Annotated in this window: 44 protein-coding genes and 1 tRNA gene (1 of these 45 running past the window's edge); 40 read left to right on the top strand and 5 right to left on the bottom strand. The window is 38.9% G+C overall.

The features are described from left to right. Nucleotides 1-420: the 3' portion of a pyruvate formate-lyase-activating protein gene (gene pflA / locus QM460_RS07100; RefSeq protein ID WP_001287990.1), read on the top strand. Its footprint begins 375 nt before the window's first position; 420 of the gene's 795 nt are visible here — the last part of the coding sequence; the start codon falls outside the window, past its left edge; its stop codon occupies nucleotides 418-420. A gap of 83 nt (nucleotides 421-503) precedes the next feature. On the opposite strand, the gene yidC is transcribed toward pflA, so the two are convergent. Next, nucleotides 504-1,430: a membrane protein insertase YidC gene (gene yidC, locus QM460_RS07095; protein WP_414289650.1), complete on the bottom strand. Its 927-nt coding sequence runs from the start codon at nucleotides 1,428-1,430 to the stop codon at nucleotides 504-506. Nucleotides 1,431-1,507: 77 nt separating this feature from the next. Then, nucleotides 1,508-1,786 (bottom strand): acylphosphatase, encoded by a 279-nt coding sequence (locus QM460_RS07090; protein ID WP_001174501.1) that lies wholly within the window; start codon nucleotides 1,784-1,786, stop codon nucleotides 1,508-1,510. A 33-nt stretch (nucleotides 1,787-1,819) separates the two neighbouring features. Between QM460_RS07090 and QM460_RS07085 the strand changes: the two genes are divergently transcribed. The 13 genes from QM460_RS07085 to QM460_RS07025 all read left to right on the top strand — a co-directional run bounded on the left by QM460_RS07085 (nucleotide 1,820) and on the right by QM460_RS07025 (nucleotide 12,116). Further along, nucleotides 1,820-2,560: a TrmH family RNA methyltransferase gene (locus tag QM460_RS07085; RefSeq protein ID WP_414289649.1), complete on the top strand. Its 741-nt coding sequence runs from the start codon at nucleotides 1,820-1,822 to the stop codon at nucleotides 2,558-2,560. A gap of 53 nt (nucleotides 2,561-2,613) precedes the next feature. Further along, complete coding sequence (locus QM460_RS07080) at nucleotides 2,614-3,297, top strand: Bax inhibitor-1 family protein (protein WP_414289648.1); 684 nt, start codon at nucleotides 2,614-2,616, stop codon at nucleotides 3,295-3,297. A 96-nt stretch (nucleotides 3,298-3,393) separates the two neighbouring features. Further along, entirely contained in the window at nucleotides 3,394-4,386 is a 993-nt protein-coding gene (gene asnA / locus QM460_RS07075; protein ID WP_000747986.1) for an aspartate--ammonia ligase, read from the top strand. Nucleotides 4,387-4,446: 60 nt separating this feature from the next. Continuing rightward, complete coding sequence (rsmD, locus tag QM460_RS07070; RefSeq protein ID WP_045762698.1) at nucleotides 4,447-4,986, top strand: 16S rRNA (guanine(966)-N(2))-methyltransferase RsmD; 540 nt, start codon at nucleotides 4,447-4,449, stop codon at nucleotides 4,984-4,986. Continuing rightward, nucleotides 4,976-5,464: a pantetheine-phosphate adenylyltransferase gene (gene coaD, locus QM460_RS07065; protein ID WP_414289647.1), complete on the top strand. Its 489-nt coding sequence runs from the start codon at nucleotides 4,976-4,978 to the stop codon at nucleotides 5,462-5,464. The genes rsmD and coaD overlap by 11 nt, the downstream gene beginning before the upstream one ends. Continuing rightward, on the top strand, nucleotides 5,448-6,485 hold the full coding sequence (locus QM460_RS07060) for a SepM family pheromone-processing serine protease (RefSeq protein ID WP_414289646.1): 1,038 nt from the start codon (nucleotides 5,448-5,450) through the stop codon (nucleotides 6,483-6,485). The genes coaD and QM460_RS07060 overlap by 17 nt, the downstream gene beginning before the upstream one ends. Nucleotides 6,486-6,541: 56 nt before the next feature. After that, complete coding sequence (locus QM460_RS07055) at nucleotides 6,542-6,772, top strand: DUF1146 family protein (protein WP_414289645.1); 231 nt, start codon at nucleotides 6,542-6,544, stop codon at nucleotides 6,770-6,772. A 40-nt stretch (nucleotides 6,773-6,812) separates the two neighbouring features. Next, nucleotides 6,813-7,853 carry an acyltransferase family protein gene (locus QM460_RS07050; RefSeq protein ID WP_414289644.1) on the top strand — a complete coding sequence of 347 codons (1,041 nt, stop codon included), beginning with the start codon at nucleotides 6,813-6,815 and terminating at the stop codon, nucleotides 7,851-7,853. Between the two features lie 16 nt (nucleotides 7,854-7,869). Beyond that, nucleotides 7,870-9,156: a UDP-N-acetylglucosamine 1-carboxyvinyltransferase gene (gene murA / locus QM460_RS07045; protein WP_414289643.1), complete on the top strand. Its 1,287-nt coding sequence runs from the start codon at nucleotides 7,870-7,872 to the stop codon at nucleotides 9,154-9,156. Further along, nucleotides 9,149-9,337: a DNA-directed RNA polymerase subunit beta gene (locus tag QM460_RS07040; protein ID WP_049502949.1), complete on the top strand. Its 189-nt coding sequence runs from the start codon at nucleotides 9,149-9,151 to the stop codon at nucleotides 9,335-9,337. Before murA ends, QM460_RS07040 begins: the two co-directional genes overlap by 8 nt. Before the next feature lie 200 nt (nucleotides 9,338-9,537). After that, nucleotides 9,538-9,660, top strand: a complete 123-nt coding sequence (locus QM460_RS07035; protein WP_414289642.1) for a hypothetical protein — start codon at nucleotides 9,538-9,540, stop codon at nucleotides 9,658-9,660. A 41-nt stretch (nucleotides 9,661-9,701) separates the two neighbouring features. Next, complete coding sequence (locus QM460_RS07030) at nucleotides 9,702-10,532, top strand: DNA/RNA non-specific endonuclease (RefSeq protein WP_414289641.1); 831 nt, start codon at nucleotides 9,702-9,704, stop codon at nucleotides 10,530-10,532. A 252-nt stretch (nucleotides 10,533-10,784) separates the two neighbouring features. Continuing rightward, the gene (locus QM460_RS07025) at nucleotides 10,785-12,116 is read left to right on the top strand and encodes a hemolysin family protein (protein WP_414289640.1); all 1,332 of its coding nucleotides are present in this window, start codon (nucleotides 10,785-10,787) and stop codon (nucleotides 12,114-12,116) included. Nucleotides 12,117-12,202: 86 nt separating this feature from the next. On the opposite strand, the gene QM460_RS07020 is transcribed toward QM460_RS07025, so the two are convergent. Further along, a tRNA-Cys gene (locus QM460_RS07020) sits at nucleotides 12,203-12,273 on the bottom strand. A 181-nt stretch (nucleotides 12,274-12,454) separates the two neighbouring features. On the opposite strand from QM460_RS07020, the gene QM460_RS07015 reads away from it, so the two are divergent. From QM460_RS07015 to QM460_RS06975, 9 genes are all read left to right on the top strand, one after another. Next, a complete protein-coding gene (locus tag QM460_RS07015) occupies nucleotides 12,455-14,434 on the top strand; it encodes a peptide ABC transporter substrate-binding protein (RefSeq protein WP_414289639.1) in 1,980 nt (659 codons plus the stop codon). Nucleotides 14,435-14,499: 65 nt separating this feature from the next. Then, nucleotides 14,500-15,996: an ABC transporter permease gene (locus QM460_RS07010; RefSeq protein WP_414289638.1), complete on the top strand. Its 1,497-nt coding sequence runs from the start codon at nucleotides 14,500-14,502 to the stop codon at nucleotides 15,994-15,996. Then, complete coding sequence (gene oppC, locus QM460_RS07005) at nucleotides 15,996-16,922, top strand: oligopeptide ABC transporter permease OppC (RefSeq protein WP_414289637.1); 927 nt, start codon at nucleotides 15,996-15,998, stop codon at nucleotides 16,920-16,922. The genes QM460_RS07010 and oppC overlap by 1 nt, the downstream gene beginning before the upstream one ends. Nucleotides 16,923-16,930: 8 nt before the next feature. Beyond that, entirely contained in the window at nucleotides 16,931-17,998 is a 1,068-nt protein-coding gene (locus tag QM460_RS07000; RefSeq protein WP_414289636.1) for an ABC transporter ATP-binding protein, read from the top strand. A 10-nt stretch (nucleotides 17,999-18,008) separates the two neighbouring features. Further along, the gene (locus tag QM460_RS06995; RefSeq protein WP_001291283.1) at nucleotides 18,009-18,935 is read left to right on the top strand and encodes an ATP-binding cassette domain-containing protein; all 927 of its coding nucleotides are present in this window, start codon (nucleotides 18,009-18,011) and stop codon (nucleotides 18,933-18,935) included. 436 nt (nucleotides 18,936-19,371) lie between these two features. Further along, nucleotides 19,372-20,355 carry an acetylxylan esterase gene (locus QM460_RS06990; RefSeq protein WP_414289635.1) on the top strand — a complete coding sequence of 328 codons (984 nt, stop codon included), beginning with the start codon at nucleotides 19,372-19,374 and terminating at the stop codon, nucleotides 20,353-20,355. Between the two features lie 372 nt (nucleotides 20,356-20,727). Next, nucleotides 20,728-24,828 (top strand): SIALI-17 repeat-containing surface protein, encoded by a 4,101-nt coding sequence (locus QM460_RS06985; RefSeq protein WP_414289634.1) that lies wholly within the window; start codon nucleotides 20,728-20,730, stop codon nucleotides 24,826-24,828. Between the two features lie 595 nt (nucleotides 24,829-25,423). Next, nucleotides 25,424-28,645, top strand: coding sequence for an SIALI-17 repeat-containing surface protein (locus QM460_RS06980; protein ID WP_414289633.1), 3,222 nt, complete (start codon nucleotides 25,424-25,426; stop codon nucleotides 28,643-28,645). A 232-nt stretch (nucleotides 28,646-28,877) separates the two neighbouring features. Continuing rightward, nucleotides 28,878-30,134, top strand: coding sequence for an ISL3 family transposase (locus QM460_RS06975; protein ID WP_375555340.1), 1,257 nt, complete (start codon nucleotides 28,878-28,880; stop codon nucleotides 30,132-30,134). A 253-nt stretch (nucleotides 30,135-30,387) separates the two neighbouring features. Here the strand turns inward: QM460_RS06975 and QM460_RS06970 are convergent, their stop codons facing one another. Beyond that, the gene (locus QM460_RS06970) at nucleotides 30,388-33,135 is read right to left on the bottom strand and encodes an SEC10/PgrA surface exclusion domain-containing protein (protein WP_414289632.1); all 2,748 of its coding nucleotides are present in this window, start codon (nucleotides 33,133-33,135) and stop codon (nucleotides 30,388-30,390) included. Nucleotides 33,136-33,342: 207 nt separating this feature from the next. Between QM460_RS06970 and QM460_RS06965 the strand changes: the two genes are divergently transcribed. Next, the gene (locus QM460_RS06965; protein ID WP_414273890.1) at nucleotides 33,343-33,690 is read left to right on the top strand and encodes a helix-turn-helix domain-containing protein; all 348 of its coding nucleotides are present in this window, start codon (nucleotides 33,343-33,345) and stop codon (nucleotides 33,688-33,690) included. Between the two features lie 31 nt (nucleotides 33,691-33,721). On the opposite strand, the gene QM460_RS06960 is transcribed toward QM460_RS06965, so the two are convergent. After that, nucleotides 33,722-34,321, bottom strand: coding sequence for a hypothetical protein (locus QM460_RS06960; protein ID WP_414289631.1), 600 nt, complete (start codon nucleotides 34,319-34,321; stop codon nucleotides 33,722-33,724). Between the two features lie 185 nt (nucleotides 34,322-34,506). Between QM460_RS06960 and QM460_RS06955 the strand changes: the two genes are divergently transcribed. The 16 genes from QM460_RS06955 to QM460_RS06880 form a co-directional block, all read left to right on the top strand. Continuing rightward, complete coding sequence (locus QM460_RS06955) at nucleotides 34,507-34,866, top strand: hypothetical protein (RefSeq protein ID WP_414289630.1); 360 nt, start codon at nucleotides 34,507-34,509, stop codon at nucleotides 34,864-34,866. A 3-nt stretch (nucleotides 34,867-34,869) separates the two neighbouring features. Continuing rightward, nucleotides 34,870-36,039, top strand: a complete 1,170-nt coding sequence (locus tag QM460_RS06950; protein WP_414289629.1) for a cell division protein FtsK — start codon at nucleotides 34,870-34,872, stop codon at nucleotides 36,037-36,039. Continuing rightward, nucleotides 36,036-36,620: a hypothetical protein gene (locus QM460_RS06945; RefSeq protein WP_414289628.1), complete on the top strand. Its 585-nt coding sequence runs from the start codon at nucleotides 36,036-36,038 to the stop codon at nucleotides 36,618-36,620. The genes QM460_RS06950 and QM460_RS06945 overlap by 4 nt, the downstream gene beginning before the upstream one ends. A 188-nt stretch (nucleotides 36,621-36,808) precedes the next feature. After that, on the top strand, nucleotides 36,809-38,044 hold the full coding sequence (locus QM460_RS06940) for a replication protein RepA (protein WP_414273895.1): 1,236 nt from the start codon (nucleotides 36,809-36,811) through the stop codon (nucleotides 38,042-38,044). A 63-nt stretch (nucleotides 38,045-38,107) separates the two neighbouring features. Further along, on the top strand, nucleotides 38,108-38,449 hold the full coding sequence (locus tag QM460_RS06935; RefSeq protein WP_414289627.1) for a DUF771 domain-containing protein: 342 nt from the start codon (nucleotides 38,108-38,110) through the stop codon (nucleotides 38,447-38,449). A gap of 54 nt (nucleotides 38,450-38,503) precedes the next feature. Continuing rightward, nucleotides 38,504-39,634 (top strand): tyrosine-type recombinase/integrase, encoded by a 1,131-nt coding sequence (locus tag QM460_RS06930; protein WP_414289626.1) that lies wholly within the window; start codon nucleotides 38,504-38,506, stop codon nucleotides 39,632-39,634. A gap of 298 nt (nucleotides 39,635-39,932) precedes the next feature. Next, on the top strand, nucleotides 39,933-40,631 hold the full coding sequence (locus tag QM460_RS06925) for an N-acetylmannosamine-6-phosphate 2-epimerase (RefSeq protein ID WP_001135656.1): 699 nt from the start codon (nucleotides 39,933-39,935) through the stop codon (nucleotides 40,629-40,631). 117 nt (nucleotides 40,632-40,748) lie between these two features. Beyond that, nucleotides 40,749-42,074 (top strand): ABC transporter substrate-binding protein, encoded by a 1,326-nt coding sequence (locus QM460_RS06920; RefSeq protein ID WP_000669443.1) that lies wholly within the window; start codon nucleotides 40,749-40,751, stop codon nucleotides 42,072-42,074. Between the two features lie 233 nt (nucleotides 42,075-42,307). Then, a complete protein-coding gene (locus tag QM460_RS06915) occupies nucleotides 42,308-43,174 on the top strand; it encodes a carbohydrate ABC transporter permease (RefSeq protein ID WP_075227343.1) in 867 nt (288 codons plus the stop codon). Nucleotides 43,175-43,189: 15 nt separating this feature from the next. Then, nucleotides 43,190-44,032 (top strand): carbohydrate ABC transporter permease, encoded by an 843-nt coding sequence (locus QM460_RS06910; protein WP_001183246.1) that lies wholly within the window; start codon nucleotides 43,190-43,192, stop codon nucleotides 44,030-44,032. Nucleotides 44,033-44,232: 200 nt separating this feature from the next. Next, a complete protein-coding gene (locus QM460_RS06905; RefSeq protein ID WP_371561377.1) occupies nucleotides 44,233-44,685 on the top strand; it encodes a YhcH/YjgK/YiaL family protein in 453 nt (150 codons plus the stop codon). A gap of 20 nt (nucleotides 44,686-44,705) precedes the next feature. Next, entirely contained in the window at nucleotides 44,706-45,356 is a 651-nt protein-coding gene (locus QM460_RS06900; protein WP_414269892.1) for a DUF624 domain-containing protein, read from the top strand. A 164-nt stretch (nucleotides 45,357-45,520) separates the two neighbouring features. Next, a complete protein-coding gene (locus QM460_RS06895; protein WP_049510413.1) occupies nucleotides 45,521-46,438 on the top strand; it encodes a dihydrodipicolinate synthase family protein in 918 nt (305 codons plus the stop codon). A gap of 15 nt (nucleotides 46,439-46,453) precedes the next feature. Beyond that, nucleotides 46,454-47,338, top strand: a complete 885-nt coding sequence (locus QM460_RS06890) for an ROK family protein (RefSeq protein ID WP_075228292.1) — start codon at nucleotides 46,454-46,456, stop codon at nucleotides 47,336-47,338. Between the two features lie 323 nt (nucleotides 47,339-47,661). Continuing rightward, entirely contained in the window at nucleotides 47,662-54,213 is a 6,552-nt protein-coding gene (locus tag QM460_RS06885; RefSeq protein WP_414289625.1) for an SIALI-17 repeat-containing surface protein, read from the top strand. A 667-nt stretch (nucleotides 54,214-54,880) separates the two neighbouring features. Then, nucleotides 54,881-57,671 (top strand): accessory Sec-dependent serine-rich glycoprotein adhesin (locus tag QM460_RS06880; protein WP_414289624.1); only part of this gene is annotated, 2,791 nt, incomplete at its 3' end.

The raw sequence follows: 57,671 nt of genomic DNA, 5'->3' as shown, positions 1-57,671 counted from the left end.
TATCTAGAAAAGTTCAACAAGTTAATGGCCGTGACAGACTTGGTACTCCTTGATATCAAGGAAATCAACGAAGCACAACACAAGATTGTTACCAGTCAAACCAATAAAAATATTCTGGCTTGTGCTCAGTACTTGTCAGAAATCGGTAAACCTGTTTGGATTCGTCACGTTCTTGTACCTGGATTGACAGATCGCGATGAAGATTTGATTGAGCTTGGGAAGTTTGTAAAAACTCTCAAAAATGTTGATAAGTTTGAAATCTTGCCTTATCACACTATGGGTGAGTTCAAATGGCGTGAACTTGGGATTCCATATTCCCTTGAAGGAGTTAAACCTCCAACAGCAGATCGCGTCAAGAATGCTAAGGAATTGATGGATACAGAAAGCTATCAAGATTACATGAAACGTGTACATGGATAAAATGAAAGAAGAGGTCGGGATTTTTTCTTGGCCTCTTTTTGACTATAGAAAAGGCTCAGCATTTAAGCTAAGCCTTTTATTTTTTATCTAGAATGTTGTTTTCCAGCATTGCGTTTTTTGTTTTTCTTCTTATTAGAAGTTGTGATAGCTGTTGCTGGTTCAGGGGTTACATCTTTACGAGTGCTTGAAGTTTTGCTTGCTTTTGGTGGATTCTTAGCAAATTCTTCACGTACTTTTTTACGAAGTTTTGGACGAACGATGTAGTTGATGATGAATTGTTGGAGAATCATCATGAAACCACCGACAACCCAGTAAAGTGTAACGCTGGCTGGTGAGAAGACAGAGAACACGACAATCATGAGAGGGCTCATATAAAGCATCTTCTTGATTTGTTCTCTTTGAGTTTCATCCTCAACTCCATGAAGAGAAAGGAGTGATTGAAGATAGTAAAGGATACCAGCAAAGGCAACCAAAATCATACTAGGTGAGCCTAGAGGAATTCCTAGGTAGCTTGCTTGGGCAACTCCTTCAGTATGTTGGGCAGCAAAGTAGATAGCAGAGAAGAAAGGCATTTGAATGAGGATAGGGAAACATCCCACGCCGCCAAACATGCTGATGCCGTGCTCTTTTTGAGCAGCAAAGAGAGCTTGTTGAGCTTCTAGTTTTTCTTCTTGAGTTGTTGCTTCTTTCAGGCGAGTCTGATGTGGTTCAAGGACGTGCTTGAGAGCATTCATCTTCTCAGAGTGAAGCGTTGCCTTCCATGATTGGTAGATACCAAGTGGGAGGATAATCAAGCGAACGATAATGGTTACGATGATGATTCCAACACCGAAACCGAGACCTTGATCATTAGCGAAGTATTTGATAGCTTCTCCCATTGGAGCACCCAAGAAATCCCAAACAGGTCCAGTTGGGAGTCCTGTTGCTTTATCAACCTGAACGCAACCTGTCAAGACTAATAGCATAGCCACTCCCATGACTGAGAGAGCGATTCGTTTAATTGATTTCACTGTTTTTATTCCTTCTTTAAAAATTATACCTTTCTATTCTACTGTTTTTTTGGAAAATATACAATAGTTCTAGAGACCTAATTTGCGACTTTGAAGTCTGAATAAGATGGAAAGTTACTCAATTGAACATCAAGATAGGTTACTTTAGAGAATGGGGTAGGGCCTTTTCGAATCTCTTGGATAAACTTGGCCATGATGGCTGAAGATTCTGCTTGGGCAAGAATTTCAACGGTTCCGTCATCGTTATTCCAGACACGACCCGTAATGCCACCTAGTTCTAGAGCTAGGGTATAGACACCCCAGCGGAAGCCCACTCCTTGGACGCGACCTTGGGCGATCATTTTAACCTTTTGCATACCAAACCTCCTTGATTGTGTTATAATATTTCTATGACTATTATAACCTCTAAAGCCAATTCTGTGGTAAAAAATGCCAAGAAATTACATCAAAAAAAATATCGGAAAACCTCTTATCTGATTGAGGGATGGCATCTGTTTGAAGAAGCTATTCAAGCAGGTGCAAAGATTGAGAAAATTTTTGCTCTCGCAGAGTATGGTGAAAAATTAGTAGACTATCCTCAGACTGTCCTTGTGACAGAAGAAATCTTGCTCGATTTAGCAGATTCTCAAACGCCTCAGGGCATTGTTGCCATTGTTCAAAAGGAGGAGGAGCATTTACCAGATTTGAGCCAAGGAAAGTATCTCTTTTTAGAAGATGTGCAGGATCCTGGAAATGTTGGGACCATGATTCGGACGGCAGATGCAGCAGGTTTTTCTGGAGTCATCGTTTCCAGCAAGTCAGCAGATATCTATAGCCTCAAAACGCTTCGCTCCATGCAAGGCAGTCATTTCCATTTGCCGATTTATCGTATGTCTGTCGAAGGGTTTGTGGAACAAGCTAAAAAGAGCGGTTTACCAATTCTGGCAACCACCTTATCACAAAACTCTAAAGATTATCGTGAACTGACTCGGTTAGAAGATTTTGCCTTAGTCATGGGAAATGAAGGTCAAGGGATTAGTCCATTCATGACAGACCAGGCAGACCAATTGGTCCACATCAGCATGAAAGGGCAGGCAGAAAGCCTCAATGTCGCCATTGCTGCAGGTATACTCATGTTTTATTTGAGTTAAATGATTTAATTTTTGTTATAATCAGTAAAAAGATTTCATAAGGAGAAAAAGATATGAATCAAACAATTATTCAAGAACGTTCAGGTTTGAATCAATTTTATGCAAAAGTTTATGCTTTTGTAGGGATTGGGATCGCCTTATCTGCACTTGTTTCAGCCTTGATGTTAACAACCTTCCAAGACCTTCTTGTTCAGTTGATGTTTAACGCCCGCATATGGTTAATCGTAACAGGAGTAGTTGAAGTTGCTCTTGTAATTGCAGCAAGTAATATGGCTTATAAAAATAGCCCAGCAGCTCTTCCGATGTTTCTCATCTATTCAGTAGTGAACGGTTTTTCACTGAGTTTCATCGTATCGCTCTATCTACCAGGAACGGTTCTAACGGCTTTCATTTCTAGCGCTGCCCTTTTCTTTGTCATGGCAATTGTCGGAGTTGTGATTAAAAAGGACTTGAGTGGTATCGGGCGTGCTTTGATTGGAGCCCTGGTGGGTCTTATCTTGGCTATGATTGTCAATGTATTTTTAAACAGTGGCCTCTTCGACTACATTATCAGTATTGTCATGGTTCTTGTTTTTGCAGGTTTGATTGCTTGGGATAACCAAAAGATTCGCTATGTTTATGAAGAATCAAATGGTCAAGTCGCTACAGGTTGGGCAATTTCATTGGCACTGAGTCTCTACCTTGACTTTATTAACATTTTCCTTAGCTTCTTGCGTATCTTTGGAAGTGACGATTAATACTTTTAGAGCTCAAATGAGCTCTTTTTTTAATTTTTACTTTTATTTTTACTGGCAAAAGGGTATAATCATCTTATTATTTAAAAGGAGAGATGTATGAAGAAAAGTTTTATCCATCAACAGGAAGAAATTTCCTTTGTAAAAAATACCTTTACCCAGTATTTGAAAGATAAATTAGAAGTTGTGGAAGTGCAGGGACCAATCTTGAGTAAGGTTGGGGACGGGATGCAGGACAACCTTTCAGGGATTGAACATCCAGTTTCTGTTAAGGTTTTGCAAATCCCAGATGAAACCTATGAAGTGGTGCATTCCCTTGCTAAGTGGAAACGCCATACCTTGGCCCGTTTTGGTTTTGGTGAGGGAGAAGGACTCTTTGTTCACATGAAGGCTCTTCGTCCAGACGAAGATTCGCTAGATGCAACTCACTCAGTCTATGTAGACCAGTGGGATTGGGAAAAAGTTATTCCAAACGGACAGCGCAATCTTGCCTATCTTAAAGAAACGGTAGAAAAGATTTATAAGGCTATTCGTTTGACAGAGTTAGCAGTAGAAGCTCGCTACGATATTGAGTCAATTCTACCTAAACAAATTACTTTTATCCATACTGAAGAGTTGGTGGAACGCTACCCAGACTTGACACCAAAAGAACGTGAAAATGCTATCTGTAAGGAATTCGGTGCGGTCTTCTTAATTGGTATCGGTGGAGAATTGTCAGATGGAAAACCTCATGACGGACGTGCACCAGACTATGATGACTGGACAACTGAGTCTGAAAATGGCTATCATGGCTTGAATGGGGACATCCTTGTTTGGAATGATAATTTGGGTGCAGCCTTTGAATTGTCTTCAATGGGCATTCGTGTCGATGAAGACACTCTCCGTCGCCAAGTAGCTATCACAGGAGACGAAGACCGTTTAACTTTAGAATGGCATAAGGCTCTCCTAAATGGACTCTTCCCATTGACAATCGGTGGAGGAATTGGCCAATCTCGTATGGCTATGTTCCTGCTTCGTAAGAAGCACATCGGTGAAGTCCAAACCAGTGTTTGGCCACAAGAAGTCAGAGATACTTACGAAAATATTCTTTAATCAATCGAGCCGTAAGGTTCGATTTTCTTTTTTTGATAAGAATTTGGTATAATATACGGTATGAAAATCGTATCAGGAATCTACGGAGGGCGTCCATTAAAGACGCTAGACGGGAAAACAACTAGACCGACATCAGATAAGGTCAGGGGCGCTATTTTTAATATGATTGGTCCTTACTTTGAAGGTGGACGTGTGTTAGATCTTTATGCTGGTAGCGGTGGTCTATCCATCGAGGCCGTCTCAAGAGGAATGTCCAGTGCAGTACTGGTTGAGAAGGATCGCCGAGCACAGAATATTGTGGCAGAAAATATTCGGATGACCAAGGAAACCTCTAAATTTCAATTATTGAAAATGGAATCCAGTCGCGCATTGGAGCAAGTGGATGGAGTCTTTGATCTTATTTTCTTGGACCCTCCCTATGCAAAAGAACAAATCGTGTCAGATATTGAAAAAATGGCAGAGAGAAATCTTTTTTCAGAAGATGTCATGGTGGTTTGTGAGACGGATAAATCAGTAGAACTTCCAGAAGAAATTGCTTGTTTGGGTATCTGGAAGGAAAAAATATATGGGATTAGTAAGGTGACGGTTTATGTCAGATAAGATTGGGCTATTTACAGGTTCCTTTGATCCAATGACAAATGGGCATATGGATCTCATTGAGCGTGCAAGTAAGCTCTTTGATCAATTGTATGTAGGAATTTTTTATAATCCACACAAAATGGGATTTTTACCGATAGAGAGCCGAAAGAAAACTGTTAAAAAAGCAGTAGCACATCTCAACAATGTCAAAGTCATAGCTTCTCACGATGAATTAGTCGTTGATGTTGCTAGAAGATTAGGTGCAGAGATCTTAGTGCGTGGTTTACGCAATGCTACGGATCTTCAGTATGAAGCTAGTTTTGATTTTTACAACCATAAATTAGCGGGAGAAATGGAGACAATCTATCTCCACAGTCGCCCAGAGCATGTATACATCAGCTCTTCGGCTGTGAGAGAACTATTGAAATTTGGTCAAGATATCAGCGGGTATGTACCAAATGCTGTCCTAGAGGAGTTAAACAATGAAGAAAAAAACTAGATGGCCCTTATATCTCATTATTGGGCTCATTATCACTTTTATCGCTTTTACGGTGCCCCTGCCTTATTATATCGAGGTGCCAGGAACGTCTGAAGATATTCGAAAGGTCTTACAAGTTAATAACCAACCTGACCAAGAGGAAGGTTCCTATCAATTTGTGACGGTTGGAGTTAAGCACGCTAGACTGGTTGACTTAGTCTATGCTTGGCTAACACCTTTTACGGACATACATAGCGCCAAAGAAATGACTGGTGGTTCGTCAGATGCGGAATTTATGCGAATCAACCAGTTTTATATGGAAACTTCGCAAAACATGGCCAAATATCAAGGCCTAAAGACGGCGGGTAAGGAAATCGAGCTCAAATATCTGGGTGTCTATGTTTTGACTGTAACAGATAACTCGACTTTCAAGGGAGTTCTTAATATTGCTGACACTGTAACCGCTGTGAATGACAAGACTTTTGAGAGCTCCAAGGAGATGGTTGACTACGTTAATTCTCAAACTCTAGGTGATCAGGTTAAGGTTACCTATGAGGAGGATGGAAAAGTCAAGACTGCCGAAGGAAAAATCATTACTCTGGAAAATGGGAAAAATGGTATCGGAATCGGCTTGATTGACCGCACAGAAGTATCTAGTGATGTGCCAATCAAGTTTTCAACTGCAGGCATTGGTGGTCCTAGTGCTGGGATGATGTTTAGTCTATCCATCTATACGCAAATTGCAGATCCCACTCTTCGAAATGGACGCATCATTGCTGGTACAGGAAGTATCGACAGAGATGGGAATGTTGGTGATATTGGTGGAATTGATAAAAAGGTTGTGGCCGCAGCTAAGAAAGGAGCAACTGTATTCTTTGCTCCTAACAATCCAGTAACTGAAGAAGCTAAAAAAGCAAATCCAAATGCCAAGAGTAATTATGACACAGCTCTAGAAGCAGCTCAAATGATTAAAACAGACATGAAAATCGTTCCAGTCAAAACGCTTCAAGATGCGATTGACTATTTAAAAAGCAATCCCTAAACAGTAGGCGAATCCCTAAACTAGCGTAGAAAAAAAGAAGATGGTATAATAGGCAAATGATTCAATTGTTTTTTACCCTTAGTAGTCATATGTTTTTTGTCTACCTAGTCTTTCAGCTCTTGAAAGATTTGGTCAGATGGGATCAAATTTTGAAGGTGACAAAGGATAATGCGAAGAAGGTTCGACTCTTGGTAGTATTGTGTAGTATCGGTTTAGGATATCTGATTAGTTCCTTTTTCCTAAATCTCTACCAACTTTGGCAAGAAGCAGTACGAGGGTTAATATAATTTTTAAGAATTAATAAAGATATTTGGAGAAATAGATCTAATGGATATTGTAATCTTATTGTTAATAACGCTATTACTTTATTTGTTGCCTCAAAACAAGGAGTATCTCAATGTTAAGTCCACATCAGGTCTTAGAGGTTTTTTAGCTTTAGGAATAATATTTCATCATATATCACCATTGGTTAAAACTGGTGAGGAGTTTTCTAATTTTTCGTATATGGGGACCTATATCGTTTCTATATTTTTCTTTTTATCTGCATACGGGTTGTATGTTCAAAATGAAAGCAGAGAAAACTATCTGGATAATTTTTTAGTAAAAAGACTTTCCAAAATTATAGTTCCATTTTTTATTATATCTTTGATTTATATGTTTTATAGATTCGTAAATGGTCAATTAATTGATTTAAATTTCTTTATTAATTTATTTAAACAAGGAAGTACTATTATCTATAATGGTTGGTTTGTAGACATTATAATTTTAATGTATATATTTTTTTATTTATCGTTTAAGCTTTTTCAAAATAAGTTCTTGTCTATTGTTCTCAATACAATATTTATAATCTGTTACATCTGCTTGGCTATAAAGTTAGGTTATAATTTTTGGTGGTATAATAGCACTCTTGCCTTCGCTATTGGCCTAATATGGGCTAAAAATCAAAATAAAATTGATAGAGTTTTAGAAAAATATTACTTTATCGTAATTGTTTTAGTCACTGTGTTACTCTTTGTTTCACATAGATACGATATTTTACTTAAGTATTTACACATAGAAGATAGCTATAGTTATGCACTAGCTGCTAATTTAGATAATATTATTTTTACAATCTATTTTATTATAGTTTTTTTGAAAAAAATAAATTTTTCAAATGTCTATTTAGCTTTAATAGGTCGTATATCGTTTGAATTATATATGATACATGGATTAGTAATTTCTATGTTAGAAAAAATATTTGTATCATCTAGAGTAAACGATGTACTATTCACATTATTTGTGTTGATAATTAGTCTGATTTTGGCGTGGATTGTTAATAAAATAGATAAAAGGATTATTCAAAAAGTAAGTCTAACACAAAATCAATAGTAAAGGAAAATACTCTATGGAAAAAATTGTAGTTCAAGGTGGCGATAATCGTTTGGTTGGAAGTGTTACCATCGAGGGCGCAAAAAATGCAGTTTTGCCACTACTTGCAGCAACTATTTTAGCAAGTGAAGGAAAAACGGTCTTAAAAAATGTTCCTATTTTATCGGATGTTTTTACCATGAATCAGGTGGTTCGTGGATTAAATGCGAAAGTAGACTTTGATCAAGAAGCACATATTGTTGAAGTTGATGCTACTGGAGACATCACCGAAGAAGCACCTTATAAGTATGTCAGCAAGATGCGTGCTTCAATTGTAGTATTGGGGCCAATCTTGGCTCGTGTAGGACATGCTAAAGTTTCGATGCCAGGTGGCTGTACTATCGGTAGTCGCCCTATCGACCTTCACCTAAAGGGACTCGAAGCGATGGGGGCTCAAATTACTCAAACGGCAGGATATATCGAAGCTAAGGCAGAATGCTTGCACGGAGCTCACATTTACATGGACTTCCCAAGTGTAGGTGCTACTCAAAACTTGATGATGGCGGCAACTCTTGCTAACGGTGTGACAGTCATTGAAAATGCTGCGCGTGAACCTGAGATTGTCGACTTGGCTGTTCTCCTAAATAAAATGGGTGCCAAAGTCAAGGGAGCAGGGACAGAAACTGTGACGATTACTGGTGTTGAGCAACTACATGGTGCGACCCACAATGTTGTGCAAGACCGTATCGAAGCAGGGACCTTCATGGTAGCAGCTGCTATGACAGGTGGAGATGTCTTAATTCAAGATGCCATCTGGGAACACAATCGTCCCTTGATTGCTAAATTATTGGAAATGGGTGTTGAAGTCATCGATGAGGACGAAGGAATTCGTATTCGTTCCCAACGTGAAAAATTAAAGGCTGTCCACGTTAAGACACTTCCACATCCAGGATTTCCGACAGACATGCAAGCGCAGTTCACTGCTCTGATGACTGTTGCTCAAGGTGAGTCAACCATGGTAGAGACAGTCTTTGAGAATCGTTTCCAACATTTAGAGGAAATGCGTCGTATGGGCTTGCACTCTGAAATCATCCGTGATACAGCCCGTATCGTTGGAGGACAGCCTCTCCAAGGTGCAGAAGTTCTATCGACAGACTTACGTGCCAGTGCAGCCTTGATTTTGACAGGCTTGGTAGCTGAAGGTGAAACAGTTGTAGGAAAGCTTGTCCATTTAGATAGAGGTTACTACCGTTTTCATGAAAAATTAGCCCAGTTAGGAGCTAAGATTGAACGGGTAAGTGTGGAAGCTGATGAAGATGAATAAACAATCCAAATATGTCTTACGTCGCTTAATCTTAGTAATTGTAGTATTACTACTAGGAGTCTTAGCTCTTGCTATTGGTTTGATGATTGGCTATGGTATTCTAGGAAAAGGTCAAGATCCTTGGGCTATTTTAGCACCAGCAAAATGGCAAGAACTCATCGCAAAATTTACAGGAAAATAGAGAGTGGGACAGAAATCGGTAATTCGTTAGAATTCGATTTCGTCGTCCCACCTCCGCACAGTTGAGTAGGGCTGTAAAAGCTGATGAAATCAGCGTAGTAGAGCCCACTCAACCACTGCGTCTTGCTCGACAATCCAAAGACAATTGAGAGACTAGGACTTTTGTCCCAGCTTTTTTCTAGAAATTGAATGTAATACTCAATGAAAATCAAAGAGCAAACTAGAAAGCTAGCCGCAGGTTGCTCAAAACACCGTTTTGAGGTTGTGGATAGAACTGACGAAGTCAGCTCAAAATACTATTTTGAGATTGCAGATGGAAGCTGACATGGTTTGAATTTGATTTTCGCAGAGTACAAGGAGAAAATATGAATAAAAAAACAAGGCAGGCCCTAATTGGTCTCTTGCTCTTTTTGCTCTTGTCAGCAGGAAGCTACTATATTAAACAAATGCAGTCTTCCAACACTGCACCACAAACACAAGTAAAACAAAAATCACAGTCGTCTGATACTCCAAGTCAAGAACTTGCAGAAAGTGTCCTAACAGATTCGGTTAAAAAACAAATCAAGGGCACGCTAGAATGGAATGGCGCAGGAGCCTTTATCGTCAATAACAACAAAACCAATCTGGATGCTAAGGTTTCAAGCAAACCCTATGCGGATAATAAAACAAAGACTGTAGGAGGAGAGACAGTTCCCACAGTAGCGAATGCAATCATGTCAAAGGCAACAAGACAGTACAAGGACCGTGAAGAAACTGGCAATGGTTCAACATCTTGGACGCCTGCGGGTTGGCATCAGGTTAAGAACCTAAAAGGAAGCTATAATCACGCAGTTGATAGAGGACACTTGTTAGGCTATGCCTTGATAGGTGGCTTAGATGGCTTTGATGCTTCTACCAGCAATCCTAAAAATATTGCCGTACAGACAGCTTGGGCCAACCAAGCGCGTGCAGAAGATTCAACAGGCCAAAACTACTATGAAAGTCTTGTTCGAAAAGCCCTAGATCAAAACAAACGAGTGCGTTACCGTGTGACGTTGCTCTATGCGTCTGAGGAAGACTTGGTGCCGTCCGCATCCCAGATTGAAGCCAAGTCCTCTGATGGAGAATTGGAGTTTAATGTCGTGATTCCAAATGTCCAAAAGGGAATTCAGTTAGATTACCGAACAGGTGAGGTCACAGTCACAAAAGCTAACTAATTGATCAAGAGGTTGAGGGAAAATCCCAACCTCGTTTTTTATTAGTCATGAATTGTAGACACGATTGGTTGTTTTTTGCTCTTCTGATTTTAAAGAGCTTTTTTGAAGATTCACAAGGCTGGAACTAAAGCATCAAGACTTGGGGTTCAGCTCTTTGTTCCACGCCCCTTTATCATAGAAATTGAAAATTAATGTGTAGAAATTGGAAAATATGGTATAATAGTTTCAATTATACTTTTTAGGAGAAGGAAAATGGAAGACCCGAGCAGTCAGGATTTGTTACTGCAATTTGTTTTATTAGTTGTTTTGACCTTTTTAAATGCTTTTTTCTCTGCAACAGAAATGGCCATGGTTTCACTTAGTCGTTCACGTGTTGAGCAAAAAGCTGAGGAGGGAGATAAACGCTATATCCGTTTACTAAAGGTACTTGAAAACCCGAATCACTTTTTATCAACCATTCAAGTTGGTATCACCTTAATTACGATTTTGTCAGGGGCTAAACTAGCAGATTCACTTGGAGAGTTGATCGCCTCTTGGATGGGAAATAGCGAGACTGCTTATGCAGTAGCTAGCTTCTTATCATTAGCTTTCTTGACCTATATTTCTATTGTTTTTGGCGAACTTTATCCTAAGCGAATTGCTCTAAATCTTAAGGATGCTTTGGCCATCCGAACAGTACCGTTTATTATTGGTCTTGGTAAGGTTGTGAGTCCCTTTGTTTGGATGCTATCAGCATCAACTAATCTTTTGAGTCGTTTGACACCGATGACATTTGATGATGCGGACGAAAAAATGACTCGTGATGAGATTGAGTATATGCTTACCAATAGTGAAGAAACCTTAGATGCTGATGAAATCGAAATGTTACAAGGTATTTTCTCGCTAGACGAGCTTATGGCACGTGAAGTCATGGTTCCTCGAACGGATGCCTTCATGGTTGATATTCAAGATGATACTCAAACCATTATCGAAAGCATTTTAAAACAAAACTTTTCTCGTATTCCTGTCTATGATGATGACAAGGATAACGTGATTGGTTTGATTCATACCAAGAGTCTGCTAAAAGCAGGGTTTACCGATGGTTTTGACAATATCGTATTGAGAAAAATTTTGCAGGAACCGCTCTTTGTACCTGAAACTATTTTTGTGGATGATTTGTTAAAAGAGTTGAGAAATACACAAAGACAAATGGCTATTCTTCTCGATGAATATGGGGGAATGGCTGGTTTGGTCACTCTTGAAGACTTGCTCGAAGAGATTGTTGGTGAGATTGATGATGAAACTGACAGAGCTGAAGTCTATGTTCATACAATTGGTGAAGATACCTATATCGTCCAAGGGACAATGAATTTAAATGACTTCAATGACTACTTTGATGTTGAACTTGAAAGTGATGATGTAGATACGATCGCTGGTTACTATTTGACTGGCGTGGGAACTATTCCAACATCAGAAAAACTTAGCTATGAGTTAGAAAGTAGCAATAAGCATATCACCCTAACCAATGATAAGGTCAAAAATGGACGTGTAACCAAGCTTAAGGTTCAAATCCAAGAACTCGAATCAGAAGAAGAAACAGAATAAAACAAAAGCTTTATCAGAGTAGAACTGATAAAGCTTTTCTAGTAGTTAAAAAGAAAAGACTCCTGTGGGAGTCTTCGATAATATAGAGGCGGTAGACGGATTTGAACCGACGATCAAGCTTTTGCAGAGCCGTGCCTTACCACTTGGCTATACCGCCTTAACTTTTATTATTATACCTTTTAAATTAAATCTCGTCAATAGTTTCTTTTCTGAAAATGTAAGTTTTCCTGTTTACAAAAGGTATGCGACAAAATATTCTGAAAATTCGTTTACTTTTGAAAGGGATTATGGTATAATCAACAGTATCTCATTAATTTTAATAGAGGAGTTAATTAAACATGAAAAAAAGTCGGATTCTTGCAGTAGCAGGGGTTGCCCTACTTGCAACAGGCGTTCTCGCAGCTTGTGGTTCTTCAAAAACATCAAATGCTGAAGCACCAAAAGCATATGGTTATGTATACACTGCTGATCCAGAAACATTGGACTACCTTACCTCTGGTAAACAAAGTACAAAAGTTGCCACTTCAAACGGTATCGATGGACTCTTTACAAATGATAAGTATGGTAACCTTACTCCTGCAGTCGCTGAAGATTGGTCAGTATCTCAAGATGGTTTGACATATACGTATAAAATTCGTAAAGGTGTAAAATGGTTTACCTCTGATGGTGAAGAGTATGCAGAAGTAACTGCAAATGACTTTGTTACAGGTTTGAAACACGCAGCCGACAATAAATCAGCCGCTCTTTACCTAGCACAAAATTCTGTTAAAGGATTGGCTGACTACTTGTCAGGAAACAACACAGATTTCTCTGCAGTAGGTGTTAAAGCAGTCGATGATTACACTCTTCAATATACATTGAACCAACCAGAACCATACTGGAACTCTAAATTGTCTTACGGAATTTTCTGGCCTTTGAACGCAGAGTTTGAAAAATCAAAAGGTAAAGACTTTGGTAAGGCGACAGATCCAACATCGTTGCTTTACAATGGTCCTTTCTTGCTTAAAGGATTGACAGCTAAGTCTTCTATCGAGTTTGCAAAGAATGAACAGTATTGGGATAAAGACAATGTTCATATCGATACTGTAACGCTTGCTTATTTTGATGGTTCAGACCAAGAATCAATCGAGCGTAACTTTACAAGTGGAGCCTACAGTTATGCCCGTCTCTACCCTACTAGCTCAAACTATTCTAAAGTAGCAGAAACATATAAAGATAATATCTACTATACTCCACAAGGTTCTGGTGTTGCTGGTTTGGGTGTCAATATTGACCGCCAAAGCTATAAGTATACTTCAAAAACAACTGACGAAGAAAAAACTTCTACTAAGAAAGCCCTTCTTAATAAAGATTTCCGTCAAGCTTTGAACTTTGCATTTGATCGCACTTCATATTCGGCTCAGATTAATGGTAAAGATGGAGCAGCACTTGCTGTTCGTAACCTTTTTGTAAAACCAGACTTCGTTTCTGCAGGTGATAAAACATTTGGCGACTTAGTTACTGAGAAGGTCGTTTCTTATGGTGATGAATGGAAAGATGTAAACTTTGCAGATGCTCAAGATGGACTTTACAATGCAGATAAAGCGAAAGCAGAATTGGCTAAAGCTAAGAAGACTTTAGAAGCAGACGGCGTGAAATTCCCAATTCATTTGGACATTCCGGTTGACCAAGCATCTAAAAACTATATTGCTCGTATCCAATCATTTAAACAATCTGTTGAGACTGCTTTGGGTACAGATAATGTAGTCATCGATATCCAACAAATCACTACAGATGAATTACAAAACGTCACATATTATGCAGCTAGTGCAGCAGCAGAAGATTGGGACCTTTCAGGTGCCGTTGGATGGAACCCAGACTATGAAGATCCGTCAACTTACCTTGATATCCTAAAATCTACTAACAGTGAAACAACTAAGACTTACATGGGCTATGATAATCCATCAAACCCAGCGGTCGCTCAAGTTGGCTTGAAAGACTATGACAAGTTAGTTGATGATGCAGCTAGTGAAACAAGCGATCTTAACAAACGTTATGAGAAATATGCAGCAGCTCAAGCTTGGTTGACAGATAGCTCACTCTTCCTTCCAGCTATGTCTTCTACAGGAGCAGCACCAGTTATTTCTCGTGTAGTGCCATTCTCAGCATCTTACACTCAATCTGGTGATAAAGCCGCAGATGTTTACTTCAAATATCTTCAATTGCAAGCTAACACTGTAACAACCAAAGAGTACAAAGAAGCTCGTGAAAAATGGCTCAAAGAAAAAGCTGAATCAAACGAAAAAGCTCAAAAAGAGTTAGCGAGTCATGTGAAATAAATAATGCTCATCAGAACTTTCTCTCCTAAAGGAGAAGGTTCTTTTGGGATTTTAAAGGAAATAATATGAAAAAATATGTTTTTATGCGTATCTTGCGGTCGTTGGTTTCTATTTTCTTAGTAACGACCTTGATTTACACAATCATCTATACGATGGTTCCACGGAAGTTGATCTTCAAACAAGATACTAACTACAATAAAATTGCAACAACAGCTGATAAACGTGATAACTATGAAAATACCGTTTATGAGCGTATGGGGTATATCGAATATTACGATACGAAAGAGTTGCAGGAAAAAGCTAGTAGCATTGACTCTTCTGTTACAGTAGATGCAAATGATACAAATAAAGCTATCTATGAAAAATATATCCAACAACTTGGTAATGGTTGGACTCTAGGTGAGTTTACAGAGAGCGGTCAATTCTATGCTACTCGTGAAATTCCTATTTTTGAGCGTGTGTTCAAATTCTACGCAAACTTGCTTGATATTGACCATACAAACAAGATCCAAGACCATGAGAATCCTAACTTAGAGCGTTATTTGCGCTTTGAGAATGACCCTGCTATCGGTTGGTCTCTTGTGGGTTCAGGTACTAAACACAAATACCTCTTGTACTTCAATAGTCAGTTCCCATTTGTTCACCAAAACTTTGTCAACTTGAACCTAGGAGATTCTTATCCAACTTATGCAAATACTCCTGTTCTTCAAGTTATTACACAAGGACAAGGACAAACGAAGACTTCTGAAGTTCAATTCCCAACTGGTAAGAAAACATCATCAGTTAACATTTACTCAAGAACTTATAAATCTCCGAGTCAAGCAGATGCTCGTGAAGTAGCGAACTACGGTAAAGATGATCCATATACAGCTACTGAAAGCAACTATCAGTACCCATCTATGATTGCAAGTTCTGCTATCACTGGTTTGATTGGTCTTGCGATTTCATATGCGATTGCGATTCCTCTTGGTTCAGCAATGGCTCGTTTCAAAAACACTTGGATCGATAGTTTCGCAACAGGGACTTTAACGTTCTTGTTGGCTCTTCCAACGATTGCCCTAGTTTATATTATTCGTTTGATTGGTTCTTCAATCGGCTTCCCAGACTCATTCCCAATCTTGGGTGCTGGTGATTGGCGTTCTTATGTCCTTCCTGCAGTGATTCTGGGCTTGCTAGGAGCACCTACTATGGCAATTTGGATTCGCCGTTATATGATTGACTTGCAATCACAAGATTTCGTTCGTTTTGCTCGTGCTAAAGGTTTGTCTGAGAAAGAGATTTCTGATAAGCACATCTTTAAAAATGCTATGGTACCACTTGTTTCTGGTATCCCAGGCTCAATTATTGGTGTTATTGGTGGAGCAACTCTTACTGAAACAGTCTTCGCCTTCCCAGGTATGGGTAAAATGTTGATTGACTCTGTAAAAGCTTCAAACAATAATATGGTAGTTGGTCTTGTCTTTATCTTCACTTGTGTTTCAATCTTCTCAAACCTTATCGGAGATATTTGGATGACTATTATTGACCCACGTATTAAATTGACAGAGAAAGGAGGCAAATAATGTCTACAATTAGTAATGAAAAATTTCAGTTTGTAAAACGTGATGATTATGCCTCTGAAGCAATTGATGCTCCTGCCTATTCATACTGGGGTTCTGTTTTTAGACAGTTTTTGAAGAAAAAATCAACAGTAATCATGCTAGGTATCTTGATTGCGGTTGTTTTGATGAGTTTCATTTACCCAATGTTCTCTGATTTTGACTTCAATGATGTAAGTAAGGTAAATGATTTTAGCGCTCGTTACATTAAGCCAAATGCTGAGCATTGGTTTGGTACAGATAGTAATGGTAAATCTCTCTTTGATGGTGTCTGGTTTGGAGCTCGTAACTCTATCTTGATTTCTGTCATTGCGACCTTTGTCAACCTTTTTATCGGTGTTGTCATTGGTGGAATTTGGGGGATCTCAAAATCAGTTGACCGTATCATGATGGAAGTCTACAACGTTATCAACAATATCCCATCACTTTTGATCGTTATTGTTTTGACTTACTCTATCGGTGCAGGTTTCTGGAATTTGATCTTTGCCATGAGTGTAACCACTTGGATTGGTGTCGCCCATTCAATTCGTATCCAAATGTTACGTTACCGTGATTTAGAGTACAACCTTGCTTCACGTACTTTGGGAACACCAAGCTACAAAATTATTATAAAAAACATTATGCCACAATTGGTATCTGTTATTGTTACGAGTACGTCGCAAATGCTTCCAGCCTTTATCTCATATGAAGCTTTCCTATCATTCTTTGGACTTGGATTGCCGATTACAGTTCCTAGCTTGGGACGTTTGATTTCAGATTATTCTCAAAACGTAACAACCAATGCATACCTCTTCTGGATTCCATTGACAACTTTGGTCTTGGTATCCTTGTCACTGTTCGTTGTTGGTCAAAACCTAGCGGATGCTAGTGATCCACGTACACATAGATAGGAGTAGACATGATAAAAGGAAAAAATGTAATTTTGACTGCTCAAGATATTGTCGTGGAATTTGATGTTCGTGACAAGATTTTGACAGCTATTCGAGGTGTCTCCATCGACCTGATTGAGGGAGAGGTCCTTGCGTTAGTTGGGGAGTCAGGTTCAGGTAAATCAGTTTTGACAAAAACATTCACAGGAATGTTGGAAGAAAATGGTCGTATTGCACAAGGTAGTATTAATTACCGAGGACAAGATTTGACAACCTTATCTTCTCATAAAGAATGGGAAAGTATTCGTGGTGCGAAGATTGCAACTATCTTCCAAGATCCGATGACCAGTCTAGACCCTATCAAGACAATCGGAAGTCAAATCACAGAAGTTATTGTTAAACACCAAGGCAAGACTGCGCAAGAAGCTAAAGAGATGGCTATTGACTATATGAATAAAGTTGGTATTCCAGATTCTGAGAAACGTTTTGACGAGTATCCATTCCAGTATTCTGGTGGGATGCGTCAACGTATCGTTATCGCGATTGCTCTTGCTTGTCGTCCAGACATTCTTATCTGTGATGAGCCTACAACAGCTCTTGACGTGACCATTCAGGCACAGATTATTGATTTGTTGAAGTCACTTCAACACGAATACCACTTTACAACAATCTTTATCACCCACGACCTAGGTGTCGTAGCAAGTATCGCTGATAAAGTAGCGGTTATGTATGCTGGTGAAATCGTTGAGTATGGTACTGTTGAAGAAATCTTCTACGACCCACGTCACCCATATACATGGAGCCTCTTGTCAAGCTTGCCTCAACTTGCGGATGACAAAGGTGAATTGTACTCAATCCCTGGAACACCTCCATCGCTCTATACGGAATTGAAGGGAGATGCTTTTGCTCTACGTTCAGACTATGCGATGAAGATTGATTTCGAAGAAAAAGCTCCACAGTTTGCGGTATCAGATACTCATTGGGCGAAAACATGGTTGCTTCATGAACAGGCTCCAAAAGTTTCAAAACCAGCAGTGATTGAAGACTTACACGATAAAATTCGTGAAAAGATGGGCTTTGCTCATCTTGAGGACTAGGAGGAAGGAAATGTCTGAAAAATTAGTAGAAATTAAAGACTTAGAAATTTCCTTCGGTGAAGGAAGCAAAAAGTTTGTCGCTGTTAAAAATGCGAACTTCTTTATCAACAAAGGAGAAACTTTCTCACTTGTTGGAGAGTCTGGTAGTGGTAAGACAACAATTGGTCGTGCTATTATCGGTCTTAATGATACCAGCAAAGGTGATATCATCTTTGAAGGTCAAAAAATCAATGGTAAAAAATCACGTGAACAAGCTTCGGAATTAATCCGTCGTATCCAAATGATTTTCCAAGACCCTGCTGCAAGTTTGAATGAACGTGCAACGGTTGACTATATCATTTCTGAAGGTCTTTATAACCACCATTTATTTAAAGATGAAGAAGAAAGAAAAGAAAAAGTTCAAAATATCATTCGTGAAGTGGGACTTTTGGCTGAACACTTGACACGTTACCCACATGAGTTTTCAGGTGGACAACGTCAACGTATCGGGATTGCCCGTGCCTTGGTTATGCAACCTGACTTCGTTATTGCAGATGAGCCGATTTCAGCCTTGGACGTTTCAGTACGTGCCCAAGTTTTGAACTTGCTCAAGAAATTCCAAAAGGAATTAGGCTTGACTTATCTCTTTATCGCCCACGATTTGTCAGTAGTTCGTTTCATCTCTGATCGTATCGCGGTAATTTATAAGGGTGTCATTGTTGAAGTGGCTGAGACTGAAGAATTGTTTAACAATCCAGTTCATCCATACACGCAAGCACTTCTATCAGCTGTTCCTATTCCAGACCCAATCTTGGAACGTAAAAAAGTTTTGAAAGTCTATGATCCAGATCAACATGACTATGAAACTGATAAACCTTCTATGGTAGAGATTCGTCCAGGTCACTATGTTTGGGCAAACCAAGCAGAGTTGGAACGCTATAAAAAAGATTTGAAATAAGAAAGAGTTTTGTAATCTTGGTAGAACAATTCTATTAAGATTATGAAACTTTTTTATTTTTGTAAATAAACACTAGTTTAAAGATAGATCAGTATATATCCGAGAACATGCTAAGACTCAATGAAAATCAAAGAGCAAACTAGGAAGCTAGCCGTAGGTTGCTCAAAGCACGGCTTTGAGGTTGCAGATAAAGCTGACGTAGATTGAATTTGATTTTCGAAGAGTATAAGACTAGTCTTCAATGACTCTTGGAGGAGAGAGAAAAGAAGCTGTTATTCTTTGAAAGTTATACAGAATGGAATGGATAAAACTACTTTCAGATAAGCATTTATGAATCTTCAAAATTAAAATCACTTTCTATTTAAAAATCCATCTTGCATTGCCTGCCTTTATGTGCTAGAGTTATGGTAACGGTTACAAAATCAAGGAGAGTTTTATGAGAAATCCAGCATTAGTAGAAGAAATGAAAACTTATAAGGGAAGAGATGAAGTTCCTCAAGATTTCGATGCTTTTTGGGATGGGGAGATTGAGAAGGTTTCGGTCTTGCCAGATTACCAATTAGAGGAACGTGATTTTCGTATTCCAAATGTGAAGTGCTATGAGTTAACCTTTAAAGGTACACGTGATGGGCTCGTTTATGCTCGAGTGGTCTTACCAAAATCAGAAAAGAAAGTACCTGTCATTTTCCACTTCCATGGGTATATGGGACGTTGTTGGGATTGGGCAGATATGTTGGCCTTTACGGTCGCTGGTTATGGTGTCGTATCGATGGATGTTCGTGGCCAATCTGGATACTCACAAGATGGCTTGCGCTTACCTCTCGGAAATACAGTTAAGGGCCAAATCATTCGTGGTGCAGTAGAAGGAAAAGAGCAACTCTTCTATAAAGATGTCTATCTAGATATTTATCAATTGATTGAAATTGTAGCTAGCTTCCCACAAGTGGATGAGGGGCAATTAGCAAGCTATGGAGCTTCTCAAGGAGGGGCTCTAGCTCTAGTGGCTGCGGGGCTAAATCCACGTATCAAACGTACAGTTGCTATTTATCCATTCTTATCAGACTTTAGACGAGTGCTAGAGATTGGAAATACCAGCGAAGCCTATGATGAGCTCTTTCGTTACTTTAAGTTCCATGATCCATTCCATGAGACAGAAGAGCAGATTATGGAGACGCTCGCCTATATCGATGTAAAAAATCTTGCCCATCGTATTAAGGGGGAAGTTCGAATGATTACTGGGCTTGATGACGATGTTTGCTATCCAATCACTCAGTTTGCTATTTACAACCGTTTGACTTGTGAAAAGAGTTATCGTATCATGCCTGAATACGCTCATGAGGCCATGAATGTTCATGTCAATGATCAAGTTTACAATTGGTTGTGTGGGAGTGAGATTCCCTTTACCTATCTTGGTCACTAAAAATTGAAAAAAAGCTCTGTAGTTTCGAATGAACTACAGGCTTTTCTTTATGTGCCCCAGATAATGAGAAAGTAGTTTCAGGTAGTTTGAAACTTCTAAATATCTTTGAAAGTAGAATCTATTATAGATTATAAAGTCTAAAATTTAGAATATTTATTATATAATATGATTAAAATAAAAAGTGAAAGGAGTATAGCTAGTTGCGAATCTTTTAACTTGGAATTTATAAAAGCGCAACAGCATATCATTTACAAAGAATGGTAATTCCATTCAATAATACAGTTTCTTATTTGCAGCTAGTCTGAGTGGCTAAAAATTTTAAGCAAAAAAGAAAGCGCTTTATTTTTTAAAAAAAATAACGGAAGGGAAAACATGAATCAGAGAGATTTTGATAGAAAACAGAGATATGGAATTCGGAAATTTGCAGTTGGAGCAGCTTCAGTAGTGATTGGAGCCGTTGTTTTTGGTGCTGCACCGGCTTTGGCTCAAGAGGCACCATCAACGAATGGTGAAACAGCGGGGCAATCTTTGCCAGAATTGCCTAAGGAAGTAGAGACAGGAAGTCTAGCTAATTTAGATAAGGAGCTTGCAGGCCAAGTAACCACAGTAAATAATAGTGGAACAGAAGTGAGCCGTGAAGAGTTGCAAGCAAACCCAGGGTCTGAAAAACCAACCGGAACAGAAACATCAAACGAAACTCCAGCTACAGAGAGTGGAGACGAGGAAGTTGGAAACATTCCTCGTGACTTTTATGCCAGAGAGTTGGAAAATGCCAATACTGTTATAGAGAAAGAAGATGTTGAAACCAATCCTTCAAACGGTCAAAGAGTTGACATGAAGGAGGAGCTCGACAAGCTTAAAAAACTTCAAAATGCGACCATTCATATGGAGTTTAAGCCAGATGCATCTGCTCCACGTTTTTACAACCTCTTCTCAGTTTCTAGTGATACCAAAGTAAATGAGTATTTCACTATGGCCATCCTTGATAACACAGCTATCGTTGAAGGTCGTGATGCAAATGGAAACCAATTCTATGGTGATTATAAAACTGCTCCTTTGAAAATTAAGCCAGGTGAGTGGAACTCTGTAACCTTTACAGTTGAAAGACCAAATGCTGACCAACCAAAAGGTCAGGTTCGCGTCTATGTAAATGGTGTCTTGTCGCGCACAAGTCCTCAGTCTGGTCGCTTCATCCAAGACATGCCAGATGTCAACCATGTACAAATCGGTACAACAAAACGCACAGGCAAAAACTTCTGGGGTGCTAATCTTAAAGTCCGTAATCTAACTGTTTATGACCGTGCTCTTTCTCAAGAAGAAGTTAAAAAACGTAGCCAACTTTTTGAAAGAGGAGAGTTGGAGAAGAAACTTCCTGAAGGAGCAGAAGTTACTGATAAACTGGATGTTTTTGAAGGTGGTGAGAACCGCAAGCCAAATAAAGATGGTATCGCAAGCTATCGTATTCCAGCCCTGCTGAAAACTGATAAAGGAACCTTGATTGCTGGTGCAGATGAGAGACGCTTGCATCACTCTGACTGGGGCGACATCGGTATGGTTGTTCGTCGTAGTGATGATAAGGGCAAAACGTGGGGAGATAGAATTGTCATCTCAAATCCTCGTGATAATGAGAATGCCAGAAGAGCTCATGCGGGATCACCAGTCAACATTGACATGGCCCTAGTCCAAGATCCGAAAACTAAGCGAATCTTCTCTATTTTTGATATGTTCGTAGAAGGTGAAGCTGTCAGAGATTTACCAGGAAAAGCACCACAAGCCTATGAGCAAATTGGAGATAAGGTTTACCAAGTTCTGTACAAAAAAGGTGAAGCAGGACGTTATACAATCCGTGAAAATGGTGAAGTCTTTGACCCTGAAAATAGAAAGACAGAATATCGTGTTGTAGTTGATCCTAAGAAACCAGCTTATAGTGATAAGGGTGATCTCTACAAGGGTGAAGAACTGATTGGTAATGTCTACTTCGATTATAGCGACAAGAATATCTTTAGAGTTTCAAACACAAACTATCTCTGGATGTCTTATAGTGATGACGATGGTAAAACTTGGTCTGCACCAAAAGATATTACATATGGAATTCGTAAGGACTGGATGCACTTCTTAGGTACTGGACCTGGTACAGGGATTGCCTTGCATTCAGGGCCTCATAAAGGGCGTCTTGTTATCCCTGCCTACACTACAAATAACGTATCCTACCTAAGTGGATCCCAGTCTTCACGCGTCATTTACTCAGATGACCATGGTGAAACTTGGCACGCTGGGGAAGCGGTCAATGATAACCGTCCAGTAGGTAACCAAACAATTCACTCTTCAACCATGAATAATCCAGGTGCTCAAAATACTGAGTCAACTGTTGTTCAGTTAAACAACGGAGACCTCAAACTCTTCATGCGTGGATTGACAGGAGATTTGCAGGTTGCAACAAGTAAGGATGGCGGAGCAACTTGGGAAAAAGATGTGAAGCGCTATGCGGATGTCAAAGATGTCTACGTTCAAATGTCTGCTATTCACACTGTACAAAATGGTAAGGAATATATCGTTCTCAGCAACGCAGGTGGTCCAGGACGTTACAATGGTTTGGTACACTTGGCACAAGTGGAAGCTAACGGAGATTTGACTTGGCTCAAGCACAATCCTATTCAAAGCGGTAAATTTGCTTATAACTCCTTGCAAGATCTTGGAAATGGTGAATTTGGTTTGCTTTATGAGCATGCAACTGCCACTCAAAATGAATACACCTTGTCTTATAAAAAATTCAACTGGGATTTCTTAAGCAAGGATAGAATTTCTCCAACAAAAGCAACGGTGAAAAATGCTGTGGAGATGAGCAAAAATGTTATCGCTTTAGAATTTGATTCAGAAGTATTGGTGAATCAACCACCAGTTCTTAAACTGGCAAATGGGAATTTTGCTACTTTCTTGACTCAGTACGATACAAAAACATTGTTATTTGCAGTTAACAAGGAAGATATTGGTCAAGAAATTACAGAAATCATTGATGGTGCAATTGAGAGCATGCATAATTTGCCTGTAAGTCTTGAAGGTGCAGGAGTCCCTGGTGGGAAAAATGGTGCAAAAGCAGAAATCCATGAAGTTCCAGAATTTACAGGTGCAGTCAATGGTGAAGGTACAGTTCATGAGGATCCAGCCTTTGAAGGTGGCATCAGCGGTGAGGAAGCAGCCGTTCATGATGTGCCAGACTTCTCAGGTGGTGTGAACGGCGAAGTAGCCGCTATTCATGAAGTTCCAGAAATAGAGGTCGAAGAAAATCCACCAGGAACTATTAACGAAGTTCCGGCCTTCGAAGGTGGGGTTAATGGTGCCGAAGCAGCCGTTCATGAAGTTCCAGCCTTTGAAGGTGGTGTGAACGGTGAGGAAGCCGCGGTCCATGAAGTTCCAGAAGGTAATCTAGTAGAAAGCTCAAAAGGGGAATCTGCCGTTCATGAAGTTCCAGCCTTCGAAGGTGGAGTCAATAGTGAGGAAGGAGCTAAGGCAGAAAGTCCAGAATTCGAAGGTGGTGTGAATGCAGTAGAAGCAGCCAAGTCAGACACTTCAGCCTTCGAAGGTGGTGTCAATGGTGAGGAAGGAGCTAAGGCAGAAAGTCCAGAGTTCGAAGGCGGTGTGAATGCAGTAGAATCAGCTAAGTCAGACACTTCAGCCTTTGAAGGTGGTGTCAATGGTGAGGAAGCAACTATATCAGAAAGCCCAGAATTTGAGGGTGGCGTCAATGCAGTAGAATCAGCTAAGTCAGACACTTCAGCCTTTGAAGGTGGTGTCAATGGTGAGGAAGCAACTACATCAGAAAGCCCAGAATTTGAGGGTGGCGTCAATGCAGTAGAATCAGCTAAGTTAGAAATTCCGGAGTATACAGCTAGTGTGAATGGAGTAGAGGCCGCTAAGTTAGAAGTTCCAGAGTACACAGGTGGCGTCAATGCAGTAGAATCAGCTAAGTTAGAAGTTCCAGAGTACACAGGTGGCGTCAATGGAGTGGAAACTGCTAAGTTAGAAGTTCCAGAATACACAGGTGGTGTCAACGGAGTAGAGTCTGCTAAGTTAGAAGTTCCAGAGTATGCAGGTAGCGTGAATGGAGTAGAGGCCGCTAAGTTAGAAGTTCCAGAATACACAGGTGGCGTGAATGGAGTAGAGGCCGCTAAGTTAGAAGTTCCAGAGTACACAGGTGGCGTGAATGGAGTAGAAGCTGCGAGTACAGAAGTTCCAGCGTATGTAGGTGGTGTAAACAGTGCTGAAGCTGCTATCCATAAGGTCTCAGAGTATAAGGGAGAACAGTCAATTGTGGTTCAAGCTATGGTACAAGATAAAACTTATCAAGCCCCTGCTGCTCGTCAGCAACTTCTTCCTGAAACAGGAAGTGAAGCTGTTGCTCCTCTCGCCTCTCTAGGACTTGTAGGAATGCTCCTAGGTATGTTTGCCATGGGCAAGAAAAAAGAAGATCAATGAAATAGTTAAAATCAACGAAATTCATAGAGAAATTTGATCTTATATTAGAAAGGGTCGTGACTAGAACTAGTTACGGCCTTTTTGATTTGGATAAAGCAGGAGTCAAATAGTTAATACGCTTCGAAAATCTCTTCAAACCACGTCAGCTTCGCCTTACCGTACTCAAGTACAGCTTGTGGCTAGCTTCCTAGTTTGCTCTTTGATTTTCATTGAGTATAAGTTTGAGATAAAGTTCATTAAAAAAACGATTAGACCAAATGAACCAATTGTCTGTTAGAAAAAAGAGAAAGCATCCGAAAGTAGTTTCAAATGTCCAATTTTATATTTCTAAAACTGAAAGTAAAATCTGTTCTATATTCATCTATCTTAAAATAGAGAAATTTATTATATAATGAGAATAAGATAAAATTTGAAAGGAGTAGGAGACTCTAGTTAACGATGGCATTATGATAGATTGTTGATCGTTAAGTGAGATAAAATTTGAAAGAGCGAGTGTAACCATTCGTGAAAAAGTAATTTTTGTCATTTAGTCAGATGACTAAAAATTTTAATCAAAAAAGAAAGCGCTTTATTTTTAAAAATGAAAGGAAGAAAGATGAAGCATAATCAGTTGGAGAGAAAACAACGATACGGAATTCGCAAATTTACAGTAGGAGCCGCTTCAGTCGTTATTGGAGCAGTTGTTTTTGGTGCATCGCCAGTATTGGCACAAGAAGTAACAGCTACCAATAAGGAAACGACAGAACTAGGAGTAGAGAAGGATCAGGCAGAAAAAGCAGTAGATACTGAAAAGAGTGCGACAGAGTCTAATGGGGTAGATACAGTCACACATACATCTACAGAAGCACATACTGGAACAGAGACAACTGTAACGGCAGAAACAACTGCAACAGCAGAAACGGCAGAAGCAACTAGAGAAACCGAAAAAGATCCAGCTTCACTTCCACGTGATTACTATGCTAGAGAGTTGGAAAATGTCAATACTGTTATTGAAAAGGAAGATGTAGAGACTAATGCTGCAAATAGCAATAGAATTGATCTGACAGAGCAATTGGACAAACTGAAACAGCTTCAAAATGCGACCATTCATATGGAGTTCAAACCAGATGCTTCTGCACCAGCATTTTACAACCTTTTCTCAGCCTCAAGTGATACGGTTCGAAATGAATATTTCACCATGGCTGTTTACAACAACGTTGCCTTGATTGAGGGCCGCGATCAAAACGGCGACCAATTTTATGATAGATACACAGACGCACCATTAACAGTCAAACCAGGTCAGTGGAACTCAGTAACCTTTACAGTTGAAAGGCCAAGTGCAGATTCTCCAGATGGACAAGTTCGTCTCTATGTAAATGGAGTCTTGTCACGAACAAGTAAGAAATCAGGACGCTTTATCAAAGATATGCCTGATGTAAATCATATGCAAATTGGTTCCACAAATCGTGCAGGAAGTATGGTTTGGGGGGCAGGCTTACAAGTTCGTAATCTAACTGTTTACGATCGTGCCTTGAGTCCAGAAGAGGTTCAAAATCGTAGCTACCTCTTTGAAAGATCCGAATTAGAGAAAAAGCTTCCAGAAGGAGCTGAGATAACAGATAAAAAGGATGTCTTTGAAGCTGGTAAAAATGGGCAGTCAAATCCAGATGGTATTAATAGCTATCGGATTCCAGCCCTCCTTAAGACTGATAAGGGAACTCTGATTGCTGGAGCTGACGAACGCCGCTTGCACCACTATGACTGGGGAGATATCGGTATGGTCGTCAAACGAAGTGAAGATCAGGGTCAAACATGGAGCGATCGTATCACACTTACGAATCTACGCGACAATCCAAAAGCCAACGATCCGTCTGTCGGTTCACCAGTGAATATCGATATGGTTTTAGCCCAAGATACTGAAACCAAACGCATCTTTTCAGTCTATGATATGTTCCCGGAAGGAAAAGGTATCTTTGGGATGTCAGCTGAAAAAGAGGAAGCTTATAAAGAAATTGATGGGAAAACCTACCAAATTCTCTATCGTGAAGGAGAAAATGGGGCCTATACTATTCGTGAAAATGGTGTTGTCTACACACCAGATGGTCAGGCAACGGATTACCGTGTTGTTGTAAATCCTGTCAAACCGGCTTATAGCGATAAAGGTGATCTTTATCAGGGTGAGCAACTGCTAGGAAATATCTATTTTACAAGCAATAAAACGTCTCCATTTAGAATTGCTAAAGACAGCTACCTATGGATGTCTTACAGTGATGATGATGGTAAAACTTGGTCTGCACCACAAGATATTACTCCAATGGTCAAAGCTGATTGGATGAAGTTCTTAGGTGTGGGACCTGGAGTGGGCATTACTCTCCAAAATGGACCTCATAAAGGCCGTATCGTTGTTCCTGTCTATACGACAAATAGAACAAACCACCTTAACGGTTCTCAATCATCTCGTATCATCTATTCAGATGACCATGGTAAGACTTGGCATATGGGTGGCGGTGTCAATGATAACCGTACACTTTATGATGGTACAGTAGTTGATTCAAGCAACATGAACAATTACTACGCTCAAAATACGGAAGCTTCTGTTGTTCAATTGAATAATGGTCAGTTAAAACTCTTTATGCGTGGTTTGACTGGTGATTTGCAAGTTGCGACAAGTAATGATGGTGGTATTACATGGGACAACTATGTAGCACGCTATGATGTACCAGATGTCTATGTTCAAATGGCGGCAACTCATACGGTTCAAGATGGTAAGGAGTATATCCTTCTAGCAAATGCCAATGGCCCAGGTCGTAAGAATGGTTACATTCGAGTGGCTCGTGTAGAAGAAGATGGTGAGTTGACTTGGCTGCATCATCATTTGATTCAAGAAGGGGAGTATGCCTATAACTCACTTCAACAGATCGGACCAAAAGAATTTGGTCTCTTGTACGAACATCATGAAGCTGGTGGCAATCCTTATACTCTATCCTTCAAGAAATTCAACTGGGATTTCTTAACGAAGGAAAGAATTTCTCCTAAAGAAGCCAAAGTTAAAAATGTTATTGAAAAATGGCCAGGAATTCTTGCAGTAGAATTTGATTCAGAAGTTTTGGTTAACAAAATCCCAACACTTCAGTTGGCAAATGGTAAAAAAGTAAACTTCATGACCCAGTACGATACTAAGACTCTTCTATTTACAATAGATAAGTCAGATCTAGGTCAGGAGATAACTGGACTTGCTTCTGGAGCTATCGAGAGTATGCACAACCTTCCAGTGAGTCTTGAAGGAGCAGGTATTCCTGGAGCTGCCAACGGTAGTGAAGCTGCTGTTAACGAAGTACCAGAATTCACAGGTGGTGTTAATGGTGTAGAAGCTGCGACTGCTGAACTTCCAGAATTTACTGGTGGAGTCAACGGTAGTGAAGCAGTTGTAACGGAGCTCCCAGAGTATACTGAACCTATTGGTGCAGTAGGTGAAGAAGCAGCACCGATAGTAGAACTTCCAGAATTTACAGGTGGAGTCAATGGTGAAGAAGCAGCAGTTCATGAACAACCAGAATTTACAGGTAGTGTGAAGAATGACGTCACGTCAACAGAAAAACCAGGATTTGTAGGCGATGTCAAAGGTTCAGAAGTAGAGAGCCCTAAAAATCCAGATCACAAGGGTCAACAGTCTATTGTATCTCAGGCTATGGCACAAGATAAGACCTATCAAGCACCTGCAGTTCGTCAAGATGTTCTTCCTAAGACAGGAAATGAAGATGCCACTGCCCTTGCTTCTGTAGGACTTGTGGGGATGCTCCTTGGTATGTTTGCTTTTGGGAAGAGAAAAGAAGATTAGTCAAATCGTTAAAATTGAAGGTTTCCTTAGTGAAACTAGATCTTAGTTAGAAAGGGTCGTAACGGAAATTTGTTACGGCCTTTTTTCTTTCATGTTTGCGAGAAAAAAGGGCTCTATAATATTTGTAGTGGGTAAATCCCCTATGGATATTATGGAGCCTATTTTTGTGTAGAAAAAAAGTCCCATAAGATCTATAATGAAAAGCGACCAAACCATCATTAGAAAGAATCATATGGAACAATTACATTTTATCACAAAACTACTCGATATTAAAGACCCTAATATCCAGATTCTAGATGTCATCAATAGGGATACACACCAGGAAATCGTCGCTAAACTGGACTATGACGCCCCGTCTTGCCCTGAGTGCGGATGTCAAATGAAGAAATATGATTTTCAAAAACCGTCGAAAATTCCTTACCTCGAAACGACTGGTATGCCTACCAGAATTCTTCTTAAAAAGCGTCGTTTTAAGTGCTATCATTGCTCGAAAATGATAGTCGCTGAAACTTCTATCGTTAAGAAGAATCATCAAATTCCTCGTATTATCAACCAAAAGATTGCTCAAAAGTTGATTGAAAAGACTTCTATGACTGATATTGCACATCAGCTATCCATTTCAACTTCAACTGTCATTCGTAAGCTCAATGACTTTCACTTTAAGCATGATTTTTCTCGTCTTCCCGAGATTATGTCTTGGGACGAGTACGCCTTTACCAAGGGAAAGATGAGCTTTATTGCACAAGATTTTGACAAGCTCAATATCATCACCCTTCTTGAAGGAAGAACACAAGCAGTCATCCGAAATCACTTTCTTAAATATGATAGAGCGGTCCGATGTCGAGTGAAAATCATTACTATGGATATGTTTAGCCCTTACTATGCCTTAGCTAAACAGCTTTTTCCATGTGCTAAAATCGTTCTAGATCGCTTTCACATTTTACAACATTTGAGCCGTGCTATGAGCCGTATTCGTGTCCAAATCATGAATCAATTTGATCGAAAATTTCATGAATACAAGGCTATTAAACGTTACTGGAAGCTCATTCAACAGGATAGTCGTAAACTCAGCGATAAACGTTTTTATCGCCCTACTTTTCGTATGCACTTGACGAATAAAGAGATTCTAGACAAGCTTTTAAGCTATTCCGAAGACTTAAAATCTCACTATGAACTCTATCAACTATTGCTTTTTCACTTTCAGAATAAAGAGCCCGAGAAATTTTTCGGACTCATTGAGGACAATCTAAAGCAGGTTCATCCTCTTTTTCAGACTGTCTTTAAGACATTTCTCAAGGACAAAGAGAAAATTGTCAACGCCCTTCAATTGCCCTATTCCAACGCTAAATTGGAAGCGACTAATAATCTCATTAAACTCATCAAACGAAATGCTTTTGGTTTTAGGAACTTTGACAACTTTAAGAAACGAATTTTCATCGCTTTGAATATAAAAATGGAGAGGACAACGATTGTCCTCTCCAGATGTTAGCTTTTATTCAACCCACTACAGTTTTATCTTAGTTAAAATAAGTTAGAATATGTAAGTGAGTATCAGATATACCAAGACATCGTCACAATCTAAGGTATATTCAAAATACAAAAGTTGACCAAAGGTTGACCAACTAAAGTTCTGAATATCCGTATATATTCATTCTCAAAATTGGTTTAAATAGCGTAGTCTTTTAAACTAATTTTGAGAATCCAAAAAATCTTCCTATTAAATAAGAAGATTTTTTATTATTCTAATTTTTTCTACGTACTGTTACAAGTCCAAATGTGCCAAAAATTGCACCGATTACCAACATCGCAACACTTGAATTTTCTCCTGTATTTGGTAATGTTTTTGCACGTTCTACTCGTGAGTAAGTCACTTTTTCGTTTTCTACTGCTTTAACAGCAGGCGCTGAGTATGTTTCACGTTTTTCTTTCACAACAACATTCCCTTGTGCATCTACAGTCACTTCTTTACCTGCATCAAGAGCTTTCTTCAACTCGTCAACATTGACAGTAGGAAGTTCTTCAGCAACTGGTGCATCTTTAGGTACTGCAACAATTGTACCGTCAGGAAGGCGTTTCACAACGCTACCTTTAGCATCTTCCTTAACAAGTTCTTCAAGATTTAGTTCAGGAAGTTCTTCAGCAACTGGTGCATCTTTAGGCACTGCAACAATTGTTCCGTCAGGAAGTGTTTTCACAACGCTACCTTTAGCATCTTCTTTAACTAGTTCTTCAAGATTTAGTTCAGGAAGAGTTTCAGCAGTTGGAGCGTCTTTTGGTACAGCAATCACTGTTCCGTCAGGAAGTGTCGCAACAACGTTTTCTTGAGCTTTCTCTGCAAGGTCAACAAGTTTAGCATATGTTGCTTCAAGTTCTGCAAGTTTAGCTTCTTCAGCTTTTTGTGCAGTCAACAAGTTTTCAAGCGTAGACTGTGCCATTTCTAGGTCAGCTTTAGCGAGTTCCAATTTGACACTAACGGCTGTTCGAGCTTGTTTCGCGTTAGCTAGTGCAACTGGTGCGTCCAAATATGCTTGCAATTTTTCAGCCAATTCTTTAGCTTCTTTAATAAGAGCATCTTTTTCAGCAAGAAGTTTAGTAACTTGTTTGTTCAAGTTGTCTAGTTTAGTTTCTTGGTCTTCAAGTTTGGCTGAAGCAATGTCAAGAGCTTGTGACGCAATTGTTTGAACAGTTTTAGCTGATTTAAGTGCGTCTTGAGCTTTTTCAAGAGCAGTTTTCTTTTCAGCTAGACTTGCTGAGAAGTTAGCAACTGCTTCACTTGCTTGAGCTTCACGTTTCTTAGCATTTTCAAGAGCAATATTTGCTAAACGTAGGTTGTTTTCAGCAACTTGTGCTTGCAATGGCGTAGCCATTGCGTCAGCCAAGACTTTTTCAGCTTCAGTTTTCAAGCTAAGTGCGCTTGCATAATCAGTTGAAGCTGTTGTCAAAGCATTCTTAGCATTTTGTGATGCAGTTTTAGCTTGTTCAAGGTTTGATTCGGCTGTTGCGACTGCTTTTTCAAGAGTTGCGATGTCTGTTTTGTCTTCGATTGGAGTTCCTTCGTTTGAGAATGCAATTACTAGCCAGTAATCATCATTAATATTGGCAATGTCAAGACCAATATACTTAGCAAAACGAAGATTAGCTGATAAGTGTCCCCACTTAGATGGTGCATCTGCAAAAGATGTTCCCATTAGAGCGTTGTATACAACTTGTTTTAATTCATAAAGATTTGATACACGTTCTTTAGAACCAATTCTTACAAGATTTTCAACACCAGCTCCAATATGTCCATGAGAAAGTGGGTCAAGTCCACGTTCTTTATATTGTTTAGCACGTTTAGTAGCTAATTCAAGAGCTTTGTCTGTAACTTCTGTTTCAGATAGACCATTTAATTCTTTACGAATTTGTTTAAGTCCTTTGACGTATAGTTCAGATACAGCTAATTTTTGTTCATCAGTCAAATTATCAAGGTCAATTGTGCGTTTCTTATCAGCTTTACTGATTTTTGTTGAAGAATTTTCAATAACAGTTGCACCAGAGTCAGTCATGAAGTCTGAGTCGCCTTCGGCTTTATCTTTCTTGAACTGAGTCAAGTCTGCGATGTTTACAATATCAACATTGTCCAATGCGTCTTGAGCTTTAGTAAGTTCAGTTTGAGCATCTTCCAATTTAGCTTCTACTGATTCAGCATGTTGGTTAGCTGTTGCCAATTTTTCTTTTGCCAATTTGACAGCATCATTTTTAGTATTTACATCAGTTTCAGCTGATTTGATAGCATCTGCGCGTGCTTCATCAGCTTTTTTTGCTGTCTTGAAAGCATCTTCAGCTTCAGCGACTGTAGCTTCGGCGCCTTTGACACCTTTTTGAGCGTCTTTCAAGTCGTTCTCAGCATTTGCAAGTCCAGTTCCGTCAAGTGCAGATTCTGCATTTGCGACTGTTTGTTCAGCTGTTTGGACATCTTTTTTGGCTTGTTCAAGATTTTCTTTAGCTGTTGCCACGTCTGATTGCTTTTCAGCAAGAACTGTAGTTTCAGTTTTGATTTGTGCATTTGTAGTTTCAGTTGCTTCTTGATTCTTTGTTTGTGCATCAAGGTTTTTAGCTTGAGCATCTTTAACTTGATCAACTTTTTCAGGTGTTACTTGTGAAGCAGTCGCTTCAGCATCGTTAACAGCTTTATCTGCATTAGAATATTCTGTTTTAATTGAAGCAACAGTAGCTTCTTTTGCTTGAACATCAGCTTTAGCTGTTTCAATCTTAGCTTCAGCTTCTTTAACAACAGCTTTTTGTGCGTTAAGCGCAGGTTCTACCGTAGAAGGCGCAGGAACTTCACTCTTTTCAAGTGGTTTCACTTGTGACTTAGTAACAAGAGCAGGTTCATTGACAGCATTTGTGTCAACTGAAGTTGGAGCAGTTGCTTCTTGAGCAAATACAGGCGCACCAACTGATGCAAGTGCAATGGCTGTTGAAGTTGTGAGGGTTTGCAGTTTTTTCATCGTTTTCTCCTTGTAAGAGCTAATAGGATTGGTTTGACTGTTAAGTCAAACCATGATATATGTAGTATATCATGCAATTTTATATATTTTATAGCACTATTTTAACACAATTTTAGTTTGTAGACAATATTTTGACAAAACTTTGTTTGTATATGGGTTATTTTACAGTTGTCTTCCTTGTATCATTGTATTGAAACGAGGTAGCTTATGAAATCAATTCCCTTACAAAAGTATATCGGACAACGAATACGAATCATACGTAAAGAAAAAAATTTAAGTCAGCAAAATCTCAGCGAAAAGGCTGGTGTGGGCATAGATTATATTTCCAACCTTGAAACAAAAGGGTCAAATATAAAGATTGATACACTAGAAAAGATTATCACAGCTCTTAATATCACACCATCAGAACTATTTGAAAGCCGTATAACCCCAAAGAATCCACATCTAGAGTTATTAGCTGACCAATTAACTCAACTTCCACAAACAAGTCAAGAACAGCTCTTAGAAGCCTTCCAATTACTAATAAAAACCGTAAAAGAAAAACCAAACCGCTAAGAAAAATCCTAGCGGTTATTTTTTTATTCATTTATTTTCTTTCCTTATAATATGCAGATTTATTGTGAGACGAATAACGCTCCATAGCCTTGTAATATTCGAAACTAGATTTTCTATCATCATAAACATCGACAATTGTTAAAATATCGCTATCTTTTTGCCACTGTTCAATATCAATAGAAGTAAAAAATTTTTCAAATAAAGCTGTTAGCATAACATCTCGAATCTCTTCTTTTGAGATAGAGCCAGCCCATGACCTAAAAACAGCTTTTTCATGCATATCCTTTAGTTCATCTTTTGTTAGTTCATCTTCTGTTAGTTCTTCAAAATAGTTTTCACTATCTATGTTGTTTTTATAATCTTTGAACTTATCAAAATCATATCCGCTCTTCTTAACTAAATATCGTTCACACCGTTTCTCTAATCTATCAAGAATTTCATAATTGAATACCTTTGTTCTGTTTCTACCAAAAGTTTTATATTTAGCCTTATCCCATTCTCCCATAGCTTCCAATTCTGTAACAAATTTTCTACGTAAACTTTTTTTAATATTTTTTGTTTCCTCAATTTGATACTTTTGTATCATGTCATCAATAAATTCAGATAATCTTTTTAGTTTTAAATTAGTCATTTTTTATTCCTCAACACTTTCTAATGTATATCGTATATCTAAATTATACATCGTAATACCTTATATATCAACAATTCTATACACATTTTTGTAGCTTTTAGAAAAAATTATTGTTAGAATAGACTCATAAAGTTAATGCTCTTGTAGCAAAACTTTAAAAAAAATTTTTAAAAGAGGTGTAAAATATGGCATTTTTTAAAAAAGTTAACGGCTACAGTGCTAGCCTAGCAGAACAAGCTCTTTCAGATGAAGTTGTAAAATTGGTTGGTAAACAACTTGAAATTCAATACGAATTTGAAAAGACTGGCGAAGTGCTTAACGGTAAAGAAAAAATGAAACGTACAGATAACATTCAAGCTTATCAAGTTTACGTTGCAACTGATAATCACAATCCTTTTAAGGTCAAGTTTTTACCAGAAAATAAGCCAAATTTATCAAAATTCGAAATCGGAGATATTGTTGAATTTGAAGATTTAGAAGCTTTTGAAAACCAGTACGGACAACTTTATTTCAGGGCAAAAGATATTAAGAAGAAGGGAAAATAATGCATGGCTTTTTTAATGAATAAAAGCCAAAATCAGAAAGTGTCAGAAGCGGTTGTTTCTGACACTACTGAATTTGGTAAAAACAAATTCGAATTAGAACAATTTATTTTGAGAAATTTGAATAACGCTCTCAATATTAATGATGAATCATCTTATTTAAATTCATTTGATATTAAGGTGGCAAGCAATGATTCTGGCGTTTTTTACGTCCCCAATCTCCCTGTTAGTTATTCTTTAAGTAAGAAACTCTACTTTGATATTTTTGCAATTTTCGCTGGTATACTTTATCCCTTTAAAACCCTTCTTCCCCAAAACAATGCCTACTTCGTCCCTTATGACACTACAAATCCAAACATGGCTCGGGCTTTCTTCTTCCCATGGATTGATGGTGTCCCAACTCGTCTCAAGATAGATGATTTACAAACTTTTATTAAAGAAAAGGTATCAGAAAAACACATCCCTATAATGGAAAACCACGTTGGAATTGACATGACAAAAGTAGTCCACGTTGCCATAAGTGGGTCGAGCGGCCAGGGGAAAACACATTTTGTTAAATATCTCATTTATTGTTTAAAATCTATTACGAATCAAATCATCTGTATTGACCCTAAATTGTCAGATATCTATTTATTAGCTAAAGAGTTAAATTTAGAAGTGTTCTCTCCAACGAAAGGCTCAAACTTGAATAGTTTTATATCAGAATGTAATGCATTACTCGCAAAAATTATTACTATACTGTATCAACGTCAAGAGATATTATTAACAAAACCAGATACTAAGTTCGAACGTATTTATATTGTTATTGATGAGCTATTGGCATTAGTGCAGGGGAGTTCAAAACAAGCACGTGAAGCATTTTCTCAATTATTAGGGACAATTGCTTTGCTGGGTAGGCAAACAAATATTAGTCTAATTTTATTAAGTCAGCGCTTTGATGCAACTGCTTTTGGCGGTAATACAGCAGTACGTGAACAAATTAACTGTATTTGTATCTTAGGTGAAGTAAATGCAAATACTTGCCAATTTTTGCTACCAAACACTAACGTTGACAATATAGTAGTCCCTGCAGGTATTGGTACAGGTATTATCAAGTTTACAGATAGTGAGCATCGGACTCATATTATGCCACTTTTAACCCCAACCTATGCGATTAGAAAGGAAAAAAGTACATGAGAAATTATTTTAATAAATATAATGTAATTAATTTTACAGTCTTTATTTGGATTGTATCTTTCATTTTGGAGCGTCTAAGTCTATTTTTATTTTTTCAAATGAATTTAGAATCGTTCTATTATTTTGTAGTGTTTATTTGGATATTGCGTTTAATTATAGTGAGTGCATTTTCTATCTTATTTTTTATAATTATTTTAGATTTTGCGTCTCGTAATGCGGAATTCGATTATTTCAGAAACAGCATCAAATCATACGTCGCAACTTGGCAAATGAGACGATTTTGTAGGCAGATAAATGTAGAGCCAAGTTTTGAAGAATCTTCTCGTTACAGTAATACAAAACAAGAAATTATCAGAAAAGCGAATCGTTCACTGTTATCATTAACTGTTGTTTACTATGAAGAAAGAGCTGTTGCAAAATGGACTTTCCCAGCCAATTGTGAAAGTTATAATATTATGGAAGAATTATTGTCTCAGGCTAAAAGAGAATTAAATCAGCTAGACAGTAGTTACTTATTCAATGATTTCATTAGACTAGAAAATAGTAGAACATTCAGCTCAACAGCATTTAGAAAAAAATAATAGTGCGGTGTACTGCTACCGAAGGTAAGCAGGTACACCAGCACATATACGCGATTCGTTATATGTCTAGGTTGTTGAGTAAAGCTAGTATTACCTTTACTCAACATCAAAGACAAAGACACAAATCGACAAGTCAAAAAGAGTTTTTTACTATCAAGACAAAGACAAAAACGGAGGAAATTTATATTATGTCAAAAGAACTCAACTCTCAATTTAAAGCGAATTCATTTTGTTGTACTCTCAACAATATTGATAAGCTCTTTGATGTTAATGATACAAGTTTTAATGATGAAAAATATTCAGATGAAACTCGAAAACAAGTAGAAGAATTTCGAAATAATCTTGAAGCGAATAAAAAATATAGTCCTGAAGAAATGGTTGAACATCTAATTTATCTCTGGGTAGACGGTAAAGAAGAAACTCGTTCAGCAGCTGCAAATTATGAGATAGGAGATAATGGTAATCATCACTCCCATCTGATTTTAGAAGCAAAAAATCAGACACGTTTTTCAGCTATCAAAAAGCTCTACCCTACTATCCATGTTGAACTGACTCGTGGAACTCGTGAACAAGTCATAGCATATCTAAACAAGACGGGAAAACACGAGGAGAAAGCTCATACGACAGTTGTTCAGATGATGAATCATGGTATCATTGAAGCAAATCAACAAGGAAAAAGAAAAGACTTAGAAGTAATTCAAGAGTTACTTGAAGCAGGTCTATCCCCTGAAGAAATCATGCGTCAAAATTTATCTTATCGCAAATTTTCAAAAATGATTAAGGAGCATTATTATCAATTGCAAGTGGCTAACGCTCCATTAGTCAAGAAAATGAAGGTCTATTGGCATTTGGGAGGTTCAGGAACAGGAAAAAGTTATATGCAAGTCCGATTGAAAGAAATATTTGGTATAGAAGATGTTTATGTTTTATCAGATTATGGTACAGGTGGGCTAGATAATTATATGGGGGAATCAATTTTATTTATGGACGAATTTAAAGGGGATATTGATTATCAAGCTTTTTTGAAAATCTTAGACGTATATCCCAATCAAGTCCATGCCCGTTATAGTAATGTATACGCGTTATGGGATAAGGTTCATATTTCTAGCATTTTCAGTCCATACCAAATTTACAAGATGTTAGTTTCTCCCGATAAACAGAAAAACGACCCTATAAATCAGCTTTATAGACGTATTCATTACATTGTTTATCATGTCAAGATTGATGATAATCAGTACAAGGAATTAACGTTTGAAATGAAACAATATCTTGAGCTAATAGAACAAAAACAATGTATTGAAGATATTGCTCAAAAATTAATTAGTAAAGGTATAAATATTGTTACTGACGATGTTTTATCAGAAATAAAAAAAGAAATCGCTGATTCCTCTATCGACCAAACAGAAAAAAACAGCGATAACTAAAACTAGTGGAAATAATAAATACTATTTCTACTTCTATTTTATCATAGAATAAGGAAAAATTATATGACAGATAAAATTTTAATCAAAATAGACAATTTGGAAGTAAATCTTCCTAGTACACATATTATAGTAGAGAAAGATGAATATCTTGACTTAAAAAACAAGGCTTCACAGGGACAATATATGAGCCTATCAGAGGTTTTAGAGATGGTTTCAGTCTCTCGACCTTGGCTGTTAGAAAATGTTCTTTATCGGTCTGATATTCGCTCAAAAATCGATATTGATAAAAACAAAGATGGTTTTGTAAAGTATCCTCAGAATCAAGGTGGAAAATATATCTTCCTCGCTTCCAAAACAAGAGCATTTTTTGAACAGCATTTCTCAGAGTTATTGAAAGAAACATGATATAATAGCCAAGACGATGTCTTGGTTATCTTTTTAAAAAGAAAGGATAATCATATGGCAATTTCATATAGACAAAGAGGTAAAAAGAAAACTTGGGATTATAGGATTTTTAATAAAGAAAAAGTAGTAGTTGCTTCAGCTTCAGGATTTCAAACGAAAAAAGAAGCAATATTGGAAGCAAGTAAAATTGAATTAGAGTTATTAAACGGTAATGTAATTGATTCAAATATATCTCTCTATCAATTGTGGCAGAAATGGTATAATCTGCAAATTGTTCCCCTAAACAAAAGTGAAGGAACACTTGCACATCATAAACATAGGGGAAAACTTATTCTAGAATATTTCAATGATAAATCCGCTACTAAAATCAATTTTAGTGAGTATCAAGAATTTATCAACGAATATGCAAAGAGGGTTGGAAAAGATACAGTTCGGCGATTAAATGCGGAAGTTAGAAAAGTCATTCAATTTGCGAAAAAAGATAAGTTATCAATCATTGATTTTACAGATGGTGTTGTTATTACAGGGCAAGCAAGTCGAAAGATAAAAAAAGAAAAAGCTATCAAGAGTTCAGCTGATTATCATAAGTTATTGAAAGAAGTAAAACATAACATTGAACTGAAGTTTAATATTATTGACTATCTTCTCTTCACTCAATTAAAAACTGGCTTGCGTTTCGGTGAGGTGCTAGGGTTGTCGTGGGACTGTATTTTGAACGAAACTCAAGAAATCAAAACATATAGGCGGTATGACCCTCGAAAACAAGAATGGCGACCACCAAAAACAGCTACTTCTGTTCGAACTATTCCAATTGATTCAGAAACATTGAATGTTTTGAATCAATTAAAAGAAATTCAAAGTAGAGATATTGAACAAACAAATATTAAAAATAAAGAAAATCATATCTTTTTCGATGTGTATACTGTTGTTCCTACAAATCATGAAGTGAATAAGCGTTTAAGAGAACATCTCAAGAAGTTAAAACTCAAACCACTTGATTTATCAGCTACAGGTATTAGGCACACATACGCAAGTATTATGTTAGGTTATGGAATCGATATCTGGGTTATAGCTTCAAATATGGGACACAAAGATATTACACAAATAACTCAAACATATGGTCATTTAATCAAGGAAAAAGAAGAATCAGAAAACAAACGTGTTAGAGAATTATTAAGTCAATAATTTTTTCTAACAAAAGTTGACCAAAAATTGACCAAATTCAAAAAAGACCTTGATTTCTCAAGGTCTAGTACTATTATATCAACCCACTACAGTTGACAAAGAGTCGAAAAAAGGGCTGGTTTCAAGATTTAAGAGGTGTTGGGATAGATTTTAGGTCCCTGAAACTACTTTCAGAAGAAACTGTTGCATAAAATTGTTTTGAAACTTCAATCTATTCTAGCACAAGTTATTGAAAGCGCTTTAATAATAAGCTATAATAGTCACATAAACACAAAGGAAAAGAAAAGGAGGAAAGTAGATGCCACAAATTAGTAAAGAAGCCTTGATTGAACAAATCAAAGATGGAATCATCGTTTCTTGTCAGGCACTTCCTCATGAACCGCTCTACACAGAAGCGGGAGGAGTTATCCCCTTGTTGGTGAAAGCAGCTGAACAAGGTGGTGCAGTCGGTATCCGAGCAAACAGTGTTCGAGATATCAAGGAAATTAAAGAGGTCACTAAACTTCCGATTATCGGAATTATTAAACGTGATTATCCACCACAGGAACCATTCATCACAGCGACTATGAGAGAGGTGGATGAACTAGCAGCTCTTGACATCGAAGTCATTGCTCTTGACTGTACCAAACGTGAACGTCATGATGGCTTGGAGATTCAAGAATTTATCCGTCAGATCAAAGAAAAATATCCAAATCAACTCTTGATGGCTGATACAAGTACCTTTGAGGAAGGTCTAACAGCAGTTGAAGCGGGAATTGACTTTGTCGGAACAACCTTATCAGGTTACACTTCTTACAGTCCAAAAGTGGATGGCCCAGACTTTGAACTCATCAAGAAACTCTGTGATGCAGGGGTGGACGTCATCGCTGAAGGAAAAATTCACACACCAGAACAAGCTAAGCAAATCCTAGGTTACGGAGTGCGAGGTATCGTAGTTGGTGGCGCTATTACTAGACCAAAAGAGATTACGGAACGATTTGTTGCGGGTCTTAAATAACACAATATAAAAAACGAGGAGAGTGGTTGATTAGTAGGAAAAAATGAAAACGTATACAAAGTCGACATTGCTCATTATCCGATTCGGATACGCTTATCATCATTTAGGAGAATACAAATGAAATTTAAAAAACTAGCTTGTACAGTACTTGCGGGTGCTGCGGTTCTATCTCTTGCTGCTTGTGGCAAATCAGATGCAAACAAAGATGCTGCTAGCTCTGGTAGTGACAGTGGAAAAACTGAAATCACTTGGTGGGCATTCCCAGTCTTTACTCAAGAAAAAACTGGCGATGGTGTAGGAACTTATGAAAAATCTATCATCGAAGCTTTTGAAAAAGCAAATCCAGATGTTAAAGTTAAACTAGAAACAATCGACTTCAAATCTGGTCCAGAAAAAATCACAACAGCAATCGAAGCAGGAACTGCGCCAGACGTTCTCTTTGACGCACCAGGACGTATCATCCAATACGGTAAAAATGGTAAATTGGCTGAGTTGAACGACCTCTTTACAGATGAATTTGTAAAAGATGTCAACAACGAAAACATCATCCAAGCAAGTAAAGCTGGTGATAAAGCTTACATGTATCCAATCAGTTCTGCACCATTCTACATGGCTATGAACAAGAAAATGTTGGAAGATGCAGGAGTTGCAAACCTTGTAAAAGAAGGTTGGACAACTGATGACTTTGAAAAAGTTTTGAAAGCGCTTAAAGATAAAGGATATACACCAGGTTCATTGTTCAGTTCAGGTCAAGGGGGAGACCAAGGAACACGTGCCTTCATCGCTAACCTTTATGGCGGTTCTGTAACTGATAAAGAAGTAACTAAATATACAACTGACGATCCTAAATTCGTTAAAGGTCTTGAAAAAGCATCTAGCTGGATCAAAGATGGTTTGTTGAACAATGGTTCACAATTTGACGGTGGAGCAGACATCCAAAACTTTGCGAACGGTCAAACTTCTTACACAATCCTTTGGGCACCAGCTCAAAATGGTATCCAAGCTAAACTTTTGGAAGCAAGTAAAGTTGAAGTGGTAGAAGTACCATTCCCATCTGATTCAGGTAAACCAGCTCTTGAATACCTTGTAAACGGATTTGCAGTATTTAACAACAAAGACGAAAAGAAAGTCGCAGCAGCTAAGAAATTCATCCAATTCATCGCAGATGACAAAGAATGGGGTCCTAAAGACGTAGTTCGTACAGGAGCATTCCCAGTTCGTACTTCATTTGGAAAACTTTATGATGACAAACGTATGGAAACAATCGGTAGCTGGACTCAATACTACTCACCATACTACAACACAATCGACGGATTTGCTGAAATGAGAACACTTTGGTTCCCAATGTTGCAAGCTGTATCAAATGGTGACGAACAACCTGCTGCAGCATTGAAAGCATTCACTGAAAAAGCGAATGAAACAATCAAAAAAGCAGCTAAATAATAAGCCCTAAATAAAAACTGAGTTCCCCCCTTTTCCCTGAGCATATCTGTGTATGAAAAGGGGGACTTTTGTTTGAAATAGAAGCAACTGACAGGTCAAAATTAAAATGAAGTTTTTACATTGACGAATCTTAGAAAAATTTCATTTTGATTTTAGATCAGGGTCAGATAACAGTCAAAAAAACAAAACTATGTGAAAGTGAGGTGCCGACTGTGAAAATCAATAAAATTCGCATGCGGGAAACTATTATTTCCTACGCATTCCTAGCACCAGTATTAATCTTCTTTACCGTCTTCGTTTTAGCTCCAATGATCATGGGCTTCATCACAAGTTTCTTCAACTATTCGATGACTAGCTTTGAGTTTGTGGGGTTGGACAACTACATTCGTATGTTTAAAGACCCTGTCTTTACAAAATCTTTGATTAATACCGTAATCTTGGTAATCGGATCTGTACCAGTCGTAGTACTCTTCTCGCTCTTTGTAGCATCACAAACTTACCAACAAAATGCCATCGCTAGATCTTTCTACCGTTTCGTCTTCTTCCTTCCAGTAGTAACAGGTAGTGTTGCCGTAACAGTAGTATGGAAATGGATCTACGATCCACTATCAGGTATTTTGAACTTCGTGCTTAAGTCAAGCCACATCATCAGCCAAAACATTTCTTGGTTGGGAGATAAAAACTGGGCTTTGATGGCGATTATGATTATCCTTTTGACAACATCAGTTGGTCAGCCAATCATTCTTTACATCGCTGCAATGGGTAATATTGATAACTCACTTGTAGAAGCAGCGCGTGTTGACGGTGCGACTGAGTTCCAAGTATTCTGGAAGATTAAATGGCCAAGCCTTCTTCCAACAACTCTTTATATCGCAATCATTACAACCATCAACTCATTCCAATGTTTCGCCTTGATTCAATTGTTGACATCTGGTGGTCCAAACTACTCAACAAGTACACTTATGTACTACCTCTACGAAAAAGCCTTCCAATTGACTGAATATGGCTATGCCAATACTATTGGTGTATTCTTGGCAGTTATGATTGCCCTTGTCAGCTTCGCTCAATTCAAGATCCTCGGAAACGATGTAGAATACTAAGGAAAGGAGACAGCTATGCAACCTACACAACAAAAGAAACCATTAACAGCCTTTACTGTTATTTCAACAATCATTTTGCTCTTGTTGACTGTACTGTTTATCTTCCCATTCTACTGGATCTTGACAGGTGCATTCAAATCACAACCAGATACCATTATGATTCCACCACAATGGTTCCCTAAAGCTCCAACTATGGAGAACTTCCAACAATTGATGGTGCAAAACCCAGCCTTGCAATGGATGTGGAATTCAGTCTTCATTTCTTTAGTAACGATGTTCTTGGTTTGTGCAACCTCTTCACTAGCAGGTTATGTATTGGCTAAGAAACGTTTCTATGGTCAACGCATTCTCTTTGCAATCTTTATCGCTGCCATGGCTCTTCCAAAACAAGTTGTCCTTGTACCATTGGTACGTATCGTCAACTTCATGGGAATCCATGACACTCTTTGGGCAGTGATCTTGCCTTTGATTGGATGGCCATTCGGGGTCTTCCTTATGAAACAGTTCAGTGAAAACATTCCTACAGAATTGCTCGAATCTGCTAAAATTGATGGATGCGGTGAGATTCGTACATTCTGGAGTGTAGCCTTCCCTATCGTGAAGCCAGGATTTGCAGCTCTTGCAATCTTTACCTTCATCAATACTTGGAATGACTACTTCATGCAATTGGTAATGTTGACTTCACGTCAAAACTTGACCATCTCACTCGGGGTTGCTACTATGCAGGCCGAGATGGCAACTAACTACGGTTTGATCATGGCAGGGGCTGCCCTTGCAGCTGTGCCAATCGTAACAGTCTTCCTTGTCTTCCAAAAATCCTTTACTCAAGGGATTACTATGGGAGCTGTCAAAGGATAGTCCTCTGCGAAAATTGAATATAGTACAAATTGTTTATCAGTATGCAGCAGTATAGTTGATAGACTAAGAGAATACAGGATATATAAGTGTCTACAAAATGGAGAGGAGTTGCTTACTTCATGAAGTTTTGTTAGACACTTATAAACTTACTGGCTAGACATCGTATGTCTGAAGGTAACAATCAGGTAAAGGAAATTACTATGATTTTTGATGATTTAAAAAACATTAGCTTTTACAAGGGAATTCACCCAAATCTGGACAAGGCTATTGATTATCTCTATGAGCATCGTAAGGATAGCTTTGAATTAGGCAAATACGAGATTGATGGAGATAAGGTCTTCCTAGTTGTACAGGAAAATGTTCTCAATAAAGAAGAAAATGATCGCTTTGAGCATCATAAAAACTATGCAGATTTGCATTTGTTGGTTGAAGGGCATGAGTACTCTAGCTATGGTTCTCGCGTCAAAGATGAGGCTGTAGCCTTTGACGAAGCTAGCGATATCGGCTTTGTTCATTGTCACGAACAATACCCACTCTTGTTGGGTTATCACAATTTTGCAGTCTTTTTCCCAGGTGAACCTCATCAACCTAATGGTTATGCAGGTATGGAAGATAAAGTTCGAAAATACTTATTTAAAATTTTAATCGATTAGTCAGTTAGGAGGAGCAAACAATGGCACATAAAGGATCTGGATTGATAAAAGCGGCATTCGATACGGATAACTTTCTTATGCGATTTTGTGAGAAGGTTTTAGATATCGTGACGGTTAACCTACTCTTTGTTATGTCTTGTTTGCCTATTGTGACAATCGGAGTAGCAAAGATCAGTCTCTATCAGACAATCTTCGAAGTTAAGAGTAGTCGACGTGTTCCTGTGTTTAGAACTTATATGAGAGCCTTTAAGCAAAATTTGAAATTAGGCCTCCAGTTAGGTTTGTTGGAACTAGGAATTTTTCTGATTAGCGTGGTTGACTTATCTCTATTCTGGGGGCAAACAGGCCTAGGCTTTCAGCTCATTAAAGCCATTTGCTTGGGAATTCTGATATTTTTAACCCTAGTGATGTTGGCTAGCTATCCAATTGCAGCACGCTATGACTTAACTTGGAAAGAAGTTCTTCAAAAGGGCTTGCTCTTGGTAAGCTTTAATTTCGTGTGGTTCTTCTTGATGTTTGCGATTATTTTATTAATCATGATGCTTCTCTATCTATCAGGCTTTACTCTAGTACTCGGTGGATCAGCATTTCTACTTTTTGGCTTTGGCCTTCTTGCCTTTTGCCAGGCTGGATTAATGGAAAAATTGTTTGCTAAATATCAAGCAGATTGAAAATGATATGAAACTACTTTCAAACAAGAAAAGCTACGGGAGATGAATAGAAATTAAAATCTAAGTGGCTTGGATGTATTGAAAGCGCTTTTTACAAGGTGTATACTAAAATAGTAAAAAATCATCTGCCCAGAGCAGATAATAAGAAATCTTAGGAGAAATCTATGTCAGATTTAAAAAAATATGAAGGCGTCATTCCTGCCTTCTACGCATGTTATGATGATGCGGGCGAAGTAAGCCCAGAACGTACTCGTGCTTTGGTGCAATACTTTATTGATAAAGGTGTTCAAGGACTTTATGTCAACGGTTCTTCAGGTGAATGTATCTACCAAAGCGTAGCAGACCGCAAATTGATCTTGGAAGAAGTCATGGCAGTTGCTAAAGGTAAATTGACAATTATTGCTCACGTGGCTTGCAACAATACTAAAGACAGTATCGAACTTGCTCGTCATGCAGAAAGCTTGGGAGTAGATGCTATCGCAACAATCCCACCAATTTACTTCCGTTTGCCTGAATACTCAGTAGCAAAATATTGGAACGACATCAGTGCAGCAGCACCAAACACAGACTATGTTATCTATAACATTCCTCAATTGGCAGGTGTTGCTTTGACTCCAAGTCTTTACACAGAAATGTTGAAGAACCCACGTGTTATCGGTGTTAAAAACTCTTCAATGCCAGTTCAAGATATCCAAACTTTTGTTAGTCTTGGTGGTGATGATCATATCGTCTTTAACGGTCCAGATGAACAATTCCTAGGTGGACGTCTCATGGGTGCAAAAGCTGGTATCGGTGGTACTTATGGTGCTATGCCAGAACTCTTCTTGAAACTCAACCAATTGATTGCAGACAAAGACCTAGAAACAGCGCGTGAATTGCAATATGCTATCAACGCTATCATTGGTAAATTGACTGCTGCGCATGGAAACATGTATGGCGTTATCAAAGAAGTCTTGAAAATCAATGAAGGACTTAATATCGGATCAGTTCGTTCTCCACTTACACCAGTGACCGAAGAAGATCGTCCAGTTGTAGAAGCAGCTGCTCAATTGATTCGTGAAACTAAGGAGCGTTTCCTCTAATCAATAGGAGGCTTTATGACTAATTACGTTGCAATTGATATTGGTGGAACTAATATCAAATACGGTTTGATTGACCAAGATGGACAACTTGTTGAGTCTCACGAAGTAGCGACTGAGGCTCATAAGGGCGGTCCACATATCTTACAGAAAACAAAAGATATTGTCGCTAGCTATCTAGAAAAAGGACCGGTGGCTGGTGTGGCTATTTCCTCAGCGGGAATGGTTGATCCTGATAAGGGTGAGATTTTCTATGCTGGTCCACAGATCCCGAACTATGCAGGGACTCAATTTAAGAAAGAAATTGAAGAAAGTTTCCAAGTTCCTTGTGAAATTGAAAATGATGTCAACTGTGCAGGGCTAGCAGAAGCTGTTTCTGGATCTGGAAAAGGTGCAGGAATAACGCTATGTTTGACCATCGGAACAGGTATCGGCGGTTGCTTAATCATTGACGGCCAGATTTTCCATGGATTTAGTAATTCTGCCTGTGAAGTTGGCTATATGCATATGCAAGATGGGGCTTTCCAAGATTTAGCTTCTACAACTGCCTTGGTTGAGTATGTAGCTAAGGCTCATGATGAAGAAGTAGCCCATTGGAATGGTCGTAGGATTTTCAAAGAAGCTACAGAAGGCAATAAACTCTGTATGGAGGGAATTGACCGTATGGTAGACTATCTTGGGAAAGGTCTTGCTAACATTTGTTATGTTGCCAATCCAGAGGTTGTTATACTAGGTGGTGGTATTATGGGGCAGGAAGCGATTTTGAAACCGAAAATTCGTACAGCTCTGAAAGATGCGCTTGTTCCAAGTTTAGCGGAAAAAACAAGATTAGAATTTGCGCGTCATCAAAATACTGCGGGTATGCTTGGAGCTTACTATCACTTCAAAACAAAACAATCCTAAGTTGGCCTTGCCAATTTAGGATTTTTTAGTCATAAACAGTAAAATAATCATTTAGTAAAAATCTAGTTAAAACTTTGAAAACCCTTGCATTTTTTAATATAACATAGTATATTTATAATAATGCGAAAACTCTAGAAAAATTCTTGCTAAAGGAAGCATTATTTTATTTTTTAGAAAATGTAAGCGATTTCTACAACCTTATATTTACTCAAAATAAATAGCTCAGAGAAAGAATTTTAAGCTAGGGAATCAAACAAAAAATGTCGCCAGCTAAAGCTGGGCTTGGGCAGTAGCTGACTGCTCTAGAAGATTAGGAGTATTTGATGAAACAATATTTTTTAGAAAAAGGTCGAATATTTAGTATTCGTAAACTGACTGTTGGTGTTGCTTCTGTAGCAGTCGGTCTTGCTTTTTTTGCATCTGGTAATGTTGCGGCTAGTGAACTTGTGACAGAACCAAAACTTGAAGTAGATAGTCAAGCAAAAGAAGTGGCAGATGTAGATCATGAAAAAGAAGAAGCAGTCAAAGAAGAAGTAACTGAAAAAACAGAACCTGCTGTCGAGAAGGTGGCAGAGGAAGGAAAAACTGCTGAAGTGGCTAGTGATTTACTCCCTGAAGAAATCCCTGATCGTGCTTATCCTGATACACCAGTGAAAAAAATGGATACTGCAGCTATTGTTTCAGAGAAAGAAAGTCCACAAGTAGAGACTAAGAGCATTTTGAAACCTACAGAAGCAGCTCCATCTGAAGCTGGAAAAGAAAATAGAGCCATTATCAATGGCGGACAAGACCTTAAGCATATCAATTATGACGGTCAACCAGCTACATCTGCTACTATGGTTTATTCAATCTTTAGCTCACCTTTGGCCAATGGCGGTAGTCAGCGATACCTTAACTCAGGTTCAGGTATCTTTGTTGCTCCAAATGTCATCTTGACAGTGGCCCACAACTTCTTAGTCAAGGATGCGGATACTAATGCGGGATCTATCCGTGGTGGTGATACGGCTAAGTTCTACTACAATGTAGGTTCAAATACTGCTAAGAATAATTCTTTGCCAAGCTCAGGAAATACTGTTTTGTTCAAGGAAAAGGATATTCATTTCTGGAATAAAGAAAAATTCGGTGAAGGCTATAAGAATGACCTAGCCTTGGTTGTAGCTCCAGTTCCACTTTCAATTGCAAGTCCAAATAAGGCAGCTACCTTTACTCCTTTAGCAGAACATCGAGAATACAAAGCTGGAGAACCTGTTAGCATCATCGGTTACCCTACAGATTCAACTTCTCCAGAATTGAAGGAACCAATTGTTCCAGGTCAATTGTATAAGGCGGACGGTGTTGTTAAAGGTACTGAAAAGTATGATGATAAGGGAACAGTTGGTGTCACTTATCGTTTGACTTCTGTATCAGGTCTTTCAGGTGGTGGAATTATCAACGGTGATGGTAAGGTCATTGGGATCCACCAACGTGGAACTGTCGATAATGCAAACATTGCTGAAAAAGATCGCTTTGGAGGAGGGCTTGTCCTCTCACCAGAACAATTAGCATGGGTCAAAGAAATCATTGACAAATACGGTGTTAAAGGTTGGTATCAAGGCGATAACGGCAATCGTTATTACTTCACTCCAGAGGGAGAAATGCTTCGAAATAAGACAGCTGTTATCGGTGAAAACAAATATTCCTTCGATGAAAGTGGTGTAGCGACTCTTCTTGAAGGTGTTGATTATGGACGAGTTGTTGTCGAACACCTAGACCAAAATGATAATCCAGTCAAAGAAAACGATACTTTTGTTGAAAAGACAGAAGTTGGAACTCAGTTCGACTATAACTATAAAACAGAAATTGAAAAGACTGACTTCTTCAAGAAGAATAAAGAAAAATATGAGATTGTATCGATTGACGGCAAAACTGTCAATAAGCAACTAAAAGACGCTTGGGAAGATGATTATAGTGTTGTGAGCAAGGCTCCTGCAGGAACTCGCGTTATCAAGGTTGTTTATAAGGTCAATAAAGGTTCCTTTGACGTTCATTATCGTTTGAAAGGTACCGACCAAGAATTAGCAACTGCGACTGTGGATAATAACGATGGTAAAGAATATGAAGTTTCCTTTGTTCACAGATTCCAAGCCAAAGAAATTGCAGGCTACCGTGCAGTCAAGGCAAGCCAAGAAGCAACAATCCAACATAAAGGAGTGAATCAAGTTATTTTTGAATACGAAAAAATTGAAGATCCAAAACCAGTAACTCCTGCAACTCCAGTAGTGGATCCAAAAGACGAAGAAACAGAAATTGGAAACTATGGACCACTACCAAGCAAGGCCCAATTGGACTACCACAAGGAAGAATTGGCTGCCTTCATCCACTATGGTATGAACACTTACACCAACTCTGAGTGGGGAAATGGTAGAGAAAATCCTCAAAACTTTAACCCGACAAACCTTGATACAGACCAGTGGATTAAGACTTTGAAGGATGCTGGGTTCAAACGAACAATCATGGTTGTCAAACACCACGATGGATTTGTAATTTACCCATCTAAATACACAGACCATACGGTAGCTGCAAGTCCATGGAAAGACGGCAAGGGAGACCTTCTCGAAGAAATCTCTAAATCAGCAACGAAATATGACATGAATATGGGTGTTTACCTATCACCATGGGATGCCAATAACCCTAAATATCATGTTTCAACTGAAAAAGAGTACAACGAATACTACCTCAACCAACTGAAAGAAATCCTTGGCAATCCTAAATACGGAAATAATGGTAAGTTCATCGAAGTTTGGATGGACGGTGCGCGTGGTAGCGGAGCTCAAAAAGTAACCTACACCTTTGACGAATGGTTCAAGTACATCAAGGAAGCTGAAGGAGATATCGCTATCTTCTCTGCACAACCGACAAGTGTCCGTTGGATTGGTAATGAACGTGGTATCGCTGGAGATCCAGTTTGGCATAAGGTTAAGAAAGCTAAAATTACTGACGATGTGAAGAATGAATATCTCAACCATGGAGACCCAGAAGGAGATATGTACTCTGTCGGTGAAGCAGACGTTTCTATTCGTTCAGGTTGGTTCTACCATGACAATCAACAACCAAAATCAATCAAAGATTTGATGGATATCTACTTCAAGTCTGTTGGTCGTGGAACGCCACTTCTCCTCAATATTCCACCAAATAAAGAAGGTAAATTCGCAGATGCAGACGTTGCTCGCTTGAAAGAATTCCGAGCAACCTTGGATCAAATGTATGCGACTGACTTCGCCAAGGGAGCAACTGTAACTGCAAGCTCTACTCGTAAGAATCACTTGTACCAAGCAAGCAACCTAACAGATGGTAAGGATGATACTAGTTGGGCATTGTCAAATGATGCCAAGACAGGTGAGTTTACTGTCGATCTCGGTCAAAAGAGACGCTTTGACGTAGTCGAACTCAAAGAAGATATCGCTAAAGGTCAACGTATCTCTGGATTTAAGGTTGAAGTTGAGCTCAATGGTCGCTGGGTTCCATATGGAGAAGGTTCGACTGTTGGTTATCGTCGTCTTGTCCAAGGTCAACCTATTGAAGCACAAAAGATTCGTGTGACTATCACGAATTCACAAGCAACTCCTATTTTGACAAACTTCTCTGTTTATAAGACACCAAGTAGCATCGAAAAAACAGATGGTTATCCTCTAGGCTTGGATTACCATTCAAATACAACAGCTGATAAAGCAAATACAACCTGGTATGACGAATCCGAAGGCGTCCGTGGAACATCCATGTGGACCAATCAAAAAGATGCTAGCGTAACCTACCGTTTCAATGGAACTAAGGCTTATGTCGTATCTACAGTGGATCCAAATCACGGTGAAATGTCAGTTTATGTGGATGGTCAAAAGGTTGCAGACGTACAAACTAATAATGCGGCTCGTAAACGTAGCCAGATGGTTTATGAGACAGATGACTTGGCTCCAGGTGAACACACCATCAAACTCGTCAACAAAACTGGCAAAGCTATTGCAACTGAAGGTATCTACACGCTCAATAATGCTGGTAAAGGTATGTTTGAGTTGAAAGAAACTACCTATGAAGTTCAAAAAGGCCAACCAGTTACTGTAACCATTAAACGTGTTGGTGGTAGCAAAGGAGCTGCAACAGTCCATGTCGTGACTGAACCAGGAACAGGGGTTCACGGTAAGGTTTATAAGGATACAACAGCTGATTTGACCTTCCAAGAAGGTGAAACAGAAAAGACTTTGACAATTCCAACAATTGACTTTACGGAGCAAGCTGATTCTATCTTTGACTTCAAAGTGAAAATGACAAGCGCTTCAGACGAAGCTTTGCTTGGCTTTGCTTCAGAAGCAACGATTCGAGTGATGAAAGCTGAATTGCTTCAAAAGGATCAAGTCAGTCATGATGATCAGGCCAGTCAACTTGACTATAGCCCAGGTTGGCATCATGAAACCAATTCTTCTGGCAAATACCAAAACACTGAGTCTTGGGCATCATTTGGTCGTTTGACTGAAGAGCAAAAGAAAAATGCTAGTGTAACAGCTTACTTCTACGGTACAGGTTTAGAAATTAAAGGTTTTGTAGACCCAGGTCATGGTATCTACAAGGTGACGTTAGACGGTAGAAGAGTCGAGTATCAAGATGGCCTAGGTAATGCGTCTGAATACAACGGTAAGAAGTACTTCAGTGGTACAGCTGCCACACGTCAAGGTGATCAGACTCTCGTTCGTCTAACAGGACTCGAAGAAGGTTGGCATGCTGTAACCTTGCAATTGGATCCAAAACGTAATGATACTACGAGAAATATTGGTATCCAAGTTGACCAGTTTATCACTCATGGAGAAGATAGTGCTCTTTATACCAAAGAAGAGTTGCTTCAAGCTATGAAGAACTGGAAGGATGAATTGGATAAATTTGACCAAGCAAGCTTGAAGAACACTCCAGAGGCGCGTCAAGCCTTCAAGTCAAACTTGGACAAATTATCAGAGCAACTTTCAGCAAGCGATGCTAAACCACAAGAAGTTCTCAAAACAGCTACAGCCTTGCAAACGATCCTTGATAAGGAAGAAAACTACGGTGTCGAAGAAACACCAGCCCAACCAGAAGAGCCAAACTATGATAAGGCTATGGCAAGTCTGGCAGAGGCCATCCAAAACAAGAGCAAGGAACTAGGTGATGATAAGGAAGCTAAGAAGAAACTAGTTGAGTTATCAGAGCAAGCTCTTACTGCTATCGAGGCAGCTAAGACTCAGGATGCGGTAGACAAAGCCTTGCAAGCAGCTCTAACTTCTATCAACCAACTTCAAGCAACTCCAAAAGAGGAACCAAAACCAGAGCAACCAGCCCAACCAGAAGTGCCAAACTATGATAAGGCTATGGCAAGTCTGGCAGAGGCCATTCAAAACAAGACCAAAGAACTAGGTGATGATAAGGAAGCTAAGAAGAAACTAGTTGAGTTATCAGAGCAAGCTCTTACTGCTATTGAGGCAGCTAAGACTCAGGATGCGGTAGACAAAGCCTTGCAAGCAGCTCTAACTTCTATCAACCAACTTCAAGCGACTCCAAAAGAGGAACCAAAACCAGAGCAACCAGCCCAACCAGAAGAGCCTAAGATTGACTATGATAAGGCCATGGCAAGTTTGGCAGAGGCTATTCAAAACAAGACTAAGGAACTAGGCAACGATAAAGAAGCTAAGAAGAAACTAGTCGAGTTATCAGAGCAAGCAATTGCAGCGATCGAAGCAGCCAAGACTCAGGATGCGGTAGATAAAGCCTTGCAAGCAGCTTTAACTTCTATCAACCAACTTCAAGCGACTCCAAAAGAGGAACCAAAACCAGAGCAACCAGCCCAACCAGAAGAGCCTAACTATGATAAGGCTATGGCAAGCTTGGCAGAAGCCATTCAAAACAAGAGCAAGGAACTAGGCAGCGATAAAGAAGCTAAGAAGAAACTAGTTGAGTTGTCAGAACAGGCTCTTACTGCTATCGAAGCAGCTAAAAGTCAGGATGCAGTTGATAAGGCCTTGCAAGCAGCTCTAACTTCTATCAATCAGCTTCAAGCGACTCCGAAAGAGGAAGTAAAACATTCAAATCTTCCGACTGAAGGTGTTAAAGAATTGAGCTTTAGTCAACCAAGCCTTGAGGTAGTAGAAGAAGCTCTCAACTTCAAGACTGTTAAACGAGAAGATCCAACTCTTCCAGAAGGTGAAACTCGCGTAACTCAGGTAGGTCGCGCAGGCAAGGAACGTATCTTAACCGAAGTAGCACCAGATGGAAGCCGTACTAAAAAACTTAGCGAAGTTCTTGAAGCAGCACAAGATGAGATTGTGCTAGTCGGAACTAAGAAAGAAGAATCAGGCAAAACAGAGGCAGCTATCCATGAAGTGCCAGAGTTTACTGGTGGTGTAAATGGTTCAGAAGCAGCTATCCATGAAGTACCAGAGTTTACTGGTGGTGTAAATGGCTCTGAGGCAGCTATCCATGAAGTACCAGAGTTTACTGGTGGTGTGAATGGCTCTGAAGCAGCTATCCATGAAGTACCAGAGTTTACTGGTAGTGTGAATGGCTCTGAAGCATCTGTCCACAGAGTTCCAAACTTTGAAGGAGGAGTTTCTGGTGGGGAAGCGCCTATCCATCAAGTTCCAGGATTTACTGGTGGTGTAAATGGTTCAGAAGCAGCTATTCATGAAGTCGCTACACACAAGGATGAACAGTCGCATGTGGCTCAGGCAATATCACCAGATAAGACTTATCAAGCACCTGCAAATCGTCAAAATATTCTCCCTGAAACAGGCGCTAAAGAAACTGCTACCCTTGCAAGCTTGGGAGCTGTAGGAGCACTTCTTGGCCTAGCTGCAATGGGGAAGAAAAAAGAAGACGAATAGAATCTGTCAAACTCAAGAAATACTGTTGAGAAAGTATAGATTTTGTGGAAATTATTGCAGAATATTAAAGAAACTACTGTAATAATTGTCCAAACTTTAGAGATTGAAACCAATAACTAATCTCAATTATAAAAAGCGAGCAAAACGAGTTTTCTGAGAATCGGAATTCCGTCTTGTTCGCTTTTTTGGGGCTCTTTGTCAACTGTAGTGAGTTAGAATTTGGTCAAGGTTTAGAATGCTAGGCATTTGCTTCTTAGTGATGTAACCAAGTTTCACAAGGATGTAAATCTCTAGAAAGGCTAGACTCAAGCAACTGCCTTTCAAGAGTGAATAAACTATTCATAGACTGCTAGTTATACATATTTATGCTTTTATAACAGATTCGAGACAGCTTGGATTGCATTTTCTACTATTCTATCCGGCAAGCATAGTGGAGATCTCGTTCATGATCGGTATAGCATGGAATAAGTCCTTAGAAGAGTGATTATCTTTGTACATAAGTGTCTACTTTTACAATTTTTCACAACTTTAAAATGTCGGTATTTTACAGCTTTTGTACCGAACTTCTCCTTTTTATAGTATTTAAGTGATTTACGGTCAAATTTCTTGCCTTTGTCTACTAATCATGTATAATGAGGGTGGATAATAATAAAAAAAGGAGACTGCAATGTTTTTTAAACGTTCAAACGGTGAATTCCGTGAAACCGATCGAGTGACTCGGTTCAAATTAATTAAGTCGGGTAAGAATTGGTTGCGCGCATCTACTTCGAACTTTGGGCTTCTAAAAGTGATTCGTGGTCAAGTCGAAGAGACTATTGTAGCCGAAGTACATGAAGATGCGGTGTCAGAAAAGGGATTGACAAGTCGAGGATTCTTAAAAGGGATCGTCGTGGCCGCAGCTGTTCTTAGTGCGACATCGCTTGTACATACTGGTCATGCAGATGAGCTAGGAAAGGATGCAACTACTGCATCAGCTTTGGTTAGTGCACCTGCGGTTACATCAGAGTCAGAATCATTGAGTGGGCAAGGTTCTACGGACCAATCAGCAACTCTAAATGAATCTGCTACTGAAATAAAAGAAGATACAGTGGTTTCATCTGAACTAGTTGAAGATGCTCCTGTGTCTGAAGACAAAGCGATCTTGGAACAAAATGCTTCTGAAGCAGCTTTGTTGATTAACATCGCTGAAAAATATGCATCAAACCATCAAGATGCAGATCAAAAAGCAGCGATCCATGCAGCTGTTGCTAAGGTTCAATCAGAATTGTCTGCAAGCACTAGTTTAGCCAATGCAACTGCTCAAGCTTATGCAGATCAACGAGCACGTTTGAGCAAGTCAGTGGATGAGCTGATGGCAGTCTTAACAGTGGCAGGTTTTGAAGGTAACACTACTGTTAACGGATCACCAGCAGTCTCTGCACAATTGGACGCTATTTCAACGTCAACTACTCTTACCGCACCATCTGTATTAGAACCAATGGACCAACCAAATGGTGCTTCAATTGAAGATCCATCCTTGGACAATCCAAACTACAAATTGGATCCAAATGAAGAACGCTATACCTATTCAATCTGGGATCTTCAAAACTGGGCAGGTCCTGCTGATCAAGGTGGTTTCACATACAGTAATGGTGGTTACTATGTAACATTCTCAGTTGATCGCTCAGCTATTGGAACTACAACTACTCCGATTGTTCATGCCCGTTTGGTAGAAAAAGCTACGGGTAAAGAAGTAGAAACTTTGGATATGACTGCCAAGTCAACTTACCAATTTAAGACCTTGGTGCAAGCAAATCCAACTTACGCACCTCAATTTGACTATACTTCTGGAGAAGCTTCACAGATTCTAGGAACATGGACGAATAACCGTGATGCTGGTCCTACTTTAGATGATAGATATAAACACCATATTCTTCAAATTCGTGACACAATCAAACCAGGAAATGTTGGGGATACAAAACCAAATGTTCAAACAGTCGTTCCAACTGAAAAAGTAACCCATACAACTCACTATAAAGTTGAGGGTACAGATGAGGAATTGGCTTCATACGCTCAAACTGGTATTGAAAGCCAAACTTATCACGCCTCTAATCCGCGTACATTTGAAGGTTACGAATTTACACGTACTCAATCAGAAAAAGACATGACTGGATCACTCGGTGGTGTTGGAGCTAAGTACCTAGAACTTCAGGGTGGGCGCGCTCACTACTATGTGAAACGTATTGTAGAACAAGTCGATAAAGATGGGACATCTGTTGTTAAATTGTATGCTTTAGATCCTTCGAAGGTGTCATCATATAGCCCGGCAACTGATGTAAATAATCTTAATTTAGATAACTATACATTGTTGTATACCTCAGATCCTGTTAAACCAGGAGGTAAGCCAACACCTGCTGGAACAAAAGATGCCTTAAATGATCTGGGATATGTTGACAGTAAGGATGGACAATACCATCTTCGTGTACAAACATATACTGATAGTGGAAATGGGAATGTGCGCTTGAGTGGTTGGTACAATAAAGCCACAGGGGATGCCTTTACAGCCTCACCACAATTCTCAGCAGATGTCGATCCGGTTCGAAACAACACTTCCAACATCATTGGTGGGAATACACCAGGAGATAAAGCTTCAGGCTATCCATCATTCTTCAATAACTACTCACTTCCTTCTATTAAACAAATTTCTACCGATGTAACTCACTACTACCGTAAAACAGATGCTACAGGTAATGTTTACGTGCATTATCAAGATACAGAAGGTAAGACTATTAAGCCAGATGTAACCGATGAAAAAGACCAACCAGTTAATAAGGCCTACGATACAGTTGTAGACAATCGTCCGAACGAGATTACATTCGAAGGTAAGACTTACGAGTTAGTCCCAGCTGGTAACTACACAGTAGGTGAAGTTGATGACCAAGGACATCTTACATCATCAGACCCAACAACAGGTGCAGTTACTAAAGAGGATAAGAATGTAACTTTCATCTACAAACTTAAAGTAGGTGAAGTAGTTATTACTTACGTGGATGAGAAGGGTAAAGAGATTCAAAAACCTCGTCAAGACACACCAAACTCACCATACGATACACCATATAACACTACTGAAGAAGGTGAAAAACCTAACTTCATCAAGGCAGAAGATGGTAAGACCTATAAGATCGTACCGAAGGGGGATTATCCTGTAGGTAAGGTTGATGAGAATGGACACCTTGAAAAGTCTGACCCAGTTACAGGTAAGGTTACTAAACCAAAATCAACTATCACTTATGTTTATAAAGAAGTGAATGGTAGTGTCTATGTACACTATAAAGATACAGAAGGCAATGAACTTAAAGCTTCTGTAACGGATATGGATAAAGAACCAGTTGATTCAGCTTACGATACAGTAGTAGACAACCGTCCAAAAGAAATCGAAAAAGATGGTAAGACTTATGTATTGGTACCAGCCGGTAACT

The sequence above is a fragment of the Streptococcus infantis genome (genome assembly GCF_047464415.1).
Lineage (GTDB): Bacteria > Bacillota > Bacilli > Lactobacillales > Streptococcaceae > Streptococcus > Streptococcus infantis_AE.
The sequence above is the reverse complement of the archived record's forward strand: the minus strand, read 5'-3'. Positions and strand labels throughout refer to the sequence as shown.

Excerpts from the sequence above, each read along its gene's own strand:
- QM460_RS07090 (WP_001174501.1), bottom strand. The coding sequence starts at position 1,786 with ATGCAAAAGGTTAAAATGATCGCCCAAGGTCGCGTCCAAGGAGTGGGC.
- QM460_RS07085 (WP_414289649.1), top strand. The coding sequence starts at position 1,820 with ATGACTATTATAACCTCTAAAGCCAATTCTGTGGTAAAAAATGCCAAG.
- QM460_RS07080 (WP_414289648.1), top strand. The coding sequence starts at position 2,614 with ATGAATCAAACAATTATTCAAGAACGTTCAGGTTTGAATCAATTTTAT.
- asnA (WP_000747986.1), top strand. The coding sequence starts at position 3,394 with ATGAAGAAAAGTTTTATCCATCAACAGGAAGAAATTTCCTTTGTAAAA.
- rsmD (WP_045762698.1), top strand. The coding sequence starts at position 4,447 with ATGAAAATCGTATCAGGAATCTACGGAGGGCGTCCATTAAAGACGCTA.
- coaD (WP_414289647.1), top strand. The coding sequence starts at position 4,976 with ATGTCAGATAAGATTGGGCTATTTACAGGTTCCTTTGATCCAATGACA.
- QM460_RS07060 (WP_414289646.1), top strand. The coding sequence starts at position 5,448 with ATGAAGAAAAAAACTAGATGGCCCTTATATCTCATTATTGGGCTCATT.
- QM460_RS07055 (WP_414289645.1), top strand. The coding sequence starts at position 6,542 with ATGATTCAATTGTTTTTTACCCTTAGTAGTCATATGTTTTTTGTCTAC.
- QM460_RS07050 (WP_414289644.1), top strand. The coding sequence starts at position 6,813 with ATGGATATTGTAATCTTATTGTTAATAACGCTATTACTTTATTTGTTG.
- murA (WP_414289643.1), top strand. The coding sequence starts at position 7,870 with ATGGAAAAAATTGTAGTTCAAGGTGGCGATAATCGTTTGGTTGGAAGT.
- QM460_RS07040 (WP_049502949.1), top strand. The coding sequence starts at position 9,149 with ATGAATAAACAATCCAAATATGTCTTACGTCGCTTAATCTTAGTAATT.
- QM460_RS07035 (WP_414289642.1), top strand. The coding sequence starts at position 9,538 with ATGAAAATCAAAGAGCAAACTAGAAAGCTAGCCGCAGGTTGCTCAAAA.
- QM460_RS07030 (WP_414289641.1), top strand. The coding sequence starts at position 9,702 with ATGAATAAAAAAACAAGGCAGGCCCTAATTGGTCTCTTGCTCTTTTTG.
- QM460_RS07025 (WP_414289640.1), top strand. The coding sequence starts at position 10,785 with ATGGAAGACCCGAGCAGTCAGGATTTGTTACTGCAATTTGTTTTATTA.
- QM460_RS07015 (WP_414289639.1), top strand. The coding sequence starts at position 12,455 with ATGAAAAAAAGTCGGATTCTTGCAGTAGCAGGGGTTGCCCTACTTGCA.
- QM460_RS07010 (WP_414289638.1), top strand. The coding sequence starts at position 14,500 with ATGAAAAAATATGTTTTTATGCGTATCTTGCGGTCGTTGGTTTCTATT.
- oppC (WP_414289637.1), top strand. The coding sequence starts at position 15,996 with ATGTCTACAATTAGTAATGAAAAATTTCAGTTTGTAAAACGTGATGAT.
- QM460_RS07000 (WP_414289636.1), top strand. The coding sequence starts at position 16,931 with ATGATAAAAGGAAAAAATGTAATTTTGACTGCTCAAGATATTGTCGTG.
- QM460_RS06995 (WP_001291283.1), top strand. The coding sequence starts at position 18,009 with ATGTCTGAAAAATTAGTAGAAATTAAAGACTTAGAAATTTCCTTCGGT.
- QM460_RS06990 (WP_414289635.1), top strand. The coding sequence starts at position 19,372 with ATGAGAAATCCAGCATTAGTAGAAGAAATGAAAACTTATAAGGGAAGA.
- QM460_RS06985 (WP_414289634.1), top strand. The coding sequence starts at position 20,728 with ATGAATCAGAGAGATTTTGATAGAAAACAGAGATATGGAATTCGGAAA.
- QM460_RS06980 (WP_414289633.1), top strand. The coding sequence starts at position 25,424 with ATGAAGCATAATCAGTTGGAGAGAAAACAACGATACGGAATTCGCAAA.
- QM460_RS06975 (WP_375555340.1), top strand. The coding sequence starts at position 28,878 with ATGGAACAATTACATTTTATCACAAAACTACTCGATATTAAAGACCCT.
- QM460_RS06970 (WP_414289632.1), bottom strand. The coding sequence starts at position 33,135 with ATGAAAAAACTGCAAACCCTCACAACTTCAACAGCCATTGCACTTGCA.
- QM460_RS06965 (WP_414273890.1), top strand. The coding sequence starts at position 33,343 with ATGAAATCAATTCCCTTACAAAAGTATATCGGACAACGAATACGAATC.
- QM460_RS06960 (WP_414289631.1), bottom strand. The coding sequence starts at position 34,321 with ATGACTAATTTAAAACTAAAAAGATTATCTGAATTTATTGATGACATG.
- QM460_RS06955 (WP_414289630.1), top strand. The coding sequence starts at position 34,507 with ATGGCATTTTTTAAAAAAGTTAACGGCTACAGTGCTAGCCTAGCAGAA.
- QM460_RS06950 (WP_414289629.1), top strand. The coding sequence starts at position 34,870 with ATGGCTTTTTTAATGAATAAAAGCCAAAATCAGAAAGTGTCAGAAGCG.
- QM460_RS06945 (WP_414289628.1), top strand. The coding sequence starts at position 36,036 with ATGAGAAATTATTTTAATAAATATAATGTAATTAATTTTACAGTCTTT.
- QM460_RS06940 (WP_414273895.1), top strand. The coding sequence starts at position 36,809 with ATGTCAAAAGAACTCAACTCTCAATTTAAAGCGAATTCATTTTGTTGT.
- QM460_RS06935 (WP_414289627.1), top strand. The coding sequence starts at position 38,108 with ATGACAGATAAAATTTTAATCAAAATAGACAATTTGGAAGTAAATCTT.
- QM460_RS06930 (WP_414289626.1), top strand. The coding sequence starts at position 38,504 with ATGGCAATTTCATATAGACAAAGAGGTAAAAAGAAAACTTGGGATTAT.
- QM460_RS06925 (WP_001135656.1), top strand. The coding sequence starts at position 39,933 with ATGCCACAAATTAGTAAAGAAGCCTTGATTGAACAAATCAAAGATGGA.
- QM460_RS06920 (WP_000669443.1), top strand. The coding sequence starts at position 40,749 with ATGAAATTTAAAAAACTAGCTTGTACAGTACTTGCGGGTGCTGCGGTT.
- QM460_RS06915 (WP_075227343.1), top strand. The coding sequence starts at position 42,308 with ATGCGGGAAACTATTATTTCCTACGCATTCCTAGCACCAGTATTAATC.
- QM460_RS06910 (WP_001183246.1), top strand. The coding sequence starts at position 43,190 with ATGCAACCTACACAACAAAAGAAACCATTAACAGCCTTTACTGTTATT.
- QM460_RS06905 (WP_371561377.1), top strand. The coding sequence starts at position 44,233 with ATGATTTTTGATGATTTAAAAAACATTAGCTTTTACAAGGGAATTCAC.
- QM460_RS06900 (WP_414269892.1), top strand. The coding sequence starts at position 44,706 with ATGGCACATAAAGGATCTGGATTGATAAAAGCGGCATTCGATACGGAT.
- QM460_RS06895 (WP_049510413.1), top strand. The coding sequence starts at position 45,521 with ATGTCAGATTTAAAAAAATATGAAGGCGTCATTCCTGCCTTCTACGCA.
- QM460_RS06890 (WP_075228292.1), top strand. The coding sequence starts at position 46,454 with ATGACTAATTACGTTGCAATTGATATTGGTGGAACTAATATCAAATAC.
- QM460_RS06885 (WP_414289625.1), top strand. The coding sequence starts at position 47,662 with ATGAAACAATATTTTTTAGAAAAAGGTCGAATATTTAGTATTCGTAAA.